General features: G+C 73.4%; 54 protein-coding genes and 1 pseudogene (2 of these 55 cut by a window edge). 14 read left to right on the top strand and 41 right to left on the bottom strand.

Features of this window, described 5'->3' with window-relative positions:
* The 15 genes from ACWD11_RS16555 to ACWD11_RS16485 form a co-directional block, all read right to left on the bottom strand.
* Positions 1-526 carry the 5' portion of a carbohydrate ABC transporter permease gene (locus ACWD11_RS16555; protein WP_389417173.1) on the bottom strand. Its footprint begins 443 nt before the window's first position, so only the first 526 of its 969 coding nucleotides appear in the window; the start codon lies at positions 524-526; its stop codon lies off the left edge, out of view.
* Positions 527-1,189: 663 nt separating this feature from the next.
* Positions 1,190-2,500 (bottom strand): ABC transporter substrate-binding protein, encoded by a 1,311-nt coding sequence (locus tag ACWD11_RS16550; RefSeq protein WP_451283646.1) that lies wholly within the window; start codon positions 2,498-2,500, stop codon positions 1,190-1,192.
* Positions 2,501-2,624: 124 nt separating this feature from the next.
* Positions 2,625-3,716 carry a substrate-binding domain-containing protein gene (locus tag ACWD11_RS16545; RefSeq protein ID WP_451283644.1) on the bottom strand — a complete coding sequence of 364 codons (1,092 nt, stop codon included), beginning with the start codon at positions 3,714-3,716 and terminating at the stop codon, positions 2,625-2,627.
* 148 nt (positions 3,717-3,864) lie between these two features.
* Entirely contained in the window at positions 3,865-5,316 is a 1,452-nt protein-coding gene (locus ACWD11_RS16540) for an FAD-dependent oxidoreductase (protein WP_389417170.1), read from the bottom strand.
* 21 nt (positions 5,317-5,337) lie between these two features.
* Positions 5,338-6,555, bottom strand: coding sequence for a polysaccharide pyruvyl transferase family protein (locus ACWD11_RS16535; protein WP_389417169.1), 1,218 nt, complete (start codon positions 6,553-6,555; stop codon positions 5,338-5,340).
* A gap of 292 nt (positions 6,556-6,847) precedes the next feature.
* Positions 6,848-7,909 carry a glycosyltransferase family 9 protein gene (locus ACWD11_RS16530; protein ID WP_451283642.1) on the bottom strand — a complete coding sequence of 354 codons (1,062 nt, stop codon included), beginning with the start codon at positions 7,907-7,909 and terminating at the stop codon, positions 6,848-6,850.
* Positions 7,906-9,321, bottom strand: a complete 1,416-nt coding sequence (locus ACWD11_RS16525) for a PfkB family carbohydrate kinase (protein WP_451283640.1) — start codon at positions 9,319-9,321, stop codon at positions 7,906-7,908. Before ACWD11_RS16525 ends, ACWD11_RS16530 begins: the two co-directional genes overlap by 4 nt.
* Positions 9,318-9,947 carry a D-sedoheptulose-7-phosphate isomerase gene (locus ACWD11_RS16520; RefSeq protein WP_389417166.1) on the bottom strand — a complete coding sequence of 210 codons (630 nt, stop codon included), beginning with the start codon at positions 9,945-9,947 and terminating at the stop codon, positions 9,318-9,320. Before ACWD11_RS16520 ends, ACWD11_RS16525 begins: the two co-directional genes overlap by 4 nt.
* On the bottom strand, positions 9,944-11,179 hold the full coding sequence (locus tag ACWD11_RS16515) for a glycosyltransferase (protein WP_451283638.1): 1,236 nt from the start codon (positions 11,177-11,179) through the stop codon (positions 9,944-9,946). The genes ACWD11_RS16520 and ACWD11_RS16515 overlap by 4 nt, the downstream gene beginning before the upstream one ends.
* Positions 11,176-12,138 (bottom strand): glycosyltransferase, encoded by a 963-nt coding sequence (locus tag ACWD11_RS16510; protein WP_389417164.1) that lies wholly within the window; start codon positions 12,136-12,138, stop codon positions 11,176-11,178. The genes ACWD11_RS16515 and ACWD11_RS16510 overlap by 4 nt, the downstream gene beginning before the upstream one ends.
* Positions 12,135-13,142 carry a glycosyltransferase family 9 protein gene (locus tag ACWD11_RS16505; RefSeq protein ID WP_389417162.1) on the bottom strand — a complete coding sequence of 336 codons (1,008 nt, stop codon included), beginning with the start codon at positions 13,140-13,142 and terminating at the stop codon, positions 12,135-12,137. Before ACWD11_RS16505 ends, ACWD11_RS16510 begins: the two co-directional genes overlap by 4 nt.
* The gene (locus tag ACWD11_RS16500; protein ID WP_389417160.1) at positions 13,139-13,696 is read right to left on the bottom strand and encodes a D-glycero-alpha-D-manno-heptose-1,7-bisphosphate 7-phosphatase; all 558 of its coding nucleotides are present in this window, start codon (positions 13,694-13,696) and stop codon (positions 13,139-13,141) included. The genes ACWD11_RS16505 and ACWD11_RS16500 overlap by 4 nt, the downstream gene beginning before the upstream one ends.
* Positions 13,693-14,688 (bottom strand): glycosyltransferase family 2 protein, encoded by a 996-nt coding sequence (locus ACWD11_RS16495; protein WP_389417159.1) that lies wholly within the window; start codon positions 14,686-14,688, stop codon positions 13,693-13,695. Before ACWD11_RS16495 ends, ACWD11_RS16500 begins: the two co-directional genes overlap by 4 nt.
* Positions 14,685-16,319 carry a carbamoyltransferase family protein gene (locus ACWD11_RS16490; protein ID WP_451283634.1) on the bottom strand — a complete coding sequence of 545 codons (1,635 nt, stop codon included), beginning with the start codon at positions 16,317-16,319 and terminating at the stop codon, positions 14,685-14,687. The genes ACWD11_RS16495 and ACWD11_RS16490 overlap by 4 nt, the downstream gene beginning before the upstream one ends.
* A 41-nt stretch (positions 16,320-16,360) precedes the next feature.
* Positions 16,361-17,347, bottom strand: coding sequence for an NAD-dependent epimerase/dehydratase family protein (locus tag ACWD11_RS16485; RefSeq protein WP_389417157.1), 987 nt, complete (start codon positions 17,345-17,347; stop codon positions 16,361-16,363).
* Between the two features lie 324 nt (positions 17,348-17,671).
* On the opposite strand from ACWD11_RS16485, the gene ACWD11_RS16480 reads away from it, so the two are divergent.
* Complete coding sequence (locus ACWD11_RS16480; RefSeq protein ID WP_389417156.1) at positions 17,672-18,235, top strand: hemerythrin domain-containing protein; 564 nt, start codon at positions 17,672-17,674, stop codon at positions 18,233-18,235.
* Between the two features lie 368 nt (positions 18,236-18,603).
* Entirely contained in the window at positions 18,604-19,869 is a 1,266-nt protein-coding gene (locus tag ACWD11_RS16475) for an MFS transporter (RefSeq protein ID WP_451283632.1), read from the top strand.
* Positions 19,870-20,315: 446 nt separating this feature from the next.
* On the opposite strand, the gene ACWD11_RS16470 is transcribed toward ACWD11_RS16475, so the two are convergent.
* From ACWD11_RS16470 to ACWD11_RS16455, 4 genes are all read right to left on the bottom strand, one after another.
* The gene (locus ACWD11_RS16470) at positions 20,316-21,098 is read right to left on the bottom strand and encodes a metallophosphoesterase family protein (protein WP_451283630.1); all 783 of its coding nucleotides are present in this window, start codon (positions 21,096-21,098) and stop codon (positions 20,316-20,318) included.
* Positions 21,095-21,382, bottom strand: coding sequence for a BON domain-containing protein (locus tag ACWD11_RS16465; RefSeq protein ID WP_389417154.1), 288 nt, complete (start codon positions 21,380-21,382; stop codon positions 21,095-21,097). The genes ACWD11_RS16470 and ACWD11_RS16465 overlap by 4 nt, the downstream gene beginning before the upstream one ends.
* Positions 21,379-22,104 carry a hypothetical protein gene (locus ACWD11_RS16460; RefSeq protein WP_451283628.1) on the bottom strand — a complete coding sequence of 242 codons (726 nt, stop codon included), beginning with the start codon at positions 22,102-22,104 and terminating at the stop codon, positions 21,379-21,381. Before ACWD11_RS16460 ends, ACWD11_RS16465 begins: the two co-directional genes overlap by 4 nt.
* A 662-nt stretch (positions 22,105-22,766) precedes the next feature.
* On the bottom strand, positions 22,767-23,405 hold the full coding sequence (locus ACWD11_RS16455; RefSeq protein WP_451283626.1) for a DUF6629 family protein: 639 nt from the start codon (positions 23,403-23,405) through the stop codon (positions 22,767-22,769).
* 123 nt (positions 23,406-23,528) lie between these two features.
* Here ACWD11_RS16455 and ACWD11_RS16450 point away from each other — a divergent pair, with 123 nt between their 5' ends.
* Both ACWD11_RS16450 and ACWD11_RS16445 read left to right on the top strand, forming a co-directional pair.
* On the top strand, positions 23,529-24,278 hold the full coding sequence (locus tag ACWD11_RS16450; RefSeq protein WP_389417151.1) for a TetR family transcriptional regulator: 750 nt from the start codon (positions 23,529-23,531) through the stop codon (positions 24,276-24,278).
* Positions 24,279-24,415: 137 nt separating this feature from the next.
* Positions 24,416-24,835, top strand: a complete 420-nt coding sequence (locus ACWD11_RS16445; protein WP_389417150.1) for a Zn-ribbon domain-containing OB-fold protein — start codon at positions 24,416-24,418, stop codon at positions 24,833-24,835.
* Between the two features lie 23 nt (positions 24,836-24,858).
* Here the strand turns inward: ACWD11_RS16445 and ACWD11_RS16440 are convergent, their stop codons facing one another.
* On the bottom strand, positions 24,859-25,245 hold the full coding sequence (locus ACWD11_RS16440; RefSeq protein WP_451283624.1) for a PPOX class F420-dependent oxidoreductase: 387 nt from the start codon (positions 25,243-25,245) through the stop codon (positions 24,859-24,861).
* A gap of 139 nt (positions 25,246-25,384) precedes the next feature.
* Here ACWD11_RS16440 and ACWD11_RS16435 point away from each other — a divergent pair, with 139 nt between their 5' ends.
* A complete protein-coding gene (locus ACWD11_RS16435) occupies positions 25,385-26,761 on the top strand; it encodes a S1 family peptidase (protein WP_451283622.1) in 1,377 nt (458 codons plus the stop codon).
* Positions 26,762-26,878: 117 nt separating this feature from the next.
* Here ACWD11_RS16435 and ACWD11_RS16430 read toward each other — a convergent pair whose 3' ends face one another.
* The 3 genes from ACWD11_RS16430 to ACWD11_RS16420 all read right to left on the bottom strand — a co-directional run bounded on the left by ACWD11_RS16430 (position 26,879) and on the right by ACWD11_RS16420 (position 28,809).
* Positions 26,879-27,034, bottom strand: a complete 156-nt coding sequence (locus ACWD11_RS16430; RefSeq protein WP_250071768.1) for a hypothetical protein — start codon at positions 27,032-27,034, stop codon at positions 26,879-26,881.
* A 139-nt stretch (positions 27,035-27,173) separates the two neighbouring features.
* Entirely contained in the window at positions 27,174-27,869 is a 696-nt protein-coding gene (locus tag ACWD11_RS16425) for a L,D-transpeptidase (RefSeq protein ID WP_451283621.1), read from the bottom strand.
* 142 nt (positions 27,870-28,011) lie between these two features.
* Positions 28,012-28,809, bottom strand: a complete 798-nt coding sequence (locus ACWD11_RS16420) for an SDR family NAD(P)-dependent oxidoreductase (protein ID WP_389417146.1) — start codon at positions 28,807-28,809, stop codon at positions 28,012-28,014.
* Positions 28,810-28,858: 49 nt separating this feature from the next.
* On the opposite strand from ACWD11_RS16420, the gene ACWD11_RS16415 reads away from it, so the two are divergent.
* Entirely contained in the window at positions 28,859-29,407 is a 549-nt protein-coding gene (locus ACWD11_RS16415; RefSeq protein WP_451283617.1) for a hypothetical protein, read from the top strand.
* Here the strand turns inward: ACWD11_RS16415 and ACWD11_RS16410 are convergent.
* The 6 genes from ACWD11_RS16410 to ACWD11_RS16385 form a co-directional block, all read right to left on the bottom strand.
* On the bottom strand, positions 29,398-30,312 hold the full coding sequence (locus ACWD11_RS16410) for an SDR family oxidoreductase (RefSeq protein ID WP_451283615.1): 915 nt from the start codon (positions 30,310-30,312) through the stop codon (positions 29,398-29,400). The genes ACWD11_RS16415 and ACWD11_RS16410 overlap by 10 nt on opposite strands.
* 91 nt (positions 30,313-30,403) lie before the next feature.
* The gene (locus ACWD11_RS16405; RefSeq protein WP_451283613.1) at positions 30,404-31,033 is read right to left on the bottom strand and encodes an MBL fold metallo-hydrolase; all 630 of its coding nucleotides are present in this window, start codon (positions 31,031-31,033) and stop codon (positions 30,404-30,406) included.
* On the bottom strand, positions 31,033-32,118 hold the full coding sequence (locus tag ACWD11_RS16400) for an S-(hydroxymethyl)mycothiol dehydrogenase (protein WP_451283612.1): 1,086 nt from the start codon (positions 32,116-32,118) through the stop codon (positions 31,033-31,035). The genes ACWD11_RS16405 and ACWD11_RS16400 overlap by 1 nt, the downstream gene beginning before the upstream one ends.
* Positions 32,119-32,207: 89 nt before the next feature.
* Positions 32,208-33,044 (bottom strand): SDR family oxidoreductase, encoded by an 837-nt coding sequence (locus tag ACWD11_RS16395; protein WP_451283610.1) that lies wholly within the window; start codon positions 33,042-33,044, stop codon positions 32,208-32,210.
* 120 nt (positions 33,045-33,164) lie between these two features.
* Complete coding sequence (locus ACWD11_RS16390) at positions 33,165-34,079, bottom strand: DNA-3-methyladenine glycosylase family protein (protein ID WP_451283608.1); 915 nt, start codon at positions 34,077-34,079, stop codon at positions 33,165-33,167.
* Between the two features lie 73 nt (positions 34,080-34,152).
* Entirely contained in the window at positions 34,153-34,443 is a 291-nt protein-coding gene (locus ACWD11_RS16385; RefSeq protein WP_451283606.1) for a hypothetical protein, read from the bottom strand.
* 168 nt (positions 34,444-34,611) lie between these two features.
* On the opposite strand from ACWD11_RS16385, the gene ACWD11_RS16380 reads away from it, so the two are divergent.
* Both ACWD11_RS16380 and ACWD11_RS16375 read left to right on the top strand, forming a co-directional pair.
* The gene (locus tag ACWD11_RS16380; RefSeq protein WP_389417138.1) at positions 34,612-34,977 is read left to right on the top strand and encodes a nuclear transport factor 2 family protein; all 366 of its coding nucleotides are present in this window, start codon (positions 34,612-34,614) and stop codon (positions 34,975-34,977) included.
* A gap of 77 nt (positions 34,978-35,054) precedes the next feature.
* On the top strand, positions 35,055-36,260 hold the full coding sequence (locus ACWD11_RS16375; protein ID WP_451283934.1) for a glycosyltransferase: 1,206 nt from the start codon (positions 35,055-35,057) through the stop codon (positions 36,258-36,260).
* Positions 36,261-36,490: 230 nt separating this feature from the next.
* Here ACWD11_RS16375 and ACWD11_RS16370 read toward each other — a convergent pair whose 3' ends face one another.
* Positions 36,491-36,694, bottom strand: coding sequence for a hypothetical protein (locus tag ACWD11_RS16370; RefSeq protein ID WP_451283604.1), 204 nt, complete (start codon positions 36,692-36,694; stop codon positions 36,491-36,493).
* Positions 36,695-37,053: 359 nt separating this feature from the next.
* Between ACWD11_RS16370 and ACWD11_RS16365 the strand changes: the two genes are divergently transcribed.
* Both ACWD11_RS16365 and ACWD11_RS16360 read left to right on the top strand, forming a co-directional pair.
* Positions 37,054-37,311: a hypothetical protein gene (locus ACWD11_RS16365; RefSeq protein ID WP_451283602.1), complete on the top strand. Its 258-nt coding sequence runs from the start codon at positions 37,054-37,056 to the stop codon at positions 37,309-37,311.
* Positions 37,298-38,545, top strand: a complete 1,248-nt coding sequence (locus tag ACWD11_RS16360; protein ID WP_451283600.1) for a glycosyltransferase — start codon at positions 37,298-37,300, stop codon at positions 38,543-38,545. The genes ACWD11_RS16365 and ACWD11_RS16360 overlap by 14 nt, the downstream gene beginning before the upstream one ends.
* A 47-nt stretch (positions 38,546-38,592) precedes the next feature.
* On the opposite strand, the pseudogene ACWD11_RS16355 reads toward ACWD11_RS16360, so the two are convergent.
* Both ACWD11_RS16355 and ACWD11_RS16350 read right to left on the bottom strand, forming a co-directional pair.
* Positions 38,593-39,021, bottom strand: a pseudogene (locus tag ACWD11_RS16355) (endoglycosylceramidase); the annotation flags it as partial.
* Between the two features lie 77 nt (positions 39,022-39,098).
* Positions 39,099-41,066, bottom strand: coding sequence for a GTP-binding protein (locus tag ACWD11_RS16350; protein WP_451283598.1), 1,968 nt, complete (start codon positions 41,064-41,066; stop codon positions 39,099-39,101).
* A gap of 191 nt (positions 41,067-41,257) precedes the next feature.
* Between ACWD11_RS16350 and ACWD11_RS16345 the strand changes: the two genes are divergently transcribed.
* Positions 41,258-42,358, top strand: coding sequence for an XdhC family protein (locus ACWD11_RS16345; RefSeq protein WP_389417132.1), 1,101 nt, complete (start codon positions 41,258-41,260; stop codon positions 42,356-42,358).
* Positions 42,359-42,382: 24 nt separating this feature from the next.
* On the opposite strand, the gene ACWD11_RS16340 is transcribed toward ACWD11_RS16345, so the two are convergent.
* Positions 42,383-42,883 carry a metallophosphoesterase family protein gene (locus ACWD11_RS16340; RefSeq protein ID WP_451283596.1) on the bottom strand — a complete coding sequence of 167 codons (501 nt, stop codon included), beginning with the start codon at positions 42,881-42,883 and terminating at the stop codon, positions 42,383-42,385.
* A 124-nt stretch (positions 42,884-43,007) separates the two neighbouring features.
* Between ACWD11_RS16340 and ACWD11_RS16335 the strand changes: the two genes are divergently transcribed.
* Positions 43,008-44,933, top strand: coding sequence for a glycosyltransferase (locus ACWD11_RS16335; RefSeq protein ID WP_451283594.1), 1,926 nt, complete (start codon positions 43,008-43,010; stop codon positions 44,931-44,933).
* Positions 44,934-44,937: 4 nt separating this feature from the next.
* Complete coding sequence (gene rfbC, locus ACWD11_RS16330; protein WP_389417129.1) at positions 44,938-45,534, top strand: dTDP-4-dehydrorhamnose 3,5-epimerase; 597 nt, start codon at positions 44,938-44,940, stop codon at positions 45,532-45,534.
* Between the two features lie 29 nt (positions 45,535-45,563).
* On the opposite strand, the gene ACWD11_RS16325 is transcribed toward rfbC, so the two are convergent.
* From ACWD11_RS16325 to ACWD11_RS16300, 6 genes are read right to left on the bottom strand one after another with little or no spacing between them, the layout of a single operon-like run.
* Positions 45,564-46,364 carry a class I SAM-dependent methyltransferase gene (locus ACWD11_RS16325; RefSeq protein ID WP_451283592.1) on the bottom strand — a complete coding sequence of 267 codons (801 nt, stop codon included), beginning with the start codon at positions 46,362-46,364 and terminating at the stop codon, positions 45,564-45,566.
* Positions 46,361-47,236, bottom strand: a complete 876-nt coding sequence (gene rfbD, locus ACWD11_RS16320) for a dTDP-4-dehydrorhamnose reductase (protein ID WP_451283590.1) — start codon at positions 47,234-47,236, stop codon at positions 46,361-46,363. The genes ACWD11_RS16325 and rfbD overlap by 4 nt, the downstream gene beginning before the upstream one ends.
* Positions 47,233-48,213, bottom strand: coding sequence for a dTDP-glucose 4,6-dehydratase (gene rfbB / locus ACWD11_RS16315; RefSeq protein ID WP_389417126.1), 981 nt, complete (start codon positions 48,211-48,213; stop codon positions 47,233-47,235). The genes rfbD and rfbB overlap by 4 nt, the downstream gene beginning before the upstream one ends.
* The gene (locus ACWD11_RS16310; RefSeq protein WP_389417125.1) at positions 48,210-49,277 is read right to left on the bottom strand and encodes a glucose-1-phosphate thymidylyltransferase; all 1,068 of its coding nucleotides are present in this window, start codon (positions 49,275-49,277) and stop codon (positions 48,210-48,212) included. The genes rfbB and ACWD11_RS16310 overlap by 4 nt, the downstream gene beginning before the upstream one ends.
* A 38-nt stretch (positions 49,278-49,315) precedes the next feature.
* Positions 49,316-49,735, bottom strand: coding sequence for a CBS domain-containing protein (locus ACWD11_RS16305; RefSeq protein WP_389417124.1), 420 nt, complete (start codon positions 49,733-49,735; stop codon positions 49,316-49,318).
* Between the two features lie 47 nt (positions 49,736-49,782).
* Positions 49,783-52,236, bottom strand: a complete 2,454-nt coding sequence (locus ACWD11_RS16300) for a SpoIIE family protein phosphatase (protein ID WP_389417123.1) — start codon at positions 52,234-52,236, stop codon at positions 49,783-49,785.
* Positions 52,237-52,837: 601 nt separating this feature from the next.
* Here ACWD11_RS16300 and ACWD11_RS16295 point away from each other — a divergent pair.
* Complete coding sequence (locus ACWD11_RS16295; protein WP_389417468.1) at positions 52,838-52,918, top strand: hypothetical protein; 81 nt, start codon at positions 52,838-52,840, stop codon at positions 52,916-52,918.
* Between the two features lie 40 nt (positions 52,919-52,958).
* Here the strand turns inward: ACWD11_RS16295 and ACWD11_RS16290 are convergent, their stop codons facing one another.
* Together ACWD11_RS16290 and ACWD11_RS16285 are read right to left on the bottom strand one after the other, a co-directional pair.
* Positions 52,959-54,686, bottom strand: coding sequence for an ATP-binding cassette domain-containing protein (locus ACWD11_RS16290; RefSeq protein WP_451283587.1), 1,728 nt, complete (start codon positions 54,684-54,686; stop codon positions 52,959-52,961).
* A gap of 227 nt (positions 54,687-54,913) precedes the next feature.
* Positions 54,914-54,956, bottom strand: the final stretch of a protein-coding gene (locus ACWD11_RS16285; protein WP_451283585.1) for an ATP-binding cassette domain-containing protein. The gene runs 1,790 nt beyond the window's last position; the window shows 43 of its 1,833 coding nt (coding positions 1,791-1,833); its start codon lies off the right edge, out of view; its stop codon occupies positions 54,914-54,916.

Raw genomic sequence — 54,956 nt, 5'->3', positions numbered from 1 at the left:
CCCAGGAGCCGCCGAGTGCGCCGATCCAGTCGAGCACCGGGCTCAGACCGGGCGTGTACAGGTAGATCCAGATGATCGAGGCGATCAGTCCGGGGATCGCGTGCGGCAGGAACAGCGCGAGCTGGAAGAACCGCTTGGCGCGGGCGAGCGCGGAGTCCACCAGCAGCGCCAGCGCGAGTGAGCCGCCGATCATGACCGGGATGTACAGGGCGCAGTAGAGCGCGATGTGGGAGAAGGAGGCGCGGAAGCCGGAGTCGGCCAGGGCCTTGGTGTAGTTGCCCAGGCCCGCGAACACCCGCTCGGTGCCGCCGAAGCCGAGTCCGGAGGAGCGCTCCTGGAACAGGCTCATCCACACCGCGTAGACGATGGGAGCGGCCATGACCACGGCGAACAGCACGAAGAACGGGACGATGAACAGGGCGGCGGCGCGGCGCTGACTGCGCCGGAGTCGGGAGGCGGCCGGGGGCCGGGGCGCGGACGCGCGTACGGCCACGGGGCGCACGACTGGGGCGGACGGTGCTGCCACAGGGGCTCCTTGGCGGGGGTGTGGCGGGTGGGCGGGGGGTTGGTGGGTGACGGTGTGAGTGGCTGGGGGTTGGTGGGCGGCGGGGTGAGTGGCCGGGGGTTGGGCGGCGGGGGTAGTACGGCCGCGGGGTCGGGCGAGTGGCTCAGCCGCGGGGCTGGGCGGTGGAGGTGGCTCGGCCGTGGTGTTGGGCCGTGGAGGGGGCTCGGCCTCGGAGTTGGGCGGAGGTGGCTCGGGCGCGGGGCGGGCAGTGCGGAGGGGGTTCGGCCACAGGGTTGGGCGGCGGAGGGGGTTCGGGCGAGGTGACTCGGCCCCGGAGTTCGGCGGAGGTGACTCGGGCGCGCGGGGTGGAGACTGCCGAGGTGGACGGCGGCGGGGTTGGGCGGCGGGAGTAGTTCGGCCGCGGGGCTGGGCGGTGGAGGGGGGTTGGCGAGGTAGCTCGGCCGCGTGGGTCGGGTGGTGCGGGGGTGCCCGGGGCCGTCGGGCGGGTGGTGTCGGGACGGAGGACCGAGGGATCGCGGGCCGCCCGGACGGTGGGGTCCGGCCGGAGGACCGAGGGGGCCGCGGGCCGCCGGGACGGTGGGGTCCGGCCGGAGGACCGAGGGGCCGCGGGCCGCCGGGACGGTGGGGTCCCGGCGGTGCCGGCGTCGGGCTGCGGCCGTGTGACTACTTCGCGAGCTTCAGGCCGCGCTCGGTGATACCGGACTCGGCCTTCTGCTGGCCGGCCTTGACGCCCGAGGTGAAGTCGGACTTGGCGGTCTCGTCCTGGACCGCGGTGTAGACGTCCATCTGGTTCGGGCCCCAGGTCCAGCCGGGCACGATGGTCTCGGCCTGCTCGGAGGCGAGGGCGTAGAGGTCCTGGTCGTTGAGGTAACCGGTGTCGAACTTCGCCGCGGCCACCTCCCGCATCTCGGGGTTGGCCGGCAGGGCGCTGCTGGGCGACTCCAGGTCGGCGAGGCGGGCCTGGACGCCGGCCTTGTCGGTGGTGAGCCAGGTGATGAACTCCGCGGCGGCCTCGGCGTTGTCGCTGCCCTTGAGGACGCCGTAGGAGGTGCCGCCGTAGTTGCCGGTGGCGGCGGTGCCCCAGTTGGGCAGGGGGGCGACGGCCCACTTCCCGGCGAGGTCGGGCATCGCGGTCTTCATGCCGCCCGCGGACCAGGAGGCGCCGAGGAAGGAGAGGGTCTTGCCGGAGGTGCGGGCCTTGGTCTCCTCGGGGCTGTAACCGGTGTAGGACTGCACGAGGTCGTCCTCGATGAGACCGTCCCAGTAGCCGGCGACCTTGTTGGTCGCGGCGTCGTCCACGGCGGGCTTCCAGGCGTCGCCCTCGACGGAGAACCACTTCGCGCCCGCCTGCCAGGACAGGGCGGCCAGCAGCGCGGGGTCGTTCTTCGGCATGGAGGCGAGGCGGACGCTCTTGTCCTGCTTCTTGACCTTCGCGGCGGCGGCCTTGAACTCGTCCCAGGTCTTGGGGACTTCGATGCCGAACTTCTTGAACAGGTCGGTGCGGTAGTAGTACAGCTGCGGGGCCGCGTCGTAGGGGACGGTCCAGGTCTTGCCGCCGAAGGTCACCAGGTCCTGAATGCCCTGCGGGAACTTCGTCTTGACCGTTTCGCCCGCGTGCTCGGTCAGGTCGATCAGATTGCCCTGGCTGGCGAACTCGGGAACCATCTGGTACTCGATGGTGGCCACGTCGGGCGCGTTGCCCGCCTTCACGGCGTTGGCCAGCTTGCTGTAGCCCTCGGTGCCGCTCGGTATCTCGGTGAGCTCGACCTTGATGTCCTTGTGCGTCTTGTTGAACGCGTCGACGGTCGACTTGGCCCCGAGGGTCCAGGTCCAGTAGGTGAGGGTGACCGGCTTGCCGTCGGCGGCGGTGTCGGTCGAGTCGCCGTCGCCGCCACAGGCGGTGGCGAGCAGGCCGAGGGCGGCGACGGCGGCGATTGCGGCGGTGCTGCGGAACGAACGGGTAGTGCGCGTCATGGCACGTCTCCTACGAGACCTCGTACGGAAAGAGGCGGTCGCAGGACATCTTTTGGGTCAGGACGATCGACGTCAAGAGCGTTCGACCAAGACAATCAAAACGATCGCGCAACGAACGTAACGCTCACGGAGTGATCGCTTCGCCGCCGCAGGACGACCGGACCCTCAGCACCGGGAGCAGATCGAGGTGCTGGCCCGGGCCGGGCGGCTGTTCGTTCCGGCGCTCGGCGAGCCGCTGGAGCAGCAGCCTGGCGGCCAGTTCCCCGACCGAGCGCTTGGGCGGGGCGATCGCGGTGAGCGGCACGTCGGACATGCCGGCGACCTCGTCGTCGTAGGCGATGAGCGCGAGGTCGTCCGGGACCCGTACCCCGGCGGCCTGCAGCCGCGGCACCAGCACGATCGCGTCCTCGTCGCTGTGCACCAGCGCCGCCGTGACGCCCCGCTTGTGCACGGCGTCGACGAGGTGGTCGACGCTCGCCTCGTAGTCGCCGTGCTCGCGCACCGCGGGGGCGTCGATGTCGATGTCGAGCCCCAACGCCTGTACAGCGGAGCGGAATCCGGCGGAGATCTGCACCGCGTGCGGGCCCTCCTGGAGCACGGCGGTGATCTTCCGGTGACCGAGGGAGGCGAAGTGGCCGACGGCCACGGCGGCGCCGTGCGCGCGGTCGGTGCGGACCCGGTCCAGGACGGCGGCGGGGTTGCCGGGCGGGGCCGAGCGCTCGACCAGGACGGCCGGGACGTCATGCTCCAGCAGCCACTTCTCCTGGCCGCCCTCGGGCACGCCGCCGAACCAGCTGGGCGCGACGAGCAGCCCCTGCGCTCCCCCGGCGATGAGGTGTTCGGCCTGGACGGAGTCCTCCGCGTCGACGTATCCGGACACCCCGAGGACCAGCCGCCCGCCCTGGGCCGCGACGGCCTCCCGGGCGCCGCGGACGATCTCGGCGAAGATGTAGTTCGTGGTCGGCACGATCATTCCGATCACCGCGCTCCCGGCACCCTCGGAGCGCTCGCGCGGCCCGGCCGCCGTGTCCTCCGGCCAGACCACCGCGCCGTGCAGCCGGTGCACCCGCCCCTGGGCGGCCAGCGCCTCCACGTCCCGTCTCAACGTGACCGCGGAGACGCCGAGTTCGGCGGCGAGTTCCGCGACCCGGATGCTGCGCCGTTCGCGGACGAGCTCGAGCACCCGCTCATGACGCTGGTCGACATGGAGTCGCATGGGGTTCCCCCTGGTCGGTGACAGATCCGGGCGGCGGCATGATCCCGGAGTGCCTTACTCTACGCCCATCATCGTATCGATCGTTTGCGATCAAACGATCAGGGGAGATGCCGTTTCGGAGCGGGAGCGCGGTGGCTCGCCGCTGCCTCTAGTCCTCGCTCGGGGCCGGTTCTCTCGGCTGGAGACGCAGATGGGCGCCCTGGCGCAGGAGGGTGCGCTGGACGAGGTGGTGGGGTACCGCGCGGGGAGTGCGGCCGAGGCGGACGGCGAGGGCGGCGCAGGCGCCGGCGGCCTGGCCGGTCGCCATGGCGATCGGCATGACGCGGTAGGACGAGTGGGCCACGTGAGAGCCGGAGATGCAGCGTCCGGCGACCAGCAGGCGTTCGGTGTCCCGGGGCAGCAGACAGCGCAGGGGGATGTCGTAGAAGCTGCCGCGCGGGACGCGCTTGAGGACGGTGCCGCTGCCCCGGGGGTTGTGGATGTCCACGGGGTAGGCGCCGTGCGCGACGGCGTCGGGGAAGGCCCGCGCCGCGAGGATGTCGTGGCCGGTGAGGTGGTAGTCCCCGAGGATGCGGCGGGTCTCGCGCACGCCGATCTGGACGCCGCTCTGCGCGATGTAGGAGTCCTCGAAGCCGGGCACGCGCCGGCGCAGGAACCGGTCGATCTGGGCCAGTTGACGGCGGGCCAGGAACTCGGCGCGGCTGAGGTCCCACACGTCGGTGCCGAGCGCCCGGGTGACGCGGGTGCTGTTGACGCTGACCTCATGGGGGTGCGGGGTGCCGAAGAAGAGCATGTCCTCGCGGGGCAGGCGCAGTTCACCGGCCTCGGTGGCCTCCCGCACCAGGTCCCACAGCCCGTGCACGCCCCGCCACTGGTCGGGATGGTCCTGGACGTACTCGGCGAACCGCGGCTGGAGGAAGTCGACGACGCGGAACATGAGCGTCATCGGCTGGACGAGCCCGTCCTCCGGGCGTCCGATCTCGTACGGCGCCCCGCAGGCGGCGGCGATGTCGCCGTCTCCCGTGCCGTCGATGACGATCCCGGCGTCGATCACGACCGGGCCCGACTTGGTCTCGAAGACCACGCGCCAGCCGTCGTCGAGGGGCAGCGCGGTGGAGGCGAAGGAGTGGAAGAGCATCCGCACGCCCGCCTCGTCGAGCAGGTCGAGGAGGACGAGTTTGTAGATCTCCGGGTCGAAGGGGACGGTGTAGCCGGTCTCGGGGGACGGCGGCACACAGCCGCCGCGCGCGGTGAGCCGGTCCAGCAGCACCCACAGGAATCCCGCCACCACGGACTCGCCCTCGCCGTGGTCGGTGGGCAGCAGCCGGCCGAGCCGGCCGGAGTCGTCGAAGACGGCCTGTTTCTGCTCGTTGTGGAACGACATCAGCGGCATGACGAGCGCCACGGTGGCATTGCCGCCGAGAAAGCCGTAGCGCTCCACGAGGACGACGTCGGCGCCGGCCTCGGCCGCCGCGTACGCCGCCGCGGTCCCGGCCGGTCCGCCGCCGACGACCAGCACGTCCGTCCGGCCGCCGTGGCGGGCCGGACGGGGCGGGAGGGTGACGGTCCGGTCGGGCTCGGGCGGGGTGAGGATCGGCATGGGGGCTCCCGTCGGGGGCGGTCAGGCCGGTGGCGCCTGCGGGCCGGTCAGGCTCAGATGGGCGTGTTCGGCGTGCTGTGCGCCGCCCGTGCCGCCGTCGAGGCTGTCCAGCAGGGTCCCGCAGCGCACGCAGGTCTCCCGGGCCAGCGTCTGCAGGCCGTGCACCCGGTTCCTCAGGTCGTCCTGGCGCAGCGGGAACTCGTCCCAGAGCCGGTCCACCTCCGCCAGCAGCAGTCCGGCCTGCTCCCGCGCCACGCCGACCAGGGCGGGCGCGCCGGTACGGCGGGCGAAGTCGAAGACCTTCCCGGAGTACGGCAGCGGCAGCACGGGGAGCCCGGTGAGCGCGGCGAAGATCACGACGTGCAGGCGCATGCCGACGACGATGTCCAGGTGGCTCATGAAGCCGAGGATCTCGCCGGGGCTGTAGGAGTTGTTGAGGATGCGTCCGCGGTCCGGGGCGCTCATCCGGGACAGCACACCGTGGGCGTGCCGTACGTCCTGGCGTTCCATCGGGACGAAGACGACGTGTGCCTCCAGGCGCCGGGCCAGGAAGTCGGCGACGTCGGCGAGCAGGGCGTGGTAGTCGGCCTCGTCGAGCTTCTCGGCCGCTCTGCCGGGTTCCCGTACGGACATGCCGACCAGCCGGGCGTCCAGGGGCAGCCCTTCCTGCCGCATCATCTGCTCGGTGAAGGGCTCCGGCGGCAGGAGCAGTGCCGGGTCGGCGGTGACGGTGAGGTCGCGCTCGATGCCGACCTCCTCCAGGACCAGGCGGGACTCCTCGTCGCGGACCACGATGTCGGTCATCTCCGGGATGACGGCGCGGACGGCCTCCCGGTCGTCGGCGTCGCGCAGGGGGCCGGCGCCGACGGCGTAGGCGAAGGTGGGCACCCCGCGTTCGTGCGCCGCCCGTACCAGGCGCAGATAGCGGCGCGCCTCGCCGTCGTAGAGGATGCCGCCGCCGCCGAGGACCAGCAGGTCCAGGCTGCCGAGGGTGTCGAGCACGGGCTTTTGCGGGACGCCCTCCCAGTCCACGACCTCATCGGCCTGCGGCTGGTGGATGCGGGTGTGCTCGGCGTTGCGGCTGAAGACGACGAGCCGGGCGTGCGGGCGGTGGGCGCGCAGGCAGCTCATGATGCACTTGAGGATCGCCTCGTCGCCGGTGTTGCAGCCGCCGTAACTGCCGAGCAGGCCGATCCGCAGGTCCGGCGGAGCAGTCGGCTCGAGGTGGTCGTAGGTCATCCGGAGCTCCTGTTACGACGGAGGTGCGGGACCCGGGGGCCGGGCACGTGGCTGCGGCTGGGTCCGGTGGTCGAAGCACGCCCTCATGGCGTCGGGCCCGGGGTTGCCCGGGCGCTGCGGGAACGATCTGACGGCGGGCCTGGCCGACAGCGGTGCGGCCTTAGGGACAGTATGGGTGGCAATGTGCCGCGCGTCTTTTCCGCGGCGGCGGGTTTCTCGGCGGGTACCCACGCGGTGACGATGCCGGGTCACACTCCTTGGCATCCGTGTGGCATCCCGTGCGGAAGGGGGATCACCCCGGTGGCGGTACGGCCATCCCGTGCGGATCGACCCGGGTCTGCGTCTCTTCGCCCAGTGCGTCGGCGTGCAGCAGGGTCAGTGCCGCGGTGGCGACCTCGGAGGTGGTGATCCGCAGCAGTTGGGGGTCGGGAACGTCGCCGTGCGGATCGCCGGGGGGTCCCGGTTTCCACAGGGCGATGTGGCGGGCGAGGGGCGGCGGGCCCCACAGCTGGGGCGCCACCGGTCCGAAGAGCGTCACCGAGGGCGTGCCGTGGGCAACGGCCAGGTGGGCGAGTCCGGTGTCGCCGCTGATGACGAGCGGCGACCCGGCGATGAGCGCGGAGAGTTCGCCGTAGGGCAGGCCCCCGCTCAGTACGTCGCGCCGAGGCAGCCCCGCGCCTCGGGCGACGGCGCCGACCAGGGCGTCCTCGGCGGGCCCGCCGGTGACGACCACCCGGTGCCCGGCGGCGCGCAGTCGGTGTGCCACCTCGGCGTACCGCTCGTGCGGCCAGCGGCGTGCGGCGGCCTCCGCGCCCGGGTGGACGACGACCGCTCCCGGCGCCGGGGAGGGCGTGGTGGGGGCGGGCAGCCGGAGGTCGCCCGGGTCGGCGGCGATGCCGTAGGAGGCCAGGAAGCGGCACCATCGTTGCCGCTCGTGCTCGTCGGGCCGCCACACGGGGGGCCGGGTGGGGGCGGCGTGGGCCAGGAGCCGGCGGGGAGTGAGGGCGGCGAGCGCGTCGCGGCTGGCCGGGCCGTTGCCGTGCAGGTCGATGGCGATGTCCGGCGGCGGCCCGGCCCAGTGGTCCAGCGACGGCACCGCCCGGCCCGGTGCCTCGGCGGGCAGGACGTCGTCGACGGCACCGGTGGTCAGCGCCGCCTCGCGGAGCGCGGGAGGCAGCGCCAGCACGACGTGGTGCCCGGCGAAGGCCCGCCGTATTCCCCGCAGGGCGGGTACGGCGGCGAGCAGGTCCCCGAGGCCCAGCGCCCGCAGCACGAGCAGGCGGGGCTGCGAGGGCGTACCGATCCCCGCACCCGGTACCCCCTCGCGCCGCGCGGACCCGCGTCGCTCGGTCACCGTCGCCTCCGTGCCGGGGTGGCCGTGGAGGGGGTCAGGGCCGCCCGTTCGGCGATGCCGGTGGTGGAGCGGCCGTCGAGGTAGGGGAACAGGACGACCTGGCCGCCCCAGCTCTCCACCAGCGGGGTCTCCGGCAGCGGGGTGCGGGCGTAGTCGCCGCCCTTGGCCCAGATGTGCGGGCGCAGTTCGCCGAGGAGGCGTTCGGGGGTGTCCTCGTCGAAGACGGCGACCGCGTCCACGCACTCCAGGGCGCGCAGCACCCGGACCCGGTCGGCGACCGGGACGAAGGGGCGTCCCCCGCCCTTGCGGCGGCGTACGGACGCGTCCGAGTTGACGCACACCACCAGGCAGTCGCCGGTGCGCCGGGCGGCCTGCAGCAGGGCGACATGCCCGGCGTGCAGGAGGTCGAAGCAGCCGCCGGCGGCCACCACGGTGCCGCCGGCGGCCCGGACCCGGGCGGCGGTGCGCAGCGCGTCGTCCGTCGGTTCCGGCTCGGCGGGGCGGGCGGCGGGGTCCGGGGTCACATGGACGGACCCGGCACCGCCTTCGGCGACGTACCGGGTGGCGGCGTGCACGGCACCCCGTACGGCCGTCTCGACGATCTCGCCGTCCGCGAGGAGTCCGGCGGCGGTCGCCGCGAACCGGTCCCCCGCGCCGCAGGCGTCGCCCTCCGCGGTGACCGGCGACGGCACCAGCAGGGGGGTGCCGCCGTGCGAGAGCAGGGCGCCGCGGCCGCCCAGCGTGACGGCCACCGAGGCGGCCCGCCACAGGTGCACCAGCCGGTCGGCGTCCTGGGCGGCGGCGTGCAGCTCGCCGCCCGGCCGGGCCTCGGCGTCGCGGCGGGCGAAGGCCTGCGCCTCGCTCGCCGAGGGTGTCGCGAGCCGTACGCCCGCCACCGGCTGATGCCCGCGCGGGTGCGGATCCCAGACGACGGGGACCCGTCCGGCCGCGTCGGTGAGGGGGTCGCGCAGGGCGTCGGCGGTGCCGCGGCCGTAGTCGGCGACGAGGACGGCCGACGCCTCGGCGACGGCCTGGCACGCCTGCCGGGTGCTCTCGCGGGTCCGGCCGTCGCCGTCGTCCAGGCGCAGCAGGGGCCGGTCGTCGGCGAGGACGCGGGTCTTGCTGGACAGGGCTCCGGTGAGCGGCAGTTCCACCAGGTGGACCCGGCCGGCCAGCAGCCGGCGCAGGGTGGCGCTGGCGGGGTCGTCGCCCAGCGCGGTGACCAGGGTGACCGGCCGGCCGTCGGCGGCGGCCAGGCAGGCGGCGAGTGCCGCTCCGCCGGGGCGGGTGGCGCGCCGGGTGTCGCTGACGACGGGCACGGGTGCGTCGGGGGCCAGGCGCTCGACCCGGCCGCAGATGTCGTGGTCGAGGAGGGCGTCCCCGACGACCAGCAGGGGGGCGGCGGCGCTCATGTGACCTCCCCCGCCGCGTCCTGGGTGACGAAGGCCCAGGGCTCCGCGTGCCGGGGCGCTCCGACGGTCCGGTCGAAGTACTCGCAGAGCATGTGGACGGCGACCAGGTGCAGTTCCTGGACGGTGGCCGACGTCGCCGCGGCCACGCACAGGGTGTCGTCGGCGGCGTCGGCCAGGGGGTTGGGGGCGGGGCCGGTGAGCGCCCACACCGTCATGCCGTGGCGGTGTGCCTCGCTCGCCGCGACGAGGAGGTTGTCGCTGGCACCGCTGGTGGACAGCAGCATCAGCACGTCACCGGAGCGGCCGTGCGCCGCCACCTGCCGGGCGAAGATCTCCTGGACGCCGTAGTCGTTGGCGATGGCGGTGGTGGAGGAGGTGTCGGCGTGCAGGGCGAGCGCGGAGAACGGTGGCCGGTCGTCGCGGTAGCGGCCGACCAGTTCGGCGGTCAGGTGCTGGGCCTGGGCGGCGCTGCCGCCGTTGCCGGCGACGAGCAGCCGGGAGCCCGCGCCGAGGCGGGCGGCCAGGTCGGTGCCCCAGCGTTCCAGGCGCGGGCCGCCGTAGTCGCGGAACCCTTGGAGGGCCCTGATCAGGGCGTCGCAGTGGGTGACGTCGGTGGCGAGTGTCATCGGACGGCTCCCGAGAGCGAGGGGACGGAGGAGACAGCGCTGTAGGCCCGGGTCACGCCGTCGGCCACGCGGTCCCAGGTGTAGTGGTCCAGCACCCGGCGCCGTCCCTGTTCGCCGTAGTGGGCGAGCAGGTCGGGGTCGTCCAGGAGGCGGCGGATCGTGCCGCTGAGGTCGTGGTCGCCGTCGGGCGGGACCAGTTCGCCGGTGACGCCGTGCACGACGGTGTCGAGCTGGCCGCCGACGGCCGTGGCGAGGACGGGGGCGCGGCAGGCCATCGCCTCGACCGGGACGATGCCGAACGGTTCGTAGCGGGGCAGGGACAGCACCAGGTCCGCGCTGGACATCAGCTGGGGCATCCGGTCGGGGCTCACCCCGCCGAGCAGGGTGACCCGGTCGGCCACGCCGTGCTCCTCGGCGAGGGCGCGCAGCCGCTCGGCCTCCGGTTCGGCGGTCAGGAGGGCGGGGTCGGGGCCGCCCGCGATGAGGAGTTCGGTGTCGGGGACGCCGGCCAGGGCGCGGATCGCGCGGTCGAAGCCCTTGCGGGGCACGAGCCGGCCGACGGCGAGGAGCCGCCGGGGTGCTGCGGCGGACCGCCGGGCGTCGGCGACCGGCGCGAACCGGTCGGGGTCGACTCCGCAGGGCACGACCGTGATCCGGTGCCGGGGCAGGCCCATGGCGACGAGTTCGGCCACCTCGTCCCGGCAGGTGGCGAGGATCAGGCCGGCCGCGCGGCCGACGGCCTTCTCGATGGCGACGCGTTCGGGCGGGCTGGTGTCGGCGGCGCCCTGGTGGCGCCGCTTCACGGTGCCCAGCGCGTGGTAGGTCTGCACGACGGGCACCCCGAGGCCCTTCGCCCCGGTGAGCGCGGCCCATCCCGACATCCAGAAGTGGGCGTGCACCACGTCGGGGGGTGCGGCCGCCCACTGGCGGGCCAGGAACTGACCGAACTCCGGTATGCAGGACGGAAGTTCGTCCTTGGGGACCGGGGCGGGCGGTCCGACGGGCACATGGACGACGCGGAATCCGTCGGGTGTGGTGACGTGGTCCGGGAGCCGGGGGTCGTCCCGGCGGGTGTACACGACCACGTCGTAGCCCCGGCGGGCCAGCCGGCCGGCGAGTTGTGCCACGTACACGTTCTGGCCGCCCGCGTCGGGACCGCCGAGGGCGGCCAGGGGGCTCGCGTGCTCGGACACCATGGCGACCCGGCGGGCCGGAGGGTGGCTGGCACTCATCGGGTGACCTCCTTGATCAGGCGTTCCCAGTCGTCCCGGAAGCGCCGTTCTCCGTAGCGGGCCTGTGCCGCAGACCTGGCGGCCTCCCCTGTCAGGCGGGCGTCCACGGGATCCGCGAGGAATCCGCGCAGGGCGTCCCGCAGGACGTCGAGCCGGTTGGACACCACCCCGGCCCCCTCGGGGACGGCCTCGCGCACCTCGGTGGTGTCGAGGGCCACGACGGGCATCCCGAGGAACATCGCCTCCAGCAGGGACAGTCCGAGGGATGTCCAGCGGACGGGGTGGAGGTACATGCGGCAGCGCGCCATCTGCCGGTGCAGCGCGCTCTGCGGCAGGTCGCGGCTGCGCAGGAGGTCGGGCGGCAGACCGAGGTGGCCGGCGAGCCCTTCGGTGCGCATGCCGAACACGTCGAGCGGCACGGCGCGGGCGAACTCCGGCAGCAGGTCGGTTCCGGTCGTACGGCCGCGGCGCAGGGGTTCGTTGACGACGACCGCGGCGCGCGGCTCCTCGCCGGTCCACAGGTGCCCGGGGTCGATGATCCCGTGCTCGATCACGGTGCTCGGTGCCTTGCCGTTGTCCCACATCAGGCGGTTGAAGTGGGTGACATGGACGACGGGGATGTCGCTGCGGCCGGCCAGCGGGTGGCGGGTGTCCACGGCCGACTCGTGCGGGCTGTTGTGCTCGACGTAGACGGCGGGGACGTCGATGCCGGGCCGGCGGCCGGTCCAGCGCAGGGCGAGGTCGAGTTCGTGCGGCCGTTGCAGCACCATCAGGTCGATGTCGGCCTCGCGCAGCTCGTCGGGGGTCAGTTCCCGTACCGTGGACGGCCATTGCCAGGTGCGGGCCCGCCCGAGGCCGTCGGGTCCGCGGTCGGGGGTGACCGGGACCAGGAAGGTGTAGGGGCCCTGCACGAACGCCGTCAGCCAGGATCCGTGCACATGCCAGACGAGGATGTTCATGGGCTCTCCTCAAGGAGTTTGTGCACCGCGGCCACCACGTCCTGGCCGGTCACCTCGTCCAGGCAGGGGTGGCCCGGTACGGGGCACCGGCGGGCCCTGCTGTCCGCGCACGGCGCTCGCTGGTCGCCGAGGAGGACGCAGGGCACCCCGTACGGCGCCCACCGCTCGGCCGGTACCACCGGCGCGAACAGGGAGACGACCGGAGTGCCCACGGCCGCGGCCAGATGGGCGGGGCCGGTGTTGCCGCAGACGACGGCGTCGGCGATGCGCAGGACACCGGCGAGGGTCCGCGGGTCGGTCCTGCCGCCGAGGTCCACGGCGGTGTCGCCGCTGACCTTGCGGGTCAGGCCCACCTCGTCGGGCCCGCCGGTGACGACGACCCGGTGGCCCGCCTCACCGAGGAGTGCCACCGTCTCCGCGCAGCGGTCGGGGCTCCAGGCACGGGCGGGGGCGCTCGCGCCGGGGTGGACGACGACGTAGGGGCCGTTGCCGGTGAGCGCGATGGTGTCGGGGGTGGGGACGACGCGCAGCCGGCCGTCGTCGCCGGGGGGCGGGAGCCAGCCCATGGCGGCGGCGGTGTCGAGGGCGGCCTCGGCCTCGTGGCGGCCGGGCAGCCGCTGGTGGCGGACGTCGAGGAGGCGGCCGGGGTGGTCGACGCTGTCGGCGCCGATGCGTGCCACCCCGGCCAGGCGCAGCAGCAGGGCGGTGGGCAGGGGGCTCTGGTGGAAGGAGGTGAGGACGAGGGCGGTGTCGAACGCCGCGTCCCGCAGGCGCCGGATCAGGCCCTCGGTGTCGGCCGCCGCCACGGTCGGCGGGTCGAAGCCCTCCCAGGGGGCCTCCCACACCATGACGTCGGTGACGCCGGGCAGCAGCCGGGCGGCGGGTTCGCCGCGCGGGCCGCACAACATGGTCACCTCGGAGCAGTGCGCCGCGACCGCGCGCACCGCCGGCCCGGCGAGCAGCACGTCGCCGAAGCTGTCGAGCCGGACGACCAGGGCCTTCACCGGCGATCACCCGGCCCTTCGCCGAGCAGCCGGCGCACGGCCGTGAGCAGGTCGGGGGCGGTGCTGGGGGCGGTCGCGGTCTCCTGCGGCCGGGTGGCGGCGTTGGGTACGAGTACGGCCCGGGCGCCCGCGGCGTGCGCGGCCTGGACGTCGGCGCCGATGTCGCCGATCACCACGCAGTCGGCGGGCGCCACCCGCAGCCGCCGGGCGGCTTCGACGACGAGTCCGGGGCGCGGCTTGCGGCAGTCGCAGCCGGCGTCCGGAGCGTGCGGGCAGTACACCCAGGTGTCGAGGCCGCCGAGGAGGGCGTCGGCGCGGTCATTGACGCGGTGGACGTCGGCGTGGGTGAGCAGGCCGCGGCCGATGCCGGACTGGTTGCTGACCACGCCGGTCGCGACGCCCGCGGCGCGCAGCAGGTCCAGGGCCTGCCGGGCACCGGGCAGCGGGCGCACCCGGTCGGGGTCGCCGTTGTAGGGGACGTCCTCGACGAGGGTGCCGTCGCGGTCGAAGAGGACGGCGGCGGGCCGGTTCGGGTCACGGGGCCGGGTGTTCACGGGGTGCTCCTGAGGGCCGTGGCCCCGCGGTGGCGTACCAGCCCGTGCAGCCAGTGGCGCACCGCGAGCGGCGGGATGACCACGCTGGTGGAGACCATGGCGGTGATCTCCCGGGCCGTGCACGGTCCCGGCCGGATGCGGGCGAGCGCGAACTCGGCGGTGCCCAGCGCCCACAGCGTCCCGGCGATCCGCGCGGCGCGCCGCCGGCCGGCCAGCGCGAGCAGGGGGGCGGTGAGCGCCAGGGAGGTGACCAGGGCGTGCCGGGGCAGGCGTCCGCGCGGGGCCTCGGCACGCGACCACCAGTCGGGGCCGTGCAGCCGGGTCATCAGGGCGTCGTCGGCGTTGCCGCGCTGGGCCCGCACCGATGCCCAGGCGCCCTCGGGGCGTACCGGGTGGCGGGTGGTGCGCTCGCCCCGGTGCAGCGTCCAGCCGGCGTCGCGCACCCGCAGGGCCAGGTCGGCGTCCTCGCGGAAGGCGCGGCCGAACCGCTCGTCGAATCCGCCGACCTCGACGAGGGCCGCCGTGCGGTAGGCCATGTCGGCCGTGGCCCAGGCCGCGTTCTCCAGTCCGGCCGTGCCGCGTTCCCAGTCGGTGGGCCGCCGGTCGTCGGGCAGGGGTACGCGGAGCCGTCCCTGGACGCCGCCGGTGCCGGCGTCGGCCGCGGCGAGGTCGTCGGCGAGGCGGCGGGACCAGTCGGGCAGCACCTGGACGTCGTCGTCGAGGAAGACCGTCCACGGGCTGCTGACGGTGCGCCATCCGGCGTTGCGGGCGGCGGCCGGACCGCGGCCGCCGGTGCGCAGGGTCCGCACCCGGCTCCACAGCACCCCGGCCGCTTCCCGCGGCAGTTCGGCGGCGGGGGACGGACGGTCGTCGACCAGGACGACCTCCTCGGGCGGGTGGTCGCCGGCCGCGGCGAGCGCGCGCAGGCAGTCGGCCAGGCAGGGGCGGCCGATCGTCGGGATGACGACGGAGTAGGCGGGTTCGCCGGTCATGCGAACACCTCCTTGCGGCGGATCGCGTACGGGCCGAGGGCGAGCAGGTCCACGGGCGCGGAGCCGAAGCACTCCAGGGCGTCCCGCGGGTCGTCGACCATGGGGCGGCCCGCCGTGTTGAGGCTGGTGTTGACGACGACGGGCAGGCCGGTACGGCGCTCGAATCCGTCGATCATGCGGGCCACGAGCGGTTCGTCGCGCCGGTCCACGGTCTGGATGCGGGCCGTTCCGTCCACGTGGACCACGGCCGGGATGCGGTCGCGCCAGGCGGCGGCGACCTCGTGCACGAACAGCATGTGCGGGCTGGGCAACGGCCCGTCGAACAGCTCCGCGGCCCGTTCCGCCAGCACCATCGGGGCGACCGGGCGGAACTCCTCGCGCCCCTTCACGGCGTTGAGGCGTTCCAGGTTCCCGGCGCGGCCGGGGTGGGCGAGCAGGGAGCGATGGCCGAGGGCGCGCGGGCCGTATTCGCTGCGGCCCTGGAACCAGGCCACGACGGCGTCCTCGGCGAGGGCCGCGGCGACGGTCTCGGCGATGTCGTCGGGTTCCTCGTAGGGCACGGCCGCGCTCTCCAGCCAGGCCCGCAGTTCGGCGTCGCTCCAGCCGCGGCCGAGGGCCGCGGTGGGCATCGGCTCCACGGTCTCCTTCTGATGGGCGACATGGAGCGCGGCGCCGAGCGCGGTGCCCGCGTCACCGGCGGCGGGCTGCACCCAGATGTGCCGGAAGGGGGTCTCCCGGTACAGGCGGGTGTTGGCGACGCAGTTGAGCGCGACACCGCCGGCCATGGTCAGGACGTCCTCGCCGGTACGGTCGTGCAGCCAGCGGGCGAGCCCGAGCATGACCTCCTCCAGGCAGGCCTGGGCGCTGGCGGCGATGTCGGCGTGCTCCTGCGTCCAGCCGCTGCCCTTCGCCCGCGCCGGCACCAGTTCCTCCCAGGGCACGGGACGGGCCCTGAACCCGCCCTCGCCGTCCAGGTGGACGTAGACGCGCAGCCGGTCCAGGAAGCGGGGCTCGCCGTAGGAGGCCAGGGCCATCACCTTGAACTCGTCGCTGCTGCGCAGGAATCCGAGGTGCTGGGTGAGGTCCTCGTAGAACAGGCCCATGGAGTCGGGCAGGGACTGGGAGCCGAGGATCGTCAGCTCGCGGTTGGCGTAGCGGCCCGCGAGATGGGAGCCGCATTCGCCGCGCCCGTCCAGCACCAGGACCGCGCTGTCGGGGTACGGGGCCGCCTGCCCGGCGGAGGCGGCGTGGGCCACGTGGTGCGCGACGAAACGGATTTTGCCGGCGTCGAGGCCGGGCAGCGCCTCGGCGAGGAACTCGGGGGCGCGGCGGGCGTATTCCTGCCGCAGCGCGTCCCAGGGGTCGTGCAGTCCCAGCTGGTCCGCCGGGCGGGCGAGTTCGGGGTCGTAGGAGTAGGCCACCGCGTCCAGGTCCGCCGGGCTCAGGCCGGCCTGGTCCAGACACCAGCGGGCGGACAGTTCGGGCAGTTCCCAGGCGGAGAAGGGGACGGGGCGCTTGCCGTGCTTGCGCCGGCTGAAGCGCTCCTCCTCCGCCGCTGCCACGATCCGGCCGTCCACGACGAGAGCGGCGGCGGGGTCGTGGAAGAGAGCGTTGATTCCCAGGACACGCATGCGATGCCTCCGAGCGGCGTACGGGAGCGGACGGTCCCGCGCTACGGGACCCGGTCGCCGGCCGGCTGCGCCGCGGCGAAGTGGGCGATGGTCTGCTTGATGCCCTCCTCCCACGGCACGCGGGGCGACCAGCCCAGCAGTTCGCGCGCGAGGGTGGTGTCGGGGCGGCGGCGCTGCGGGTCGTCGGTGGGGCGGTCGACGTACACGATCCGGGAGGAGGAGCCGGTCAGCTCGACCACCCGGTCGGCGATCTCGCGGACGGTCACCTCGTCGCTGCCGCCGATGTTGACGGGCCGCACCGAATGGCTCGCCGCGACCAGCAGGATCCCGTCGACGGTGTCGTCGACGTAGCACAGGGACCGTGTCTGCCGGCCGTCACCGGCCACCGTCAGCGGTTCACCGGCCAGGGCCTGGGTGACGAAGGTGGGCACGGCCCGCCCGTCGTGCGCGCGCATCCGGGGCCCGTACGTGTTGAACAGGCGCACGATCCCCGCGTCGGTGCCCTTGGCCCCGGCATGGGCGGTGACCAGCGCCTCGGCGAACCGCTTGGACTCGTCGTACACGCTGCGCGGGCCGACCGGGTTGACGTTGCCCCAGTAGTCCTCGCGCTGCGGATGCGCCAGCGGGTCCCCGTACACCTCGGAGGTGGAGGCGAGCAGGAAGCGGGCGCCGTCCCGCTCCGCCACGGCCAGCATGTTGCGGGTGCCCAGGCTGCCGACGTCGAGGGTCTGCAGGGGCAGCCGGAGGTAGTCGGCCGGGGAGGCGGGGCAGGCGAAGTGCAGGACGAGGTCGTACGGCCCGGACAGCAGCCCGGGGGCGTCGGGGGCGGAGACGTCGCACTCGATGAAGCGGAATCCGCGCCGGTCCGCCAGATGGGCGATGTTCTCGCGCGTCCCGGAGCAGAGGTTGTCGGCGCAGTCGACTTCGACCTCTGAATCCAGCAGGCGTTCACACAGATGGCTGCCGAGGAAACCGGCGCCGCCGGTCACCAGGGCACGCCGCCATGCACACGACGAGATTTCAGTCATGGAGTGTCCTTCGTCCGCACACGACGGCGGGGGGCGGCAGGCCCCGGCACACACCGTCCGGCGCGGCACAGGAGTGATGCGGAAAGCCACCGAAGGCTTCGGAGAGCTGTTCCGAGCTGTTGTCAGGGGTGAAAGAACAGGTCACCGGATGGAGCTGGGCTGTCGGTTTTCCGGCCTTCCGGGAGCAGTTGGTTTCACATGTTGATTCCTACTGTGCGGGGTGAGCCGGGTGAGCGCGAGTCCTGTGTGATCCCTCCGCGGGCGGGCACTCGGAGCTCGCGGCGCGTCCGACCGGGCCGCCGTCTCAGGCAGGAGGTGAAGGACATGGGTCACGGTGGAAACGTGATCGAGGAGCTGATGACCGATCACGGGGAGGTCGAGGAGCTCTTCGGCAAGATCGAGGCGCTGCCCCCGGGGGACAAGAACCGCAAGGTGTACGCGGATCAGGTCACGATGGAGCTGGTGCGGCACTCGGTGGCGGAGGAGGCCTACCTCTACCCCGCCGTGCGGGAACACCTCGTGGGCGGCGACGCACTGGCCGACCAGGAGCTCGAGGACCACGCCAAGGCCGAACAGATCATGAAGGACCTGGAGAGCTGCGACCCGGGCGACCGCGAGTTCGACCGGCTGATCGGCATGCTCATGACCGAGATCCGCGCCCACATCGCGGACGAGGAGGAGAACCTCTTCCCGCAGCTGCGCGCGACGTGCCCCGCCGAGGCCCTGGACGAACTCGGCGACAAGGTCCGCCAGGCGAAGAAGACGGCCCCCACCCGCCCGCACCCCTCCGCTCCGGACAAGCCGCCCGCCAACAAGTTGCTGGCGCCCGGCGTCGGCATGGTCGACCGGCTGCGCGACGCGCTGAGCGGACGCGGCAAGACGGACTGACTCGCGCGCGGCCCCTGTGCCGCCGAACCGCTGAGCGGGCCCGTACGCCTTGGGGGCGACGGGCCCGCTCAGCGTGCTGTGAGCAACCGCACTCGAACCCCGGACAGCGGCCCCCACCTGCGCAGACAGTCCCGGGTGGGCCGGACGGCGGCGCTCGGGCCGGTCGTCTCCGGGACCGCGTCTGTCACGATGGTCCGCGCCGTGACCGATTCGGTGGAACAAACCGCGCAACGCAGCCGGTGACTCCGTTCCCCAGGTCCTCCCCCGACCCCTGGTTCGAGTACCGCACTGTGTCTGCCTCCCCTGCCTTGCCCTCCCTTGCGCCGAAAGCCTCCCGCTCGCCGTGGCGCTCGCTGCGGTACCGCGCCATGCGCTGGTGGTCCGTAGCCAACTTCCTGTCCAACGCCGGCACCTGGATGCAGTTGACGGTGCAGAACCTGCTCGTCCTGCAGATCACCGGCTCCGCCGCGGCCACGGGTCTTTCGATGTCCGTGCAGGCCGCGCCCGCTCTGTTCATGAGCCTGCTGGGCGGCAGGGCCGTGGACCGCTGGCCGCTGAAGCTGACGGCTTCGGTGAGCCAGGCGCTGCTCGGCGCGGTCGCCTTCACCACCGCCGTGCTGGTGGCACTGGACCGGCTCGACCTGACCACGCTGATGGTGCTGGCCGCGGTGACCGGCATGATCGCCACGGTCGACGGACCGGCGTGCGCCCTGCTGGGCAACGACCTCGTGCCGGTGGAGGACGTCCCCTCCGCCATCGGCGTCGGCGCCTTGGTGCACAACGCGGGCCGGCTCGTGGGCACCGCCCTGGCCGGGGTGACGGTCGCCTTCCTCGGCACGGCCGCCGCGTACGCCGCGAACGGTCTGTCGTTCCTCTTCGTGGCCACGGTCATCCCGTTCCTGCGCCCGGCGCCCGGCGCGGTACGCCACGCCGACCGGACCGCGGCCCCCTCCCCCGACATGCGGGGCGGGACGGCCGAAACCGACCTGACCGTGCGCCAGGGCCTGCTCTTCTTCGCCCGCCGGCCCCGCCTGGTCGCGCTCGCCGCCGTCACCGGGCTCAGCTCGGTCTTCGGCCGCAACTACAGCCTGACCCTGGCCGTGCTGGTCACCGGGCCGCTGGCGGGCGGTGCGGGTGCCTTCGGCACGGTCTCCACGGTCCTCGCCGTCGGCGGCATCCTCGGCGCGGTGCTCGGGGCCCGGCTGCGCCGGCCCTCGGTGCGGCTCGTGGGCACCCTGGCCGCCGCGGGCGGTCTGCTCCAGGTGGCGGCGGGCCTGTCCCCGTCCCTGGTGGTGCTGCTGATCCTCGTCCTGCCGATGGCGGTCGTGGAGTCCGTCTCCGACACCGCCGGAACCGCCGTCCTCCAGACCGACCCGCCCGCCCACCTGCGCGGACGCGTGCTCGGCGTCTGGGGCAGCATCGGCACGGTGTGGGGCCTCGGCGGACCGCCCGCCCTGGGGCTGCTCATGGAGCTGGCCGGAGCGCGCGGTGCGCTGGTGGCGGGCGGGCTGATCATCGCGGCCACGATCGGCGCGGGCCTGCTGAGGCGCACCCGCCGACTGCCGCCCCCGACGCTCCTCCCGACGAAGCCGGGCGACCTACGAGCCCAGGAAGCCCTGGGCACGGCCGCCTGAACGCCGGCCCTCCCGACCAGCCAGAGGGGTTGGCGCGCTCAAGAAGCCGTCGGCGCCGCCACCGGGCCCCGGCCTGCCCTGCCTGACGCCCCCCGGCTCACGCCTCGGGGGCTGCCCGCCGCCGAGCCGGGCGGCCTGCGGGCAATCACCACGCACGTCCGGGCCATGCGGGCACCGGCAGGGGCACGCACGACAGCCGGCACCCCCGGCCGAGCCCACGCCACGCCACACCACCTGCATGCTCAAGGGACCCCGGCGCCGCGGCCGGGCCCCGGCCTGCCTTGCATGGCGGCCCCGGCTCACGCGCCACGGGGCCGACCCGGCTGCCCGCCGCCCAGCCGGGCGACCTGCGGGCGATCACCACTCATGACCGGCCCAGGCGAGCACCGGCAGGGGCACGCACGACGGCCGACAACCCGCCCGGCCGAGCCACGCCACCCGCGTGCTCAGGACACCCCCGGCACCGCCGCTCCCACCCGGTTGTCACCCGCGCCGGTGCTCCGCTCGCGCACCGGCAGATGGTACACGTGGAAGGCCCGGCCGATCACCGGCTGGGCCACGTTGCGCACCTTCACCCCGCCGCTGGTCATGCCGTGCTCGGTGCCCAGGTGGGCGTGTCCGTGCACGGCCAGGTCGGCGCCGGCGGTGTCGATCGCCTCGGCCAGCAGGTAGCTGCCGAGGAAGGGGAAGATCTCCGGCGGCTCCCCCGCCAGGGTGTCCGGCACCGGCGAGAAGTGGGTGAGGGCGACCCGTACGTCGCAGTCCCGCTCACCGAGGTCCTCCAGGGACCGGCGCAGGGAGTCGGCGCAGCGGCGCGAGTAGCGGACGAACTCCTTCATGATCGGCTCGCCGAACTCCCCGGCGCAGCGGCCGACGAACCCGCCCCCGAACCCCTTCGTACCGGCCACCCCGATCCGCGTGCCGTTGACGCCCACCACCGTCGACTCGCCCTCCAGGACGTGCGCGCCCGCGTCCCGCAGCACGGCGCTGACCTCGTCGGGGCGGTCGTCGTGGTGGTCGTGGTTGCCCAGCACCGCGACCACCGGCACGCCGAGGTCCTCGATCTCCCCGGCGACCACCCGGGCCTCCGCCACGGTGCCGTGCCGGGTGAGGTCCCCGGCGAGCAGCAGCACGTCGGCGGTCTCGGGCAGCGTCTCGAAGGAGGGCCGCAGAGTGCCGTGGCTCTCGGGGCCCAGATGGATGTCACCGACGGCCGCGACCCGGATCACTGGAGCTCCTCCGCATGGTCGGGCACGGACGCGTCCGCGATCACGAGGTCGGCGTGGACCTGGCAGTCCGGCAGTTCCTCACGGGCCAGCCGGACCACCTCGTCGCGGCAGTCGGCGGAGGGGACCGTACCGGTCAGCAGCACCGCCCCGCCCCGGATCTCGATCCGTACGCCCAGTTCGGCGAGGGGCCCGGCCGCCAGGTGGTCGTTGAGGTGGGCGACCCGGTAGTCCAGCTGGTGCGCTCGGCCGGGGCCGGGAGGGGGCTCGGTGAGGGAGTGGTTCATCGCTCCTCCCTCGGGGGTTCGATGACGTTCAGGCGCTCCAGGAGGAAGAAGAACGCCGCGGGCATGGGATCGTCCCCGCAGTCCCGTCGTACGTCCTCCCAGTGGACCTTCTCACGCAGGGCGCGGGCTACGGCGAGCGCGGACCCGAAGTCGCAGTAGTGCTCGGAGAAGGCCTCCATCAGGCCCCGCATCAGGTCGGTCGGGGCGAGCACCGGCATGTGCACCGAGTCGACGGCGAGTTCTTCGGCCCTGCCGAGCGTCTCCGTCGTGACCGGTCGGTGCGCCAGCTCGAAGATGATGTCGACCTCCTGGCCCAGGCAGGTGGTCTTCATCAGCCAGTCCTCGGGCGGTGTGCGGACGGTCAGACCGGCTTCGGCCAGCGTCCTGGTGACCGCTTCGGTGTCCTCGCGCCGGACGCAGAAGTCGACGTCGTGCCGGAGCCGCGCGCCGGCGCCGTGGGCGTAGGCGGCCACGCTTCCGGCCAGGGCGAACAGGTGGTCGCCGCGTTTGAGCAGCGCCGCGACCTGCTTGGTCGCCTCCAGGATGGCCTGGCTTCTGTCGTGCGCCGGTTGCTGAAGGGCGGAGGCCGGCAGATCATTCACCGGCAGCAGTACGGTCTCCTGCGCGGCCGGTTCGCGCGGCGCGCTCTCCCCGACCGGGCGGAACCCGGGGATCGCCGCCCGCCGGGTGGGCGTCGGGCTTTCACCGTTCTGCTGCGTCATGGTCTCTCCCTCGCGGTACGCCGGTCCCGGGCATCGCCCCCTGTCAGGGCAGGTGCTGCCTGAGATGCGGCCCCGAGTACCCGGCTGCGCCGACCTTCACGCCGGGGGTCCTGTCGCAGCGCACCGGACCGACTCCGGGCGACGGACACCGTGGGACTGGCACCGCACTCCAACCGCCGCGCACTCACCGACTCCGGCGCACTCACCCCGTGGGATCCGCCCCGCACCCCAGGGCCACACACCCACCACCTCCGGCAGCACGCACCCCGGGACTGCCGCCACCGTCCGACGGCCGCGCACCCACCACCTCCGGCAGCACGCACACCGCGGGACCGGCACCGCCCTACGACGGCCGCGCACCCACCGACTCCGCCAGTACTCACCCCTAGGGACCGGCCGCCCCGGCCCGGCCCCACGCACCCAGGGGGCACGCGCCCAGGGACCAGTCGCCGGAATGCGACCCCCTGCGGGCTGCCCCGCCCCGCCACCGCGCCACTCACCGCCACAGGACCAGTTGCAGGCCCCGGCCACCGCACATCCCCAGACCGCCGCGCCCTTCAGGCCGAGAACCCGGCAACCGAGGCCCACCCCCGCGCACCCACCCGCCCCGGAGCACCGGCAGCCGGGACGCGACCCCGCCCAGCAACCCGCTTCAGCACCCCTCACGCCACAGGACCCGCAACCCGGCCCCGGCCCCGGCCCCCGCGCACCCACCCGTACAACACCACCGAGCACACCGCCGCGACGGCGCACCACGTGGAGATGAACTCCGTCCGCCACAGCCCCACGCAGATCAGCGCCCCCACGGTCACCAGGCATCCGAGACGGACCAGCCCTCCGTCGCCGGAGAGGAGGAGCGAGCCGATGGTGGCGAGCAGATAGCCCGCGATCACTCCCTCGGCGTACGGAAGATCCACCGCGTAGCCGAGCGTGTGGCCGCGGATCTCCGCCCTGACCGGGCGCGTGGCCAGGGCGACGGAGAGCGCCGCCGTGGTGGCGATGCCGACGGCCAGCGGCAGGAGCAGCCGCCGCCGGGCCCGGCGGGGCGCGGCGGCGAGGACGCCCGCGGGCACCCACAGCGGTAAGAGGGGAAGGGCGATGACCGCCCAGAGCACGGTGGCCGGGCCCGTACCGCCGTCCCGGGCCCATACCGCCGCCTCGACCATCTGGTGGGCGCCCAGCAGCAACGGCAGCGCCGCCAGCGGCAGGTCCCGGACGCGGCGCGCCCGTGCCACACACGCCACGCCCACGGCGGCGATGCCGACGCCCGCGACGAGGTCGGCCTGCGCACTCCAGCACATCGCTCCACCCGGGGTCGGACGGCAGGGGCTTCATCTTCGCCTGTCCAGACCCATTGCACTCGGTTCCACCCCGGGCAGCACTCAGTGCCATGCGCGCCGTGCTCAGGTGCTACGTTCCGGGCCATGAGCTCCAGCAGTGCGGCGCCCGGCCGCGAGGGAAAGGACCAGGCGGCCGCGAAGCCGCCGATGCGGGAGGCGCTGGTCACGGCGGCCTTCCGGCTGTTCCTGGAGCGGGGGTACGAGCAGACCACGGTGGACGACATCGTGGCGCTGGCCGGGGTCGGGCGGCGGTCGTTCTTCCGGTACTTCCCGTCCAAGGAGGACGTGGTCTTCCCGGACCACGAGCGGTGCCTCGCCGACATGACGGCCTTCCTGGCCGCCAGTGAGCCGGACGCCGAGCCGGTGGGCCGGGTGTGCGACGCGGCCCGGCTGGTGCTGCGCATGTACGCGGAGAACCCGACCTTCTCCGTGCAGCGCTACCGCCTCACCAAGCAGGTGCCGGGCCTGCGCGCCTACGAGCTGTCGGTGGTGTGGCGCTACGAGCGGGCGCTCGCCGAGTATCTGCGGGCCCGCTTCGCCGCCCGGCGCGAAGGCACGCTCCAGGCCGATGTGATCGCGGCCGCCGTGGTGGCGGCGCACAACAACGCGCTGCGCTCCTGGCTGCGCTCGGACGGCCGCGGCGACGCGAGCGCCACCGTCGACCACGCCCTCGGCTATGTGCAGTCCGCCTTCGGCGCCACGGCCCCGCCCCCGTCGCCGCCCCGCGCCGACGAGCAGCCCGAGGACGTGGTGGTCGTGGTCTCGCGCCGCGGCGCGCCCCTGTGGCGGATCGTCCAGCAGATCGAGACCACTCTCGCCGCCGCCGCAGATTGAGGGTACGCAGTGCCTTTACGCGTGGCACTGAGTGCCATACGCTGACCGCGTGCACGGTGGCACAGCGACCGGGCACGTGCGTGCGCGGCCGTCCCGCGTGCGTGGGATTTCCGGCCGAGCGCAGGGAGTTGACCAGCGTGTACCACCACTCAGGAAGCGTTGCTCGTCCGACAGTCGGCTCCGCGGTCGGCGTGCTGGAGGCAACCGGCGCGGCCCAGGACTCGGACGCCATGATGTTCCAGCGCTGCACCTGGTGCGGCACCGCGATGTACCACCGGCTGCTGTGCCCGGTCTGCCAGGGCAGCGATCTGCGCACGGAGCGCAGCCAGGGCACCGGCACGGTGCGGCACTCCACGGTGGTGCACCGCAACAGCCCGGCCGCGCGCAATGTGTCGCTGATCGAGATGGCCGAGGGGTTCGTGGTGCGGGGCCGGGTGATGGGCCCTCCGATCGGCATCCACAGCGGGGACCGGGTCCGGCTCTCGCAGGCGAAGGACCCGGTCCGGGGCGAGCCCGTCTTCCAGCTGGTCGACGAGCCCTACCGCGCCTGGACCTGAGAGCCGGTCGGGCCCCCGGGGGTCTACGGTGCGAGCGTGACGCGGATGCCGACCGTGCCGTCCGCTCCCCTGCGGATCCGGCTGCCGAGCAGGGTGAGGCGGCCGACGATCCCGTACTTGCGGGCGATCAGCTTGCGGTAACGGGCGACGGTGTCCCGGTCGGTGATCTCCGCGATGGCCGGGATCTGCTCGCCGGTGGGCTTGCCGCGCAGGTCGCAGGGGCCCACCAGGACGTCGGCGCGGGCCCGGATGCGCTTGACCTTCCAGGAGTCGGCGACGGTCCACGCCCCGAGGGCGTCGCCGTCGCGCACCACCCACACCGGGGTGGGCACCGGGGTGCCGTTTTTGCGGTAGGTGGTGATCAGCAGGTACTGACCCTTGCCGAGCCGCTCCAGCGGCGTGTCGTCCATGGGCGGCAGTCTAGGCAGCAACGTCTCGGACCTCGCGCGGTGAACGCGGCCGCTCCCGGCCACGTATGGAGTGCGGGCGCTCAACTCCAGGAGTGCCTCGCGGTGTTGCCACCGCGCTGCTCGGGTTCGGGAGCCAGGCATGAGGCACGCACGACGACGGATCGTCCGGCGAGTGACGCGGCTGGCGGCCGTCGGCGGACTGCTGCTCGGCTCGGCGATGGTGACACGCGCCGTCGCGAGCGAGCCTCCCGGCCCCTCCGCCGCCCAGGGCGCGACCGTGCGGTCAGCGGGCGACACGGCCGCCGCGCTCGTCGAACGGCTGGGCGGCTCCCGTACGGCGGGCAGCTGGCTCGGCGCCGACGGGCGGCCGGTCGTCGCGGTGACCGACGAGGAGGCCGCCGCCGAGGTACGCCGCGCGGGCGGCCGGCCGAAGACGGTGTCGCACAGCATGAACGAGCTCAAGTCGGCGACGCGGACACTGGGTTCCGCGCCCCGGGTGCCCGGGACGGCCTGGGCGCTGGACTACCGGTCCAACCAGGTGGTGGTACGGGGTGACAGCACCGTCTCCGCGGGCGACTGGTCGAAGTTGACTCACGTGGCGGGCGGTATCGGCACCTTCGTCCGCATGGAGCGCACCGAGGGCACCTTCACCACCCGCCTGAACGGCGCCCTGCCCATCCTGTCGACCGCCGGGCGCTGCTCGGCGGGCTTCAACGTCACCGATGGGCAGCGGGACTTCATCCTCACCGCCGGGCACTGCGGCCCGAACGGCTCGGTCTGGTTCGCCGACAACCGCGGCCGGGACCAGGTCGGCAGCACGGTCCGGCAGAACTTCCCCGGCGCGGACTTCTCGCTGGTGCGATACGAGGGCGGGGACGCCGGGGCGGGCGCCGCCGTGGTCGCCATCGGGGACGGGCAGGGGGTGCGGATCACCGGAGCGGGTGACCCGTCGGTCGGGCAGCGGGTCTTCCGCAGCGGCAGCACCAGCGGGCTGCGCGGCGGCACGGTGACCGCGCTGAACGCGACGGTGAACTACCCCGAGGGCACGGTGACCGGGCTGATCGAGACGAACGTGTGCGCGGAACCCGGGGACAGCGGCGGGCCGATGTTCTCGGAGGGCATCGCGCTGGGTCTTACCTCGGGCGGCAGCGGGGACTGCGCCTCGGGCGGCACGACCTTCTTCCAGCCGGTGACAAAGGCCATGGCCGAGGTCGGCGTCCAGCTGATCACGGCTGCCTCCCAGGGCGCGGGGCAGCAGAGCACGGCACCCGCGCCCGAGCCGTCGGACCCGCAGGGCGCGGCGGCACCCGGCGCGGCCACGCCGGGTTCCTCGGCGCCGGTCGGCGGCGGGGGCGAGGGGGCGCAGCTGCTGGCACGGCTGGCCGATCCGCGCAATGTGGGCCCAGGGCTGCTGATCGTCGCGGGGTCGCTGGTCGCTCTGGTCGCGACGCGGTTCATCCGGGCGGAGCAGGACCGCAAGGCGTATCAGCGGTACTACTCGGCGACTTGGGGATGAGGCCGTCCGGAGAAGGCCGTAGGGAAAAGTGAAGGGGGCACCCCGTGATCTCTCAGGGTGCCCAGGGGGTCTTCGAGGCTTAGCGGTCCTCGGGGAGCGCCCGGCCGTGTGTACCGGCTACGGGGCCACTGCGGCCCACTCCAGGACGAGTCGCTGGTACTCCTCGCGCTCCTCGACGCTCAGTGTCCCGCCCGCCCGGCGCCACAGGGCCCGGATCTCCTCGTTGACCTCGTCAGCCGATCGATCGGAAACGGGTTCAACACTGGTGGACATGCTGTGAAGCATACGGCCACGGAGGTGAAGGCCATGTGAGTAAGCACGCCCAATATGGACATAACGGACCGTGTTGCTGATCACGTCCGATCACGGCCATACGTCAAGCCCCGCCCCCCCGCTTGTGCCCAGGACCGGCTCAGGTGCCCGGCTTGCGGCCGTACACGAAGACGTCGTCGCCCTTCTTCAGCAGGGACCAGTACTTCTGGGCCGTGGTCTTGGTCATGTTGACGCAGCCGCGGGAGCCGGGCGGGTTCCACATGCTGACACTGGCCGAGTGGAAGGCCTGGCCGCCGTCGAAGAACTGGGCGTAGGGCATCGGCACGTTGTAGAGGGACGAGACGTGGTCGATGTTGCGCCAGTAGATCTTCGTCAGGCCGGTGCGGGTCTCGTCGCCGTTACGGCCGGTACGCACCGGCACGGGGCCGTAGACGAGCTTGTCGCCGTCCTGGATCCAGCTGAGCTGGAGGGTGAGGTTGACGCAGGCGATCCGGCCCTTGTTGACCGGGCACTTGCCGTCCTTGTTGGGCGTGCTCCCGACCGCCTTCTGCTTGTTCATGAGGTCCATCACACCCCAGGTCACGGGGCCCGCGTAGCCGACGTTCGGCGTGATGCCGTGCTTGGTCTGGAAGGCCTGGATGACCTTGCAGTCGGAGCTGGACTGCTTGCCGTCGACGGGCAGCCCGAGGAACTTCTCCACCTGCTTCTGGTACGGCCCGGTCTGCGAGGTGCAGCTCGCGGCCTGCGCCGGCGCGGCCCCGAGCGCGAACGTGAGCGGTGCCGTCAGCGCGGTGATACCGAGGATGACGGCTCCTCGTCTGCGTATGTCCCCCATGGTCGACCCTTCCCTTTCGCCGCTGCGTCGCGCTCTCCCGCGATCTCTGCCAGCTAGACAGGCGCGCGGGGGCGGAGGTTGTAGGGCGACCCCGGCTGTGACGAAACGGTGAACTTCGGGACGCGCTTGCGGGAGGCGGAACTCACTCCCCGTCGTCCGCCGTGACGGCCGACCGGAAGCCCGTGTTGATCGACGTGAGGCCGCCGTCGACGACCAGGGTCGTGCCCGTGATCCAGGAGGCGTCGCGGGAGGCGAGGAAGGTCACCGCGGACGCGATGTCCTCCGGTTCGCCCACCCGGCCCAGGGGATACACCTGGCGGAACGCCTCGAGCTGGTCCTCGCGGCCCGCCCACGCCGTGGTGCGTACCGTGCCGGGGGCCACCAGGTTGACGCGGACTCCGCGGGGCGCCGCGTGCCCGGCGAGGGTGCGGGTGAGGGAGCCGAGGCCCGCCTTGGCGGCGCTGTAGGCGTGGTTGCCGAAGCTCTGGATGCCGTTGACGGACCCGATGGTGACGATCGCGCCGCGGCCGGAGGCCACCAGGTGGGGCAGGGCGGCCCGGCAGCAGCGGTAGGCGCCGGTCAGGGTGAGGTCGAGGTCGCGGGCCCACACCTCGTCCGGTTCGTCCTCGAAGAGGGGCGCGTCGGGGGTGCACCCGTAGGCGTTGTTCACCAGCACGTCCAGGGCGCCGAAGGCCGTCACCGCGTGGGCCACGGCCGACTCGACGGAGGCCCGGTCCCCCACGTCGCAGACGTACGCCTCCGCCGTGAGGCCCTGCTCCCGCAGCGCGGCCGCCGTGCGCTGCGCCTCCTCCTCGTCCACGTCCGTCACCAGCACCCGCGCGCCCTCCGCGGCGAACCGGCGGGCGGTGGCCGCGCCGATGCCGCGGGCGGCGCCGGTGACGAGAACTGCGTACCCCTGGAAGCGTGTTGTGTCGGTCATGGCAGCACCGTAATGCCGTCGAGATCAACTCGGCAGATACCGTGCACCCATGTCTGACTTCCTCCAGCAACTGCCCGCCCTGATAGGTGTGGTGATCGGGGCCCTCGGCTCGTATCTGGCCCTCGTCCGCAGCGACCAGGCCCGGTTCCGGCGGGAGGAGGCGGCACGGTGGGAGGAGCGGCGGCTCGCGGTGTACTCCGACTACGCCCGGTCGGTGAAGAAGACCGTCACGGTGACGTACCGGGTCGCCGCCGTGCTGGGCTGCGGCACGCACCCCGACCCCCTCCCCCTGGATGAGGCCAAGCCCCTGCTGGCCGAGGCGAACAACGGACGGGATCCGTCGGGCGAGGCACTGCTCATGCTGGGCAGTGTCGAGGTGGTGGACAAGGCACGCGCCTGGGTCGTGACGGTGATGGAGATGGAACGGTTCGTGCGCGACGGCCGGCGGGATCCGGACGCGTGGCAGGCGCTGCTGGTACGGCAGCGCGCCGGCCGTGAGGGCTACTACACGGCGGTGCGGCAGGACCTGGGCCTGCCGCCGGGCCACTCGGCGCGCTGGCGGCTGCCGGTGACGGAGCCGGTGCCGCCTCAGCGGTAGCCGGTCGTGTCGGCCGGCTTGCCCGGGTCCTGGACCTCGACCAGGTAGCGCCAGGCGTCGGGGCGGCTGCCGTCCAGGTCCGTGAAGCCGTACTCCTGGGCCAGGCCGCCGCTGGAGAGGGACGCGCCGTTGAAGCGGGCCACGCCGGGGTCGGCGGCGAGGGCGGCGACGGCGCGGCCGACGTAGCGCGGGGTCTCCGAGATGGCGAAGTGCGGGACGCGGTCGAGGGCGTCGCGCCAGTTGTCCTCGCGCACCCCGTAGGTGTCGAGCATCATCTCCGAGCGCAGCCAGCCCGGGGTGAGCGCGAGGGCCGTGGCGCCGCGCGGGCCGAGTTCATGGCCGAGGGAGAAGGCCATGCGCAGGACGGAGGACTTGGCGAGGTCGTAGAAGAAGGAGGCGCGGTAGTGGTCGCGGTTGTAGTCGGCCGTGCCGTCGGTCATCTCGACGACCAGGCCGCCGGGATGGCGCAGCAGCAGGGGCAGGGCGTGGTGGCTGGTGATGGCGTGGGTCTCGACCGCGAGCCGCAGCAGGCGCAGGCCCTTGTCGAGGTCGTGCTTCCACACCGGGGTGTCCCAGCCGAAGAGGTGCTCCCCGCCCCAGACGTCGTTGACGAGCACGTCCAGCCGGCCCTGCTCGTCGGCGATGCGGTCGACGAGCGCGCGGACCTGGTCGGGTTCGAGATGGTCGGTGGGTACGGCGACCCCGTGGCCGCCCGCCTCGGTGACCAGGTCGGCGGTGTCCTCGATGGTCTCCGGGCGGTCGTACTCCGAGCGCCGCTCGCGGGTGGTGCGCCCGGTGACGTAGACGGTCGCCCCGGCGGCGCCGAGCTCGACGGCGATCCCCCGCCCGGCCCCGCGGGTCGCTCCGGCGACGAGGGCGACCTTGCCCTTGAGTGACTGTGACATGTCCGGCCTTCCGTGTGACGGCTTTGCCTCCACCCTCCCCGGCAAGCCGGACATCTCCTGTCACCTTTTACGGCGGGTCACGCCGGTGCCGTCAGTGGCCCCGGGCGATCCACTCCTCCAGGTGCGGGGCCTCGGCGCCGATCGTCGTGGGGTCGCCGTGGCCGGTGAGGACCTTCGTCTCGGGTGGGAGCGTCAGGAGGCGGTCGCGGATCGAGTCGATGATCGTCGGGAAGTGGGAGAAGGAGCGGCCGGTGGCGCCGGGGCCGCCCTTGAAGAGGGTGTCGCCGGTGAAGACGGCGCCGAGTCCGGGGTCGTACAGGCAGACCGCGCCGGGCGCGTGCCCGGGGGTGTGCAAGACGCGCAGATCGGCGCCGGCCGCCTCGATGACCTGTCCGTCCAGGAGGTGGGCGTCGGGGTCGCGGTCGGGGTGGGTCTGCTTCCACAGCGGCAGGTCGTCGGGGTGCAGCCAGATCATGGCGCCGGTGCGCTCGGCGAGCGCGGGCGCGGCGTCGATGTGGTCGTTGTGGGCGTGCGTGCACACGATGGCGGTCAGCCGGCGGTCGCCGACGGCCTCGGCGATGGCGTCGGCGTCATGGGCGGCGTCGATGACGACGACCTCGTGGTCGTCGCCGACGAGCCAGACGTTGTTGTCGACGTCCCAGGTGCCGCCGTCGAGGCTGAACTGCCCGGAGGTGACGAGGCGTTCGATGCGGGCGGCCATCACAGCACCACCACCGAGCGCAGGACGTCGCCTTCGTGCATCCGCTCGAACGCCTTCTCCACATCGGTGAGTTCGATGGTCTCCGTCACGAACGCCTCCAGGTCGAGGCGGCCCTGGAGATGCAGGTCGATCAGCATCGGGAAGTCCCGGGAGGGCAGACAGTCGCCGTACCAGGAGGACTTCAGGGCGCCGCCGCGGCCGAAGACGTCGAGGAGCGGGAGTTCGAGCTTCATCTCGGAGGTGGGGACGCCCACCAGGACGACCGTGCCGGCCAGGTCCCGGGCGTAGAAGGCCTGCCGGTAGGTCTCGGGGCGGCCCACGGCCTCGATGACGACGTCGGCGCCGAAGCCGCCGGTGAGTTCGCGGATCGCCTCGACCGGGTCGGTGGTACGGGAGTTGACGGTGTGGGTGGCACCCATGGCGCGGGCCTTGTCGAGTTTGCGGTCGTCGATGTCCACGGCGATGATCTTCGCGGCGCCGGCCAGGTTGGCCCCGGCGACGGCCGCGTCCCCGACGCCCCCGCAGCCGATGACCGCGACCGTGTCGCCCCGGCTCACGTTCCCGGTGTTGATCGCGGCCCCGATGCCGGCCATCACTCCGCACCCCAGCAACCCCGCGACCTGCGGGGAAACCGCCGGGTCGACCTTGGTGCACTGTCCCGCGGCGACCAGCGTCTTCTCCGCGAAGGCGCCGATGCCCAGGGCCGGGGAGAGTTCGGTGCCGTCGGTCAGCGTCATCCGCTGCCCGGCGTTGTGGGTGTCGAAGCAGTACCAGGGCCGCCCCCGCCGACAGGCCCGGCAACGCCCGCACACCGCACGCCAGTTGAGGACGACGAAGTCGCCGGGTGCGACCTCGGTGACGCCGTCGCCGACCGACTCGACCACGCCCGCGGCCTCATGACCGAGCAGGAAGGGGAACTCGTCGGAGATTCCGCCCTGTTTGTAGTGCAGATCGGTGTGGCAGACACCGCAGGCCTGGATCCGTACGACGGCCTCGCCGGGACCGGGGTCGGGGACGACGATCGTCTCCACCCGTACCGGTTCGTCCTTGCCCGGTGCGATCACGCCGCGTACCTGCTGAGCCATGGTGGCGACCCCTCTTCCGTCAAGCGGTGTCCGTCTTTCCGACCCTACGCGTGACTGATCGGAAACGGCACGCGACTCCGGGATACGGCTCAGCCCCGCAGTACCTGTTCCAGCGACATGGCGGGATGGCCGGTCAGGTCCTCGATCGCGGTGGTCACCCCGGCCAGGGAGCCGTCGGCGATGGCCGTGTAGGTGGAGACCCAGGCGTCGAGCTGCCAGTCCGGTGCGCCGTGGCCCGCGCGGGAGGCGTAGGCCTCCTCGACCGTCTCCGGCATGTAGGAGACGGGGCGGCCGGTGACGGCGGCGATCGTGGCCGCGATGTCGCGGAGCCCGAGCGCCTCGGGCCCGGTCAGTTCCCAGGTACGGCCCACGTGCCCGGCCGGGTCGCGCAGGACCGCGACGGCGGCGTCGGCGATGTCGTCCTGGGCGACCACGGCGGCGTGTCCGTCGCCGGCCGGACCGCGGATGACGCCGTCCTCACCGACCAGGGCGGGCATGAAGTCGGCGTACAGGTTGTCCCGCAGGAAGGTGAACGGCACCCCGCTGGCGCGCAGGTGCTGCTCGGTGTGCCAGTGGTCGCGGGCCAGGGTGAAGGTGGCGTCGGGGGCGGCGCCGTAGAAGGAGACGTACACGAGGTGGGTGACCCCGGCGGCCGCGGCGGCGTCGATGAAGGTGCGGTGCTGCCGGACGCGGTCGGGGGTCTCCGAGGCGGAGACCATCAGGACGCGGTCGGTGGGGCGCAGGGCGCGTGCGACGGCGTCGTGGTCGTCGTAGGCGCCGGGTACCGCGGTGGCGCGGGGCAGTTCGGGGGCGCGGGCGGGGGTGCGGACGAGGAGGGTCTGGGGGATTCCGGCGGCGGCCAGGCGGCGGGCGATCCGTCCGCCCAGGCGGCCGGAGGCGCCGGTGACGGCGTAGGTGGGGGCCATGGTGACTCTCCTTGCGGGGGCGAGAGGGCCATCGATCCGTATCAGAGCGTTCGATCCGTATCAGACAGGTGTGCGGTCGGCCGGAGGCGACACGCTGCGGCCCGCTCGCCGGAGGGCCGGCTAGGCGAACGGCCCGGCACGGGGTGCGCGCGGGCCCCTGCGCGGGGCCGTGCCGGGGCTGAGTTCGAGCAGGCGGACGACACGGTAGCGGTGCGGGCGGAAGGGGGCGTAGAACGTCTCGACCTCCTCGTCCGCCAGGGGTCGGCCGAGGAGGGCCAGGCCCGTCATGGTGGCGAGGTGGTAGTCGCCCAGCGGCAGCGCGTCCGCGTCGCCCAGGGCCCGGTGGCCGACCTGCGCGGCGGTCCAGACGCCGACGCCGGGCAGCTTCGCCATCAGGTCGTAGGCGCGTGCCGGGTCACCGGCCGCCCGCTCCAGCCGCGCCGCGTGACGGGCGGCCTCGACGAGGGTGATGGACCGGTGCAGGTCCACGCCCGCCCGGCGCCACTCCCAGCTGGGCACGGTCCGCCAGGTCTCGGGGGGCGGGGGCAGGCGCATGCCGTCGGGAGCGGGGCCGGGCGGCGGATCGCCGTACCGCCGGACCAGGCGGGCGAAGGACGCGAAGGCGTCCAGGCCGACGACGCGTTGCTCCAGCACGGCAGGTACCAGGGCCTCGAAGAGGCGTCCGGTGCACGGGACCCGCAGACCGGGCAGCCGGCGCATGGCGCCGCGCAGCACCGGGTGGCCGGTCCGGAACAGCTCGGGCCGGTCGTCGGCGCCCAGTTCGCGGCGCACGGAGTCGGCGAGTTCGGCCGCTCCGGGCCCCCAGGCGTCGATGCGGAGGTCGTCCAGGCGCTGCTGGCGGACGCGGTAGGTGACCGGTCCGGAGGCGGTCAGCGCGGTGCGCCACAGCGAGCCGTCGGGCTCCAGCCGGTGCGTGGGGTCGCGCGGGCCCCGGCGCAGGCTGCTCAGGGTCAGGCGGGCGTCGACGGGGAAGCCGGGCTGCCAGTGCACCGACCGGTCCGGTGGCTGCGGCATCGCTCACGCTCTCCGGGGGACATGCCGAGGGCCGCCCGGCGGTCCGGGCGGCCCTCGGGGGTACGACGGGTCATTACCGGATACCGGGGAGCAGTCCCGTGACCGGGGAGACCATGCCGGTGACCTGCTGCAACTGGTTCAGATCCCGGACCCGGTTGAGCTGGTTCAGCTGCACGGAGGGCCGCGGGATCGCCGTCTTGTGCTCCTTGGGGATGTCGCTCACGGCGAGTGAGTCGAGCATCCTCGTCGGGCTGAGCCCGGCACCCGGGGCCTTCGCCTCGGCCGCGCTCGCCAGCGGAGCGGCGAGGCCGGTGGCAGCGGCGGCCAGACCGACGGCGGCGACGATACGTCGTGTTGAGATCATGTCGGGAGCAACGCCGCGGGGGCCCCGCCGGACACGGCCGCGGGATGCGGCTCACCCGTCAGGCGGACCGCCGCGGCTGGGCTTGCCGCGGCAGCCGGGGCGGAGGAGCCTCGAAGGAGAGGCTCTCGCGGCACGCTCCCGAGGCCGCGGGCCTTCGAGGAGGTCACCATGGGCAGCGCGGCAGGCCCCGGCTTCGACACCGAAGCCCTGCGCCGGGGTATCGAGGGACACACGGCGACCACGCTCATGTCGCTGTACGCGGACGACGCCGAACTGCGCGTCGTGGACCGCAACACCCAGCCCAGCAGTCCCCGGGTGCTGCACGGCCGGGACGAGATCGGCGAGTTGCTGGAGGACGTCTACAGCCGCGACATGTCCCACAAGCTGGAGCGGTGCGTCGTCGAGGGCGACACCGTCGCCTTCACCGAGTCGTGCCAGTACACGGACGGGGTGCGCGTGCTCGCCGAGTCGATGGCGTCCGTGCGGGACGGCAAGATCGTCGAGCAGACCATGATCCAGGCCTGGGACGAGTAACGGGTCCGGGGCCCCCGCGAGTTGAGCGCGCGGCGACGATGCGCCGGGCCATACTGGCGGTCGTGCGCGTAGCGATCATGACGGCGGGGTCCCGGGGCGATGTGGCGCCCTACACCGGTCTGGGGCATGCGTTGGCCCGGGCGGGACATGAGGTCACTCTGGTCACCCACGGCTGTTTCGAGCGGCTGGTAGCGGGGTCGGGGCTCGGTTTCCATCCGCTGCCCGTCGATCCGCGGGCGGAGTTGGAGTCCGCCCGCGGACGGGGGCTGCACAGCAGTACGACCGGTGTGGGGAAGCTGATGCGGGTGTCCGCACTGGCGCGGGCGCTGGTGGGGAGGATGACGGACGACCTGGTGGCGGCGGCGCGCCGCAGTGACGTCCTGCTGCTCTCCAGCTCGCTCGCGCCGCTCGGGCGCACGATCGCCGAAGGGCTTCGGCTGCCCGGCATCGGCGTCTACCTCCAACCGCTCGCTCCCACCGGGGAGTTCGCGCCCCCGGTGCTCGGAGGCGGTTCCTGGGGCGCCGTGGGCAACCGGGTCGCCGGACACGGGGTGAACTGGATGATGGACCGGATCTTCGCGTCCACGCTGCCCTCGGTGCGGACCCGGCTGGGGCTGCCGCGTACGGGCGGCGCCGGTGTCCTGCCGGTCCTCCACGGCTTCAGCCCGCTCGTGGTGCCCCGCCCCCGCGACTGGCGGCCGGAACTGGACGTGACCGGCTACTGGTGGCCGTACGACGTCGACACCCGGCTCCCCGCCGAGGTCGAGGACTTCCTCGGCGCCGGGGAGCCGCCGGTCTTCGTGGGACTGGGCAGCGCCACCGTGCCCGACCCTCGCGGGCTCAGCGCCCGGATCGTGCGGGCGCTGCGGCGGGCCGGGCTGCGCGGGGTGATCCAGCGCGGCTGGGGCGGGCTGGCGGCGGACGGCGAGGACATGCTGACCGTCGGCGAGCTGCCGCACTCCGTGCTGTTTCCCCGGATGGCCGCCGTGGTGCATCACGCGGGTGCCGGGACGGCGGCGGCGGGGCTGCGCGCCGGGGTGCCTGCCGTGCCGGTGCCGGTCCAGTTCGACGAGGGCTTCTGGGCGGAGCGGCTGGTCGCCCTGGGCGTGGCGCCCCGCCCGGTGCCGCTGCGCGGTCTGACGGTGGACGCCCTGGTCCCGGCCCTCGCCCGGGCCGTACGCGATCCCGGCCACCGGGAGCGGGCGCGGGCGCTGGGCGTACGGATCCGCGAGGAGGACGGCACGGCACCGGTGCTGGCGGCGGTCGAACGGCTGGCGGAGTAGGACGCGGGGGCCTCAGCCCGCAGAGCGACGCTGAGCGGGGCCTGGGGCTTCTCAAGCAGGCGGCGAGTTGAAGCGGCAGCGGATCGTGCCGAGTGCCGGCGGGCGTACGAGCTGAACAACGCGGTGTTCGGCGCCCTGGCCAGGGAGTTGCCGCTGTCGGCGTGAACGGACCGGGGCCCCTCGTGCACGGCGAGGGGCCCCGGTCCGTCGGAGCGTCGGGCCTGTCCGGCTCAGATGTCGAACGGGCCGTTGTGGCAGACCGCGCCGCCCCACTCGATCTCGGCGGTCTCGGCCTCGAGCGTACCGAAGTACGGGCTGCACGCGACGTGGTCGCGGTCCTTGGAGCCGTCGTCGTCGGCCGCGGCGGTCGCCGCACCCGTGGCGGTCACGGCGGCGGTAAGGGCGATGACGGCCAAAGCGGAACGAATGCGCATGGGATTCCTCTCGCGGTGGTGCTTGGTCAAGCCCAGTGGTCCCCGTTCACCGCCGCCCACACACGCTGTTCCACCCGTCCGGGTGCGCTCCGCCCGGGTCAGCGCTCGAGATGCACCCGGCTGCCGACCTCGGTTCACCCACCCGGCTCAGGGGGCGGTGAGGATGTCGAGAAACGCCTGCTCACGTCGTCGTGGGCACCGGCAGGACCTGTGCGGGCCGGGGCGTCTCACCCGTATCGCCCGGTCCTGTCGCCGCCGGGCGAGGGGCTGCCTACCTTGTGAGGAGACCACCCCCGGCAGATCCGGCAGCCTTCCTGGAATCGGCTGCGGGCCGGTCAGCACACGGAACGGAGTGCGGCATGGGGCGGGCGCAGGAGCACTTCGACATCAGGTTCGAGCCCACTCGTCTCGTCTCCCTGAAGGGGACGCTGGTACTGACCGCTCTCGCTCTCGTCATGTGGGTCGTGGCGATCTGGCTGGCGCTGCTGCTCCTGGGGCGTGAGCACATCCTTGAGCAGATCTTCTTCGTCGCCGGGGTCTCCTTTGCCGTCGCGTGGATCGTCCTGCTCGGCGGCGTGTGGCTGAGACGACGCGAGGAGCGCCGTGAACCCCGTTGAGCTGCTGGTCTTCAACTTCATCGTCTTCTACCCGGTGGCCACCGCCGCCGTGTGGATCGCCGGGGGAATCCTCTTCCGGTTGCTGGAGGAGCGGCGGAGGATCCTGATCCCGCCCGGCGGCTGGCCCGGGGTGACGGTGCTGGTACCGGCGTACAACGAGGAGCTGGTGATCTCCCGCTGTGTCGAGGCCCTGCGCCGCATGGATTACCCGGTGCTGGAGCTGCTGATCCTCAATGACGGTTCCCGTGACGACACGGTGGCCGTGGCACGGAAGGCGGCCGGTGACGATCCACGCGTGACGGTGCTGGACGACGGCACCAACCTCGGCAAGGCGGACCGGCTCAACGACGGGATGCACCGGGCGCGGCACGACCTGGTGATGGTGACGGACGCGGACACCCATGTGCACCCCCAGGCCCTGAAGTACCTGGTCGCGCGGATCTCCCGGTCCCGCCGGTATGCCGCCGTGGCCGGCTGCCCGCTCGTGACCAACCGCGGCAAGCTGATCAGTGCGATGCAGGTACTGGAGACGGCGTCGCTGATCGGGCTGATGCGCCGCACCCACGCGCTGGTCGGCCGGGTCGGCACCGTCGCCGGAGTGCTGGGCCTGTTCCGCCGGGAGGCCGTGCTGGCTGTCGGCGGTTACGACGCCAGGATGGCGACCGAGGACATCGAACTCACCTGGCGGCTGCTGCTGCACGGGTACCGGACCAGCTTCGAGCCCAATGCCCTGGTGGGCATGGAGGTGCCGGTCACCGTGCGCAGCCTGTGGAAGCAGCGTGCCCGGTGGTCACGAGGACAGGGCGAGGTACTGCGCACCCACGGAACCACCGTCTTCCGGCCACGCCACCTGGGCCTGTGGCCGATCGCGGGGGAGGCGCTGCTGTCGTTCCTGTGGGTGCTGACGCTGCTGGGCACCACCCTCTACGAGATCGTCCGGATGATCGTCCTCCAGGAGGTGACCGAGATGTGGTGGACGCTGAGCTGGGGTGTGGGCATCGCCGTGATGTCCACGATCCAGCTCACCGTGGCCGCGGTCATCGTCCTGCGCCGCGACCCGGTGCTGGCCAGGTCCTACCTGCTGGAGCCGTTCTATCCCCTCGCGTACTGGACGATCAACGCGCTGGCCGCCATGTTCGCCGAATCCGTGGGCTTCCTGCGCGGCCCGCGGAAGAAGCGGGTGACGTGGGACATCCAGCGTGACAGCGGCGGCAACCCGATCGCGGGCGGCTGAGACGGCGAGGCACCGGGCGAGGCCGGAGGACGAAGAACGAGCTCCGGTCACTGCCCGGCGGCCCACGCCGACAGCTCGGCGCGGGCCGCGGTCAGCAGCTCCGGGGAGGGCGCCGAGGCGCCGTTGGTCACCAAGGCGTAGTGCAGGACGCCGGAGTCCCGGTCCGTGAGGAGCAGACGCCGGCTGCCGGTGCCGCCGGGCTCGGGGGCCGTGGCGACGGGGGCCGCGGGGGTGTACGACGGCGGCGCGTACGCCGTGCCCAGGTCGGAGACGACCGTGGTGGCGGCGGTCGGGAAGGACGCGGGCAGGTGGAGTTCGGTGGGCGCCGAGCCGCTGTTCGAGCGCCACATCAGCAGACCGTACTGGCCCGTCCCCACCAGCCGCGCCACCTGGGGCAGCGAGCTGGGCACCGGGTTCCAGGTCAGGGTCGTGGAGCCGTCGCGGGAGCGGTCCTCGTAGGTGAAGGCGACACGTGTAGTCGGCATGTTCACTACGGTCCGGGGATTCCGGGGTGCCGTCAACACTTCTGACTCGTAAGTAAGTTGACTGTCGGTCAGTTCACTCGGCGCGTCACGTTCAGCAGGTACTCCTTCCGGTTCAGCGGGTTGTGGTCGGTGCGCGCCCGCTCGGGGACCGTGCCGCGGGTGACCGGTGCGTAGTGGTCGAAGGCGCTCTCCAGCTCGCCCTCGCCCCGGGTGAGCCCCGGCAGCCGCTGCTCCAGCTCGTGCACCCGGGCCGCGGGCACCGCCCCGTCGAGGAGACAGGCCGCCCCGCGGGTCTCGGTGGACCCCGGCACCGCGCCGAGCGCGGCCAGCACCGGCAGCAGGGCGCCGAGGGTGTCCGCCGGGGCCTCGATGCGGAAGCGGTGCATCGGCTCGTACACCTGGGTGCCCGCGCGGCGCAGCGCCTCGATCAGGACCAGCGGGGTCAGGCCGCGGAAGTCGTAGCCGGTGCTGGACATGCTCTTGTCGAAGCCCTGGTGGGCGTGGCTCTGCCGGGGCGAGTAGCCGCAGTGCGTCATGGTGACCGCGCAGTCGGGGATCCGCCAGCCGTGCAGGCCCTGGCCGAGGGTCTCGCGGACGGTGTCCTCGACGGCCTTGAAGAAGGCGTACGGCATGGAGCCGAGTTCCACCTCCAGGGCGAAGGTGACGCCGGTTCCGGCGGGGGCGGGGTCGACGCGCAGGCCGACCGTGGCCAGGAAGGGGTTGGCGTCCTTCTTGTTGAACTCGACGGCCGCCCCCGATCCCACCGGCCGCTCGATGCACAGCGGGGTCGTTTCCCGGAAGGTGACCTCCAGGCCGTAGTCGTCGGCGAGCGTGGCCTGGACGACCTCCTTCTGCACCTCGCCGTAGAGCGAGACCGAGGTCTCCCGGCGCACCCCGTCGTGGCGCAGGCCGATCAGCGGGTCCTGTTCGGCGAGCTGGGTGAGCGCGACATGCAGGGCCCTGGGGTCGGTGCCCGGGGCGGGCACGACGACCGTCTCCAGGGTGGGCGGGGCGAAGAAGTGGCTCTCCGCCTTGCGGGGCCGCCCGAGCGCGTCGCCGATCCTGATGTCGGCGAGGCCCCACAGCTTGGCGATCCGGCCCGCCGGGACCTCGTCGCGGCGGACGTCGCTGCCGTGCTCGAAGACGCTCGCCGCGGTGACCTTGCCCTCCCTGCGGGCGGCGCCGAACAGGACGGGGAGACGGACGCGCAGCGTTCCGGAGAACATCCGGGCGTAGGCGATCTCCTCCCCCGCCGGGCCGCGCTCCACCTTGAAGACGGTGCCCGAGACCGGGCCCCCGGGGTCCCCCTCGGCGGGGGGCAGCAGCTCCTTGATGCCGCCGATCAGCGCGTCCACGCCCGCTCCGGTCACGGCGGAGCCGAAGTACACCGGGTGGACCAGGCACTGCCGGGTCTGGTCGAGGAGGGCGGCGCGCAGGCGGTCGTCGCCGACGGTGTCCTCGACGTACGCGGTGAGCAGGTCGTCGTCGTGGTCGGCGAGGACGTCGAGCGCGGACGGGCCGAGCCCCGGCGTGAAGGCGGCCTCGCGGGTGCCGAGCCCGGCGGCGCGTCCCATCGGCGCCACGGCGACACCCAGCCGCCGGGTGAGCGCCCGCAGCAGCTCCCGCTCCTGGGCCCCGCGCCGGTCGATCTTGTTGACGAAGATCAGGGTGGGGATGCGCAGCCTGCGCAGGGTCCGCATCAGGACCCGGGTCTGCGCCTGGACCCCCTCGACGGCGGAGACGACGAGGACGGCCCCGTCGAGGACGCCGAGCACCCGCTCCACCTCGGCGATGAAGTCCGGGTGGCCGGGGGTGTCGATGAGGTTGACCGTCACGTCGTCGACGAGGAAGGAGACGACGGCGGACTTGATGGTGATCCCGCGCCGGCGCTCCAGCGCGAGGGTGTCGGTCCGGGTGGTCCCGGCGTCGACGCTGCCGATCTCGTCGGTGACCCCGACCGAGTGCAGCAGCCGCTCGGTCAGGCTGGTCTTACCGGCGTCGACATGGGCGAGGATTCCGAGGTTGAGCAACGGCACGAAGCGTCATGTCCTTCGATGAGGGGGTGATTCCTTCCTGGGGGGACATGAACGCAGTGCGCATGGAAGCTCCTCGTGGTGCGATGTCGGTCCCGTGCAGTGCAGCAGCAACGGCCCCGCACCGGCAATGGATTAACGTTCAACGAACCCGGTCGGGGTACTCGGTGCGGCGCGGGTGAAAGGAGCCGGCCATGCGTGACGTACTTCCGGTGCTGGGCGCCTGGTACGCGGCGGGATCGCCCTTCGGCCTGGCCACGGTCGTCGCGACGAGCCGCAGCGCGCCGCGCGATCCGGGGGCCGCGATGGCCGTGGGGCCGGACGACGAAGTCGTGGGCAGTGTGTCGGGCGGCTGTGTCGAAGGGGCGGTGTTCGAGCTGGCCCAGGAGGTCGTGGCGAGCGGCGAGGCGCGCCTGGAGACCTTCGGCTACAGCGCCGAGGACGCCTTCGCGGTGGGGCTGACCTGCGGCGGCGAGATCACCCTGCTGGTACGTCCGGTGACGGCCGCCCTCGACGCGTCCTTCGGCGCGGTCGCGCGGTCCGTGGCCGCCGGCGAGCCGGTCACCGTGGCCTCGGTGACCGACGGGCCCGCGCCGCGCGGGGCGACCCTCGCCGTCTGGCCCGACCGGGTCCTCGGCACCCTGGGCACGGCGGGACTCGACGCGGCGGTCACCGCGGACGCGCGCGGCGAACTCGCCCTCGGGGTCACGGGACTGCGCCACTACGGGCCGCACGGCGAGCGCCGCGAGGACGCCGTCGCCGTCTTCCTGCACTCCTTCGCGCCGCCGCCGCGGATGCTGGTCTTCGGCGCGATCGACTACGCGGCCGCCGTGGCCCGGATCGGCGACTTCCTCGGCTACCGGGTCACCGTCTGCGACGCCCGCCCCCTCTTCGCCACCCCGAAGCGCTTCCCCGAGGGCGTGGAGGTCGTCGTGGACTGGCCGCACCGCTATCTGAACGGCACGGACACCGACGCCCGCACGGTGATCTGCGTCCTCACCCACGACCCCAAGTTCGACGTGCCCCTGCTGGAGGAGGCCCTGCGCAGACCCGCCGCCTACATCGGGGCGATGGGCAGCCGCCGCACCCACGACGACCGGATGCGGCGGCTGGCCGCGGCCGGGCTCACCGGGGCCGAGCTGTCCCGGCTGCGCTCACCGGTGGGACTCGACCTGGGGGCCCGTACGCCCGAGGAGGTCGCCGTGTCGGTCGCCGCCGAGATCGTCGCCCTGCGCTGGGGCGGCACCGGCGCCCCGCTGACCGCCACGGAAGGGGCGATCCATACGGCGCCCTGACGTCCCGCCCGGGAGCCGCCCCCGTCAGCGCGGTGGCAGGCGGTGCAGTTCCACGTCCGTGAGGGAGCCGTCGGCGACCGTCGCGGTGAGGTAGGTGCAGTGCGGCTGGCGACGGCGGTCGGTCGGCGAGCCCGGGTTGAGCAGGCGCAGCCCGGTCGGCGCGGTGGTGTCCCAGGGGATGTGGCTGTGCCCGAACACCAGCACGTCCAGGTCCGGGAAGCGGGCGGCGCAACGCGCCTCACGGCCCTGGGCGGGGCCGGTCTCGTGGACGACGCCGAAGCGCAGGCCGCCGAGGTCGGCGCGGGCCACTTCGGGGAGCCGGGCGCGCAGTTCGGGGCCGTCGTTGTTGCCGTACACCGCGATCAGCCGGCGGCTGCGGCTCTCCAGCAGGTCGAGGGTGGCCGTGTCGACCCAGTCCCCGGCGTGGATCACCACGTCGGCGTCCGGCAGTTGAGCGAGGAGCGGACCGGGGAGGGCGCGGGCGCGCTTGGGCAGGTGGGTGTCGGACATCAGCAGCAGACGCACCCCGCCAGGCTACGACTCGGGCCGGGCGGAAGGTGGCAAGCGCCGGGGAGCGGGTTAGCATCGGGAGGCGCACCGTGCCGCACCCAGCAGACGCAGGCGACGACCCGAGGGGACTTGGAGCGCGATGCCGGTCAAGGTCAGCGTCATCGTTCCCGTGTACAACCCGGGGGCGTACATCGAGGACTGCATCTCCTCGCTGCTGCGACAGTCCCTGCCTCCCGACGAGTACGAAGTGATCTTCGTCGACGACGGCTCCACCGACGACACACCCGGCCGGCTCGACGAACTCGCCGCCGAGGAGCCCCGGGTGACGGTCGTGCACCAGGAGAACTCCGGCTGGGCGGGCAAGCCCCGCAACGTCGGCATCGCCGCCTCGCGCGGCGAGTACGTGATGTTCGTGGACAACGACGACCACCTCGGCGACGAGGCCCTGGAGCGGATGTACGACTACGGCGTGGCGAACGCCGCCGACGTCGTCGTGGGGAAGATGGCCGGCCAGGGCCGTGGCGTGCCGGTGGAGCTGTTCCGCCGCAACCATCCGCGGGCCACCGTGGAGAGCGCGCCGCTGATCGACAGCCTCACCCCGCACAAGATGTTCCGCCGCGCCTTCCTGGACCGCATCGGCCTGCGCTTCCCCGAGGGCAGGCGGCGCCTGGAGGACCATGTCTTCGTCACCGAGGCCTTCGTGCGGGCGGACAACGTCTCGGTGCTCAGCGACTACGTCTGCTACTACCACGTGCGCCGGGACGACGACGCCAACGCGGGCTTCCAGCGCTTCGACCCGGTCGGCTACTTCAAGAACCTGCGCGAGGCCCTGGACGTCGTCGAGCGGCACACCGAGCCGGGACCTCTGCGCGACCGCCTCTTCCGCCGCTGGCTGCGGGTGGAGATGGTCGAACGGATGCGCGGCAAGCGGCTGCTGGCCCTGCCCCCCGACTACCGCAAGGAGCTGTTCCGGGAGATCCACTCCGTCGTCGTCGAGCGGTTCGGGCCCGGTGTCGCGGCCGGACTGCAGCCCACCCAGCAGGTCGTGGCGGCGCTGATCGCCGCCGACCGCTACGACGACGTGGAGGCGTTCGCCGAGTGGGAGGCGGGCATCGTCCTCAAGGCCGTCCCGGAAGGGCTGCAGTGGGCGGACGGCACGCTGCGGGTCTCCTTCGCCGCGGAGTACCACTTCGGCGGGGCGCCGCTGACGTTCGGCGCCCCGGGCGGCGGCGATCCGCTCCAGGCCCCGCCGAAGGACGTCACCGAGGCCATCGCCTGGGTGAGCGCCGACACCGTCTCCCGGTTCGGTGCCGCGACCGCGGACCTGCTGCTGCGTCGGCGCTCCGACGCCGCCCAGTACTTCCAGCCGGTGCAGTTCACCCGGGAGACCGTGCCGACCGAGGACCCGGGACGCTTCCGGCTGATGCTGCGGGCCACGGCCGCCGTGGACCCGGCGCGGGCCGCCGAGGGCGCCCCGCCGGCCGGCGGACTGTGGGACGCCGTGGTCCGGGTCAAGCTGGGCGGCTGGACCAAGGAGTGCCGGCTCGCCCCGGCCCCGCGCGCCGAACGCCCCACGGTGCCCGCCGGAGTCGTCGCCGGGCGGGTGGTGCTGCCGTACTGGACCGCGCGGCACCTCTCGCTCGCCCTGGACGTCGACCGCGCGAGCCGCAGCCTCGGGCTCGGCCGGATCCCGCCGGAGTCGGTCACGGTCACGGACGACCGGCTCAGCGCCCCGGTGCCGCTGTACGTGCCGCACGACACCGACGTACTCGTGCGGCTGACCGCGCGGGGCAAGGCACTGGACGCCAACGGCACGCTCCGCGCGGCGCCCGACGGCTCCGGGGCGCTGCTGACGGCGGCGCTGCCCGCCCTGGTGATGGGCGGCACGACCTGGCGGACCGCGCTGATCCCGGCCCCGGACGCGGCCGAACAGCGGCTGCTGGCGCTGCCGTTCGCGCTGCGCGCCGGGGCGCACGGGGTGCGGGTGCGGCGCACTCCCCGGCCCGGGGTGCTGCGCCGCCTGGGACGCAAGGCGAAGGCCCTGCTCAGGGCCCGACGGAGGTGACGGAGTGCGCTCACTGGGGATCGACGGTGCCTGGCTGCTGGAGCCCAAGGTGTTCCCGGACGACCGGGGCACCTTCCACGAGTGGTACCGCGGCGAGGAGTTCCGCGAAGCCACCGGCTACGACCTGACCCTCGCGCAGGCCAACTGCTCCGTCTCCCGGCGGGGCGTGGTGCGCGGCGTGCACTTCTCCGACGTGCCGCCCGGTCAGGCCAAGTACGTGACCTGCGTGCGGGGTGCCGTCCTGGACGTCGTGGTCGATCTGCGCACCGGTTCCCCGGCGTTCGGGCAGTGGGAGGCGGTCCGCCTCGACGACGACACCCGGCACGCGGTGTTCCTCGCCGAGGGCCTCGGACACGCCTTCATGGCCCTCACCGACGACGCCACCGTCATCTACCTGTGCTCCACCGGCTACGCCCCGGACCGCGAGCACGGCGTGCACCCGCTCGACCCCGGCCTGGCCCTGCCCTGGCCCGAGGACGTGGAGCCGGTGCTCTCCCCCAAGGACGCCGAGTCGCCGTCCCTGGCCCAGGCCCTGCGCACCGGGCTCCTGCCGTCGTACGAGGACTGCGCCGCCCACTACAGGTCGCTGCGAGGCGCCTAGCACCGGCCCACCACCGCAGTTCCCGGTGGTCAGCGGCCGGTGACATCCGCCAGGGCGCGCCGCAGCGGCTCCCAGCCCCGGGAGCGTCGTACGCCGATGTTCCGGGCGCGGGCCAGCGGACGCCAGAAGCTGGCGCCCAGCAGCGTCTCGGGCCGTACCGCTCGGGTGCGGTCCAGGATCGTCTCGGGCACCTTCTGCGGGTCGGGCACGTCGTACTCGGCGACGATCTCGTCGTACTTGTCGCGCAGCACGGTGTTGTGCGGGTCGGCGCCGAACACCACGAGCTGACCGGTCGGCTGGGTGTCGACCAGGACGGTGACCAGGTCGGGGCGGTGGCGGGCGAGGATCTCGGTGAGCTTGTAGACGTCGCCCGTCCAGGCGCCGGTGTGGCGGTCGCGGGCCGCTTCGTCGAGGTTGCGGGGCAGCATGTCGTCGAAGACGATCACGCTGGCCCAGTCGGAGTACTTCTCCACGTTGATGAAGTCCCGCAGCGCGTACTCGAACAGGTGCATGCCGTCGATGAACGACAGGTCGAGGGTGGTGCGCCGCCAGTGGCCGACCGGGCTGCGGCCACGGCGCAGGTTCCGGACCGGGTGGCGGCCGCCCTTGAGGTGGGCCAGGGGGTTGGCGCGGGCGAAGAAGTCGTCGCTGGTGGCCTTCACCAGGTGGACGTCGCAGCGGATCTCCGTGACCACCTTGAACGCGGGGTCGACCGCGATGCTGGGCACCCGGGACAGCTTCAGGCTGCGGCCGTCGTTGACGCCGATCTCCAGGTAGTTGCGGTTGGCGGTGACCTTGTGCAGTTCCTTCAGGAACTCGTGGCGTTTCACGCAGGGGACTCCTTGCGGATGCGGGGAAGTGCCTCGTGCAGGGCGGTACGCCAGTCGCGCAGCGGGGGCAGGCCGAGGCTCTGCCAGCGGTCGTGCGCGAGGGCGCTGTACTCGGGACGCGGGGCGGGCCGCGGCCAGGGCGTGGTGTCGGTGGGGCGCACCCGCTCGGGATCGGCGCCGAGCAGCCGGAACACCTCCCGGGCCAGCTCGCACCAGGTGGCCTCACCGGAGCTGGTGGCGTGGAAGACGCCGTGCGCGTCCGGGCCGACGCGCGGGCCGAGGTCGGCGATGCGGGCGGCGACGTCGGCGCACCAGGTGGGCTGGCCGGTCTGGTTGTCGACGACGTCGACGGTGGGGCGGCTCGCCTCGATGCCGATCATCGTGCGGACGAAGTTGCGGCCGTGGACGCCGTAGAGCCAGGCGGTGCGCACCACCGCGCTCGCGCCCGGCAGTTCCTCCAGCACCGCCCGCTCGCCGGCGAGTTTGGTGCGGCCGTAGGCGGTGCGCGGGGCGGGCGGGTGGTCCTCGGGGTAGGGGGTGGTGCGGCCCTTGCCGGAGAAGACGTAGTCGGTGGAGACGTGGATCAGGCGGGCGCCGTGCGCGGCGCAGGCGCGGGCCAGCAGGCGAGGGCCGTCGCCGTTGACGCGCAGGGCCGTGGCCTCGTCGGACTCCGCGTCGTCCACGGCCGCGTAGGCGGCGCAGTTGACGACGATCTCCGGGCGGTGCGCGGTGAACGCCCGCTCCACGGAGTCGGGTTCGGTGATGTCCAGGGCGGCGTGGCCGAGACCGGTCACGTCGGCGCCGCGCCCGCGCAGTTCGCCGACGACGTCGTGACCGAGCATCCCGCCCGCTCCGGTGACCAGCCACCTCATCCGTGCTCCTCACCCACGCGTCGCTTGAGCGGCTCCCACCACGCCCGGTGGTCCCGGTACCAGTCGACGGTCGCGGCCAGCCCGGCGCGGAAGTCGTGCCGGGGACGGTAGCCGAGTTCGGTGCGGGCCTTGCTCCAGTCGACCGAGTAGCGCAGATCGTGCCCCTTGCGGTCCTCGACCCGGGTCACCCGGTCCCAGTCCGCCCCGCACGCCTGAAGGAGCAGTCCGGTGAGGTCCTTGTTGCTCAGCTCGGTGCCGCCGCCGATGTTGTAGACCTCGCCGGACCGGCCCTTGGTGCGCACGAGTTCGACAGCGCGGCAGTGATCGTCGACGTGCAGCCAGTCGCGGACGTTGAGGCCTTCGCCGTAGAGCGGGACCGGGTGGCCGTCGAGGAGGTTGGTGACGAAGAGCGGGATGACCTTCTCGGGGAACTGGCGCGGGCCGTAGTTGTTGGAGCAGCGGGTGACCCGCACGTCCAGGCCGTGGGTGCGGTGGTAGGCCAGGGCGAGCAGGTCGGAGGAGGCCTTGGAGGCGGAGTACGGCGAACTGGGCCGCAGCAGATCCTCCTCCGTGGCGGAGCCGGTGTCGACCGAGCCGTACACCTCGTCGGTGGAGATGTGCACGAAGGTCGCGACGCCGCCGCGCAGCGCGCCCTCCAGCAGGGTCTGGGTGCCCACCACGTTGGTCAGCACGAAGTCGGACGCCCCGGTGATCGAACGGTCCACATGGGACTCGGCGGCGAAGTGCACCACCTGGTCGGCCTGGGAGGTGAGCTTGCCGACGAGTTCGGCGTCGCGGATGTCGCCCTGCACGAACTCCAGGCGCGGATGGTCCAGGGGGAGGTTGTCGAGGCTGCCGGCGTAGGTCAGCTTGTCCAGCACGGTGATCCGCGGCGCGCCGGGAGCGTCGGCGGCGAGCAGCATGCGGACGTAGGCCGAGCCGATGAACCCGGCGGCACCGGTCACGAGGAGGTTCATGTATGGATCTGCACCTTGCTGTGGTCGCCGAGGACGAAACGGTGGGCGCTGGGGACGTGGTGCGCCGGGGTCACCTCGGCGTGCCGGCCGATCAGGGAGGACTCGATGCGGCCCACGCCGGCGATCGAGGAGTCCCGCAGCACGATGGAGAACTCCAGCTCGCTGTCGGTGATCCGGCAGTTCTCGGCGATGGAGGTGAACGGTCCCACGTAGGAGTTGGCGACGAGCGACCCGGCGCCGATGACGGCGGGCCCGACGATGCGGGAGTTCACGATCCGGGCGCCCTCCTCGACGATCACCCGGCCGACCGTCTCGGACACCTCGTCGACCTCGCCGTCGATCCGCCGGTCGAGCCCTTCCAGGACCGTCCGGTTGACCTCCAGCATGTCGTCGACGTTCCCGGTGTCCTTCCAGTAGCCCTTGATGACGGTGCACCGGACGTCGGCGCGGGCGTCGATGAGGTGCTGGATGGCGTGGGTGATCTCCAACTCGCCGCGCCAGGACGGCTCGATGGCGCGCACCGCCTCATGGATCGCGGGCGTGAAGAGGTAGACGCCGACCAGCGCGAGGTCGCTCTTGGGGTGCTCGGGTTTCTCCTCCAGGCCCACCACCTGCCCCGCGCCGTCGAGTTCGGCGACGCCGAAGGCGCGGGGGTCGGGGACGCGGGTGAGCAGGATCTGCGCGTCGGGGCGATGGCGGCGGAACTCCTCCACCAGGGCGCTGATGCCGCCGACGATGAAGTTGTCGCCGAGGTACATCACGAAGTCGTCGTCACCCAGGTAGTCCCGGGCGATCAGCACCGCGTGGGCCAGGCCCAGGGGGTGTTCCTGGGGGATGTAGGTGATCCGGAGACCGAACTTCGAGCCGTCGCCCACCGCGTCCTCGATCTCCGCGGCGGTGTCGCCGACGATGACCCCGACATCGGTGATGCCGGCTTCGGCGATGGATTCCAGCCCGTAGAACAACACAGCCTTGTTGGCGACCGGGACCAGCTGTTTGGCCGATGTATGGGTGATCGGCCGCAGCCGTGTGCCGGCTCCGCCGGACAGCACGAGAGCCTTCATCTGGTTCACCTTAGCGCCGATCCGGCGTAACCGAACGGTCAGATGTTGGGCCGGGCCACGCTGATGTCGCCGAGCGCCGACTCCGGGTCGCGCTCCATGGCCAGGTCCCCGAGCGAGACGATCCCCACGGGGCGGCCGTCGTCGACGACCGGGATACGGCGTACGGCGTGCTCGCGCATGAGCCCCACCGCGATGTCCAGGTCCTCGTCGGGCCCGACGGTCACGAGGTCGTCGCTGCACGCTCCGGCCACGGTGGTCTGCTCGGGGTCACCGCCCTCGCAGACGGACCTGACCACCAGGTCGCGGTCGGTCACCAGGCCGCGCAGCCGGTCGTCGTCCACCACCAGGACGGCTCCGAGGTCCTCGTCGCGCATGAGGCGGGCCACCGACGCCACGGAGGCCTGTGGTTCCACCGTCGCCGGGGCGGCGGTCATGATGTCGCGGACGTGCTGGGTCATGACGTACTCCTTCGTCGAAGGGACGTGAACCTCCGAGTACCCGCCCCTCAGCGGTTCAGCTGAATCTCGCTCCAGACCTGTTTGCCGCCGCTGACCGGGAGCGTGCCCCAGGAATCCGACATGGCCTCGACCAGGAGGATGCCGCGGCCTCCGGTGGCCTCCCAGCCGATGCTGGTGGGTTTGACCGGGCTGCGCGGGGAGGTGTCGGCGACGGCGACCCGCAGCCGGCCGTTGATCAGGGTGAGGTCGAGGCGGACCTGTCCCTCGGTGTGCACCAGGGCGTTGGTGACGAGTTCGGAGACCACCAGCAGGACGGCGTCCCGGTCACCGGCCAGGCCCCAGGAGCGCAGGGCGCGCCGGGTGAAGCGGCGGGCGTGGCCGACCGCCTCGGGCACCCGCCACACGGTCCAGCTCTCCCGCAGCGGGCGCAGCGCCATCCCGTCGTAGCGCATCAGCAGCAGGGCGACGTCGTCGCTGCGGCGGGCGTTGCCGAGCAGGGCGTCGGCGACCAGGCCGAGGTGGGCGGGGTCGGCGGCGGCCAGTTCGCGGGCGAAGCGGTCCATGCCCGCGTCGATGTCGGCCTCGACGGACTCCACCAGCCCGTCGGTGGTCAGCGCGATCAGGGTGCCGGGCTGGAGCCTGAGCGGGCTCATCGGGAAATCGGCCTGCGTCATCACACCGAGCGGCGGGCCGCCCTCGGCCTCGGCGATGTCCGTGCTGCCGTCCGGATGCCGCAGCACCGGCGGCAGGTGTCCGGCACGCACCGCCCAGGCGGTGCCCTCCTCCAGGTCGACGTCGACATAGGCGCAGGTGGCGAAGAGGTCGGTCTCCAGCTCCATCAGCAGCCGGTTGGCGTGCGAGACCACCACGTCGGGCGGATGGCCCTCGGCGGCGTAGGCGCGCAGGGCGGTGCGCATCTGGCCCATCAGGGTGGCGGCGGCCGCGCTGTGGCCCTGCACGTCGCCGATGACGAGGGCGACGTGGTTGTCGGGCAGCGGGATCACGTCGTACCAGTCGCCGCCCAGTTCGAGCCCCGCGGTGCTCGGCAGATAGCGGGCGACGGCCTTCGCGCCGGGCAGCCGGGGCAGTCTGCGCGGCAGCAGCTGGCGCTGGAGCATGCCGACGAGCTCGTGCTCGGCGTCGAAGGCGTGGGCGCGCATCAGGGCCTGCCCGGCGAGTCCGGCGGAGGCGGTGAGCAGGGCGCGTTCGTCGGGGCCGAAGTGGTGCGGGGCGTCCCAGCCGATCAGGCAGGCGCCCGCCATCCGGCCCCCGGCGGGCAGCGGCAGGACGGCCAGGCCGCCGGGGCCGACCTCGGCGAGGGCGGGTTCCAGCGTGGCGCCGGCGGGCCAGATCTGGGCGCGGCCCTCGCGCAGGGCGGTGGCGAGGGTGGGCATCGCGCGCAGCGGCGCGTCGGGCCACTCGGTGCGCCACTCCAGCCGCCACAGCTCGGGCCAGGACTCGGGGGCGGGCGGGTCGAGGACGGTGACGACGAGCCGGTCGTTCTCCAGCTCCGCCAGCGCGATCCGGTCGGCGCGCAGGGGGGCGCGCAGGGCGGCGACCACGGCATGGCTGACGTCGCGGACGGTGCCGGCGGTGGCCAGGGCGGCGGCCAGGCGCTGGACGCGGGCCACGTCGGTGACGTCGGAGCGCAGCTTGGAGGCGTCGGCGACGGTGCCCTCCAGCCGGGCGGGCCGTCCCTCGCCGCCGGGCACCAGCCGCCCGTGCAGCCTGAGCCACTTCGGCGGGCCGGCCGGCTGCAGCACCCGGAACTCCAGCTCCCGGTCGCCGATGGACATGTGGTCGGCCTCCACCACGGACATCAGCGAGGGCAGGTCCTCGGGCACGGTCAGGCCCAGCAGGGTCTCCACCTTGCCGTCGAAGGCGTCCGGGGTGATCGCGAACAGGTCCAGGATGTCGTCGCCGACCTCCACGCGGCCGGTGTCCATGGCGAGGCTGAATGCGTTGGAGGGCAGCTCACCGCCCTCGGCGCGCGCGACGGGCACGGGGTAGGCGAGGGCGCGGGCGATCAGATCCAGACAGCGGCGGTCCTCGGCGTCGAATCCGTCGGGGTGCTCGCTCACTGCGACCAGACAGCCGCCGCCGTCCTGGCCCCGCGCGGGCAGCACCGCCAGCTGGAAGTCGCCCGCCGTCGCCCGCCGGGACTGGGCCCGCTCGGCGAGTTCCTTCGGCCCGAGGAAGGCGGGCCGCCCGGTGTGGTGCGCGTCGGCGACCACGGAGCCACCGGTGGCGGCGTAGCTGTCGCGCAGGCCGTACTGGGTGCGCGGGGCGCCGGCCCACTCCACCAGGCACAGCAGCTCGCCGTCCTCGGTCAGCGTGTACACGGCCGCGAGGGACGCGTGGGCGAAGACGAGCGCCTGCTCCAGGATGCGGCGCAGCCGGTCAGGGGCGTCGGGGGCGTCGCCGACCGTGATGAGGGCATCGTCGGCACGCTGCCTTCGCGATCTGCGTCCCGTCCCGTCCTCACCGCCCACGTTGGCCATTACAGCGCTAATGAGACACCGGCGCAGCCCCTGTGACCGCTCGACGGCCGTACGGTCCCAGGACTCGGACGTCGGCGGGGCCCCTTCTCGACGCCCCGGCACCCCGGCCCGGAGACGCCCACGTGGGTGAGATGGGAGCTGGACATTTCCGGTCGCGACTGCCGGCCCCGCACCCGGGTGGCCTGCGCACGACGCAGACCGAAGGGCTGGGAATGATCAGAGTGACGGTCGTGTACGAGGCGCAGCTTCTGCGTGCCGCGTTGGTGGATCTGCTGCGGTCGGACGACGAGGTCCTGGTCGTCTCCTCGGTCTCCCACCGGCCACCGGGTTCGGATGCCGTCGAACCGGCGCCGGACGTGTACGTCGCCGATGCCGAGTGTCTGCCGCCCTCCGGGGCGGAGTCGGACACGGTGACCACAGCGGTGCCGGCGTCGCTCGCGGTCGGCGGTTCGGCCCTTGCCGGCTCTGATCCCCGCCCAGCGGCCCGACGTACTGCGGCGGGCGCACGCGGCGGGGGCGACCGGTTTCGTCGACAAGAACGGTTCGAAGGTCCGGCTGCTCCACGCCGCTGTACCTCTCCAAGGGGACCGTACGGACCTACATGGCGAGCGTCATCCGCAAGGTCGGCGCCCGTAACCGGGTGGACGCCATCCGGATCGCCCAGGGAGCCGGGGGGACGTGACCGCCGCCGTGTGACGTCTCCGCGGGCGCGGATCCCCGCCTCAGCGCTGGACGTCGTTCCAGTGCCCTACCAGATCGCGGTAGAGAGCCGACCGTACGAGCAGGTCCTCGTGGGTGCCGTACTGGGCGCGAGTGCCGTCCAGGACGAGGATCCGGTCCGCGCGCAACGCCGATGACAACCGGTGGGCGACGACGACCAAGGTCCCGGGCCGGGTGCGCAGGGCGTGTTCGGCCCGTGCCTCCGCGACCGGATCCAGGTGGCAGGTCGCCTCGTCGAGCAGCAGCAGCGGGGCGGCGCAGAGGTGGGCGCGCGCGAGGGCGATGAGCTGCCGTTCGCCGAGTGACAGGGCGTCCGGCCGGACCTGTCCGTCGAGCCCGCCGACGCGCTCGACCAGCCGTTCGAGCGCGAGGGCCCGTACGGCGTCGTCGACATCGGACGGGCGGGCGTCGGGTCGCAGGTAGCGGAGGTTGTCCCGCAGGCTGCCCGTGAAGACGTACGCCTCCTGGGGGATCAGCATGCGCAGGGCGGCGAGTTCGGACGGCGGGAGGCAGCCGACGGGCCGGCCGGAGAGAAGCACCTCGCCCCGGTCCGGCGCCAGCAAGCCCGCCGCGACCTGCAGGAGAGTCGACTTGCCGATGCCGCTCGGACCGACCACCGCGATGTGCTCCCCGTTCTCGACGGTCAGGTCCAGCGCGTCGAGGACGGCACGGGCGCCCGGGCCGTACGCGGCTCGGACGCCGCGCAGCCGCAGCGCCGCCGTCGCCGGAGCCGCAGGGGTGTGGCCGTGTTCGCCGGGCGCGGCGGCGGGAGGTGCCGCGAGGGTGGCCGACGGGACGGGGAGCGGCCCGGTGAGCCGGTCGAGGATGACGAAGAGACGCGCCCCCGCGGCACCCAGGACGGTCATCAGCGTGTGCAGGGCCGGCAGCAGCGCCTGGAGGACGTAGGTGAGCGCGCCCACGAGCGCCCCGGCCGTCACGCCCTGGCGCAGGAGCCACGGTGTCGCGGCCAGGAGCAGGAACACGGGCAACTGCCCCGCCGTCGCCACGGAGAGCGTACGGACCGCCGCCCAGCGGGCCAGGGCGCGCTGGGCGGCGGCGGCCTCCTCGACCGCACGGCGGTTCCGTGCGGCCGTCGGCTCCTGGGCGCCGCACGCGACGATGTCGCGCAGGGCGGTACGGGTGATCTCCGCGCGCCGTCCCACGGCCTCGTCCGCGTCGAGGTAGCGGTGCTGGGCCCGTGCCATGGGACGCAGCGAAGCGATGAACAGGGCGACGCCCAGCACGAGCGGCGGGAGGACCACGAGGAGGAACTGGGGGGCGAGGGACACCAGGCCGACCAGGGCTCCGGCGGCGACGAAGACGAAGGAGCGGGCCGCGAGCACCAGTCCGGCGAAGCTGTCCCGGGCGATCTCCGTCTGGCTCGTCAGCCGGGAGACCGCGGTGGTGTCCACGGTCCCGCCCCCGGCGGTGGCCATGCGCAGCGCGCGCACGACCGAGCGACGGACCAGGTGGTCCCGCAACGGTTCGGTGAGATGCGGGAGTTGGGCGAAGACTCCACGGACGACCGGCGCGCCGAGCAGGATGACCACGGCCGCCGCCGTGAGCCACAGCAGACCGGTGGCGGTGCTGCCTCGCAGGAATCCGTCGTCCAGTGACCGGGCCACGCAGTAGCCGCCGAGGAAGGTCTGCGCCGACTCGGCCGCGGACCATGCCGCCAGTCTGGCCAGGACGCGCTTACGGCGCCCGAGGAACGTACGCCCCGAGGCCATGACCCGCCGGGACGTCCGGCCGGTGACCGGTCCCGGGTCGGCGGAGGTCGTCTCGGCCGCTACCGGGCCCGGCCCCGGCCCGCCGGCCCCCGTCCCGGGTCCGCCCGGCGCCGGCCCGGGGCCTCCCGTGGCCGGCTGAGGCTTCGGGCGGGGAGCCGGTCCGCTTCCTTCCGTGCCCGGGTGGGGCTTCGGGCCCGTCGTCGTCCGGCCCCTCTCCGCAGCAGACGTCATGTGCCGCTCCCGGTGTCGTCGGGCCGCCCGGCACGAGGG

The sequence above is a fragment of the Streptomyces sp. NPDC002776 genome, assembly GCF_053592195.1.
Note: the sequence above shows the minus strand (reverse complement) of the source record. Positions and strands in the feature narration are given on the sequence as shown.

Bases quoted from the DNA above. Each gene is read 5' to 3' on its own strand.
- ACWD11_RS16365 (WP_451283602.1), top strand. From the start codon at position 37,054: ATGGGGCGGGCGCAGGAGCACTTCGACATCAGGTTCGAGCCCACTCGT.
- ACWD11_RS16550 (WP_451283646.1), bottom strand. From the start codon at position 2,500: ATGACGCGCACTACCCGTTCGTTCCGCAGCACCGCCGCAATCGCCGCC.
- ACWD11_RS16370 (WP_451283604.1), bottom strand. From the start codon at position 36,694: ATGCGCATTCGTTCCGCTTTGGCCGTCATCGCCCTTACCGCCGCCGTG.
- ACWD11_RS16435 (WP_451283622.1), top strand. From the start codon at position 25,385: ATGAGGCACGCACGACGACGGATCGTCCGGCGAGTGACGCGGCTGGCG.
- ACWD11_RS16300 (WP_389417123.1), bottom strand. From the start codon at position 52,236: ATGGCCAACGTGGGCGGTGAGGACGGGACGGGACGCAGATCGCGAAGG.
- ACWD11_RS16430 (WP_250071768.1), bottom strand. From the start codon at position 27,034: ATGTCCACCAGTGTTGAACCCGTTTCCGATCGATCGGCTGACGAGGTC.
- rfbD (WP_451283590.1), bottom strand. From the start codon at position 47,236: ATGAGGTGGCTGGTCACCGGAGCGGGCGGGATGCTCGGTCACGACGTC.
- ACWD11_RS16455 (WP_451283626.1), bottom strand. From the start codon at position 23,405: ATGTGCTGGAGTGCGCAGGCCGACCTCGTCGCGGGCGTCGGCATCGCC.
- ACWD11_RS16400 (WP_451283612.1), bottom strand. From the start codon at position 32,118: ATGGCTCAGCAGGTACGCGGCGTGATCGCACCGGGCAAGGACGAACCG.
- ACWD11_RS16390 (WP_451283608.1), bottom strand. From the start codon at position 34,079: ATGCCGCAGCCACCGGACCGGTCGGTGCACTGGCAGCCCGGCTTCCCC.
- ACWD11_RS16440 (WP_451283624.1), bottom strand. From the start codon at position 25,245: ATGGACGACACGCCGCTGGAGCGGCTCGGCAAGGGTCAGTACCTGCTG.
- ACWD11_RS16490 (WP_451283634.1), bottom strand. From the start codon at position 16,319: ATGCGTGTCCTGGGAATCAACGCTCTCTTCCACGACCCCGCCGCCGCT.
- ACWD11_RS16495 (WP_389417159.1), bottom strand. From the start codon at position 14,688: ATGACCGGCGAACCCGCCTACTCCGTCGTCATCCCGACGATCGGCCGC.
- ACWD11_RS16420 (WP_389417146.1), bottom strand. From the start codon at position 28,809: ATGACCGACACAACACGCTTCCAGGGGTACGCAGTTCTCGTCACCGGC.
- ACWD11_RS16375 (WP_451283934.1), top strand. From the start codon at position 35,055: ATGACGGCGGGGTCCCGGGGCGATGTGGCGCCCTACACCGGTCTGGGG.
- ACWD11_RS16415 (WP_451283617.1), top strand. From the start codon at position 28,859: ATGTCTGACTTCCTCCAGCAACTGCCCGCCCTGATAGGTGTGGTGATC.
- ACWD11_RS16425 (WP_451283621.1), bottom strand. From the start codon at position 27,869: ATGGGGGACATACGCAGACGAGGAGCCGTCATCCTCGGTATCACCGCG.
- ACWD11_RS16540 (WP_389417170.1), bottom strand. From the start codon at position 5,316: ATGCCGATCCTCACCCCGCCCGAGCCCGACCGGACCGTCACCCTCCCG.
- ACWD11_RS16450 (WP_389417151.1), top strand. From the start codon at position 23,529: ATGAGCTCCAGCAGTGCGGCGCCCGGCCGCGAGGGAAAGGACCAGGCG.
- ACWD11_RS16475 (WP_451283632.1), top strand. From the start codon at position 18,604: ATGCGCTGGTGGTCCGTAGCCAACTTCCTGTCCAACGCCGGCACCTGG.
- ACWD11_RS16295 (WP_389417468.1), top strand. From the start codon at position 52,838: ATGGCGAGCGTCATCCGCAAGGTCGGCGCCCGTAACCGGGTGGACGCC.
- ACWD11_RS16345 (WP_389417132.1), top strand. From the start codon at position 41,258: ATGCGTGACGTACTTCCGGTGCTGGGCGCCTGGTACGCGGCGGGATCG.
- ACWD11_RS16380 (WP_389417138.1), top strand. From the start codon at position 34,612: ATGGGCAGCGCGGCAGGCCCCGGCTTCGACACCGAAGCCCTGCGCCGG.
- rfbB (WP_389417126.1), bottom strand. From the start codon at position 48,213: ATGAACCTCCTCGTGACCGGTGCCGCCGGGTTCATCGGCTCGGCCTAC.
- ACWD11_RS16510 (WP_389417164.1), bottom strand. From the start codon at position 12,138: ATGAACATCCTCGTCTGGCATGTGCACGGATCCTGGCTGACGGCGTTC.
- ACWD11_RS16465 (WP_389417154.1), bottom strand. From the start codon at position 21,382: ATGAACCACTCCCTCACCGAGCCCCCTCCCGGCCCCGGCCGAGCGCAC.
- ACWD11_RS16335 (WP_451283594.1), top strand. From the start codon at position 43,008: ATGCCGGTCAAGGTCAGCGTCATCGTTCCCGTGTACAACCCGGGGGCG.
- ACWD11_RS16515 (WP_451283638.1), bottom strand. From the start codon at position 11,179: ATGAGTGCCAGCCACCCTCCGGCCCGCCGGGTCGCCATGGTGTCCGAG.
- ACWD11_RS16290 (WP_451283587.1), bottom strand. From the start codon at position 54,686: ATGGCCTCGGGGCGTACGTTCCTCGGGCGCCGTAAGCGCGTCCTGGCC.
- ACWD11_RS16410 (WP_451283615.1), bottom strand. From the start codon at position 30,312: ATGTCACAGTCACTCAAGGGCAAGGTCGCCCTCGTCGCCGGAGCGACC.
- ACWD11_RS16395 (WP_451283610.1), bottom strand. From the start codon at position 33,044: ATGGCCCCCACCTACGCCGTCACCGGCGCCTCCGGCCGCCTGGGCGGA.
- ACWD11_RS16525 (WP_451283640.1), bottom strand. From the start codon at position 9,321: ATGAGCGCCGCCGCCCCCCTGCTGGTCGTCGGGGACGCCCTCCTCGAC.
- ACWD11_RS16310 (WP_389417125.1), bottom strand. From the start codon at position 49,277: ATGAAGGCTCTCGTGCTGTCCGGCGGAGCCGGCACACGGCTGCGGCCG.
- ACWD11_RS16305 (WP_389417124.1), bottom strand. From the start codon at position 49,735: ATGACCCAGCACGTCCGCGACATCATGACCGCCGCCCCGGCGACGGTG.
- ACWD11_RS16535 (WP_389417169.1), bottom strand. From the start codon at position 6,555: ATGACCTACGACCACCTCGAGCCGACTGCTCCGCCGGACCTGCGGATC.
- ACWD11_RS16405 (WP_451283613.1), bottom strand. From the start codon at position 31,033: ATGGCCGCCCGCATCGAACGCCTCGTCACCTCCGGGCAGTTCAGCCTC.
- ACWD11_RS16460 (WP_451283628.1), bottom strand. From the start codon at position 22,104: ATGACGCAGCAGAACGGTGAAAGCCCGACGCCCACCCGGCGGGCGGCG.
- ACWD11_RS16485 (WP_389417157.1), bottom strand. From the start codon at position 17,347: ATGACTGAAATCTCGTCGTGTGCATGGCGGCGTGCCCTGGTGACCGGC.
- ACWD11_RS16385 (WP_451283606.1), bottom strand. From the start codon at position 34,443: ATGATCTCAACACGACGTATCGTCGCCGCCGTCGGTCTGGCCGCCGCT.
- ACWD11_RS16520 (WP_389417166.1), bottom strand. From the start codon at position 9,947: ATGACACTCGCCACCGACGTCACCCACTGCGACGCCCTGATCAGGGCC.
- ACWD11_RS16480 (WP_389417156.1), top strand. From the start codon at position 17,672: ATGGGTCACGGTGGAAACGTGATCGAGGAGCTGATGACCGATCACGGG.
- ACWD11_RS16545 (WP_451283644.1), bottom strand. From the start codon at position 3,716: ATGCGACTCCATGTCGACCAGCGTCATGAGCGGGTGCTCGAGCTCGTC.